The 57,671-nt window shown below is 33.7% G+C and carries 49 protein-coding genes and 12 pseudogenes (1 of these 61 running past the window's edge); 17 read left to right on the forward strand and 44 right to left on the reverse strand.

Features of this window, described 5'->3' with window-relative positions; genetic code table 11:
* The 14 genes and pseudogenes from HMPREF0528_RS04635 to HMPREF0528_RS09505 form a co-directional block, all read right to left on the reverse strand.
* Window positions 1–1,546: ABC transporter ATP-binding protein (locus HMPREF0528_RS04635; protein WP_004895465.1), on the reverse strand; the 1,546-nt coding region annotated here is incomplete at its 3' end.
* Between the two features lie 3 nt (window positions 1,547–1,549).
* A complete protein-coding gene (locus tag HMPREF0528_RS04640) occupies window positions 1,550–1,987 on the reverse strand; it encodes a MarR family winged helix-turn-helix transcriptional regulator (RefSeq protein ID WP_004895466.1) in 438 nt (145 codons plus the stop codon).
* Between the two features lie 84 nt (window positions 1,988–2,071).
* Window positions 2,072–2,928: pseudogene (locus HMPREF0528_RS09485) on the reverse strand (alpha/beta hydrolase).
* A gap of 99 nt (window positions 2,929–3,027) precedes the next feature.
* Window positions 3,028–4,266, reverse strand: a complete 1,239-nt coding sequence (locus HMPREF0528_RS04655) for an MFS transporter (RefSeq protein ID WP_004895469.1) — start codon at window positions 4,264–4,266, stop codon at window positions 3,028–3,030.
* 90 nt (window positions 4,267–4,356) lie between these two features.
* Window positions 4,357–5,750, reverse strand: a pseudogene (locus HMPREF0528_RS04660) (C69 family dipeptidase).
* Window positions 5,751–5,882: 132 nt separating this feature from the next.
* Window positions 5,883–7,376 carry a peptide MFS transporter gene (locus tag HMPREF0528_RS04665; protein ID WP_004895473.1) on the reverse strand — a complete coding sequence of 498 codons (1,494 nt, stop codon included), beginning with the start codon at window positions 7,374–7,376 and terminating at the stop codon, window positions 5,883–5,885.
* 222 nt (window positions 7,377–7,598) lie between these two features.
* Window positions 7,599–8,579, reverse strand: coding sequence for a LacI family DNA-binding transcriptional regulator (locus HMPREF0528_RS04670; protein ID WP_004895474.1), 981 nt, complete (start codon window positions 8,577–8,579; stop codon window positions 7,599–7,601).
* Window positions 8,572–10,239 (reverse strand): glycoside hydrolase family 13 protein, encoded by a 1,668-nt coding sequence (locus HMPREF0528_RS04675; protein WP_034525159.1) that lies wholly within the window; start codon window positions 10,237–10,239, stop codon window positions 8,572–8,574. Before HMPREF0528_RS04675 ends, HMPREF0528_RS04670 begins: the two co-directional genes overlap by 8 nt.
* The gene (locus HMPREF0528_RS04680; protein WP_004895476.1) at window positions 10,232–10,663 is read right to left on the reverse strand and encodes a PTS sugar transporter subunit IIA; all 432 of its coding nucleotides are present in this window, start codon (window positions 10,661–10,663) and stop codon (window positions 10,232–10,234) included. The genes HMPREF0528_RS04675 and HMPREF0528_RS04680 overlap by 8 nt, the downstream gene beginning before the upstream one ends.
* Window positions 10,664–10,676: 13 nt before the next feature.
* Entirely contained in the window at window positions 10,677–11,510 is an 834-nt protein-coding gene (locus HMPREF0528_RS04685) for a PTS system mannose/fructose/sorbose family transporter subunit IID (protein ID WP_004895477.1), read from the reverse strand.
* A complete protein-coding gene (locus tag HMPREF0528_RS04690; protein ID WP_004895478.1) occupies window positions 11,503–12,300 on the reverse strand; it encodes a PTS mannose/fructose/sorbose/N-acetylgalactosamine transporter subunit IIC in 798 nt (265 codons plus the stop codon). The genes HMPREF0528_RS04685 and HMPREF0528_RS04690 overlap by 8 nt, the downstream gene beginning before the upstream one ends.
* Before the next feature lie 2 nt (window positions 12,301–12,302).
* The gene (locus HMPREF0528_RS04695; protein WP_004895479.1) at window positions 12,303–12,797 is read right to left on the reverse strand and encodes a PTS sugar transporter subunit IIB; all 495 of its coding nucleotides are present in this window, start codon (window positions 12,795–12,797) and stop codon (window positions 12,303–12,305) included.
* Window positions 12,798–13,089: 292 nt separating this feature from the next.
* Window positions 13,090–14,301 (reverse strand): annotated as a pseudogene (locus HMPREF0528_RS09495) (beta-galactosidase).
* Window positions 14,267–14,994: pseudogene (locus HMPREF0528_RS09505) on the reverse strand (beta-galactosidase). Before HMPREF0528_RS09505 ends, HMPREF0528_RS09495 begins: the two co-directional pseudogenes overlap by 35 nt.
* A 263-nt stretch (window positions 14,995–15,257) precedes the next feature.
* Between HMPREF0528_RS09505 and HMPREF0528_RS04705 the strand changes: the two are divergent.
* Window positions 15,258–16,532 (forward strand): annotated as a pseudogene (locus tag HMPREF0528_RS04705) (phosphatidylserine decarboxylase family protein).
* 69 nt (window positions 16,533–16,601) lie between these two features.
* On the opposite strand, the gene HMPREF0528_RS04710 reads toward HMPREF0528_RS04705, so the two are convergent.
* The 4 genes from HMPREF0528_RS04710 to HMPREF0528_RS04725 form a co-directional block, all read right to left on the reverse strand.
* The gene (locus HMPREF0528_RS04710) at window positions 16,602–17,363 is read right to left on the reverse strand and encodes an ABC transporter permease (RefSeq protein WP_004895494.1); all 762 of its coding nucleotides are present in this window, start codon (window positions 17,361–17,363) and stop codon (window positions 16,602–16,604) included.
* Window positions 17,341–17,994, reverse strand: coding sequence for an ABC transporter ATP-binding protein (locus tag HMPREF0528_RS04715; RefSeq protein ID WP_004895496.1), 654 nt, complete (start codon window positions 17,992–17,994; stop codon window positions 17,341–17,343). Before HMPREF0528_RS04715 ends, HMPREF0528_RS04710 begins: the two co-directional genes overlap by 23 nt.
* 96 nt (window positions 17,995–18,090) lie before the next feature.
* The gene (locus HMPREF0528_RS04720; protein WP_004895498.1) at window positions 18,091–18,291 is read right to left on the reverse strand and encodes a hypothetical protein; all 201 of its coding nucleotides are present in this window, start codon (window positions 18,289–18,291) and stop codon (window positions 18,091–18,093) included.
* Entirely contained in the window at window positions 18,291–19,373 is a 1,083-nt protein-coding gene (locus HMPREF0528_RS04725; RefSeq protein ID WP_012845831.1) for a M42 family metallopeptidase, read from the reverse strand. Before HMPREF0528_RS04725 ends, HMPREF0528_RS04720 begins: the two co-directional genes overlap by 1 nt.
* Before the next feature lie 297 nt (window positions 19,374–19,670).
* On the opposite strand from HMPREF0528_RS04725, the pseudogene HMPREF0528_RS04730 reads away from it, so the two are divergent.
* The 4 genes and pseudogenes from HMPREF0528_RS04730 (at window position 19,671) to HMPREF0528_RS04745 (ending at window position 22,176) form a co-directional block, all read left to right on the forward strand.
* Window positions 19,671–20,249 (forward strand): annotated as a pseudogene (locus tag HMPREF0528_RS04730) (hypothetical protein).
* 80 nt (window positions 20,250–20,329) lie between these two features.
* A complete protein-coding gene (locus HMPREF0528_RS04735; protein WP_004895504.1) occupies window positions 20,330–20,638 on the forward strand; it encodes a MarR family winged helix-turn-helix transcriptional regulator in 309 nt (102 codons plus the stop codon).
* A gap of 115 nt (window positions 20,639–20,753) precedes the next feature.
* Window positions 20,754–20,984, forward strand: a complete 231-nt coding sequence (locus tag HMPREF0528_RS04740; protein WP_004895507.1) for a hypothetical protein — start codon at window positions 20,754–20,756, stop codon at window positions 20,982–20,984.
* Window positions 20,965–22,176 carry an MFS transporter gene (locus tag HMPREF0528_RS04745; RefSeq protein ID WP_034525160.1) on the forward strand — a complete coding sequence of 404 codons (1,212 nt, stop codon included), beginning with the start codon at window positions 20,965–20,967 and terminating at the stop codon, window positions 22,174–22,176. The genes HMPREF0528_RS04740 and HMPREF0528_RS04745 overlap by 20 nt, the downstream gene beginning before the upstream one ends.
* 95 nt (window positions 22,177–22,271) lie before the next feature.
* Here the strand turns inward: HMPREF0528_RS04745 and HMPREF0528_RS04750 are convergent.
* A pseudogene (locus tag HMPREF0528_RS04750) lies at window positions 22,272–23,620 on the reverse strand (APC family permease).
* 491 nt (window positions 23,621–24,111) lie between these two features.
* On the opposite strand from HMPREF0528_RS04750, the pseudogene HMPREF0528_RS04755 reads away from it, so the two are divergent.
* The 4 genes and pseudogenes from HMPREF0528_RS04755 to HMPREF0528_RS09515 all read left to right on the forward strand — a co-directional run bounded on the left by HMPREF0528_RS04755 (window position 24,112) and on the right by HMPREF0528_RS09515 (window position 28,181).
* Window positions 24,112–25,760, forward strand: a pseudogene (locus HMPREF0528_RS04755) (APC family permease).
* Window positions 25,761–25,793: 33 nt separating this feature from the next.
* A pseudogene (locus tag HMPREF0528_RS04760) lies at window positions 25,794–27,119 on the forward strand (C1 family peptidase).
* A gap of 33 nt (window positions 27,120–27,152) precedes the next feature.
* A complete protein-coding gene (locus HMPREF0528_RS09510) occupies window positions 27,153–27,482 on the forward strand; it encodes a C45 family peptidase (RefSeq protein ID WP_234600842.1) in 330 nt (109 codons plus the stop codon).
* A 9-nt stretch (window positions 27,483–27,491) separates the two neighbouring features.
* Window positions 27,492–28,181, forward strand: coding sequence for a C45 family autoproteolytic acyltransferase/hydrolase (locus HMPREF0528_RS09515; RefSeq protein ID WP_004895524.1), 690 nt, complete (start codon window positions 27,492–27,494; stop codon window positions 28,179–28,181).
* Window positions 28,182–28,587: 406 nt separating this feature from the next.
* On the opposite strand, the gene HMPREF0528_RS04770 is transcribed toward HMPREF0528_RS09515, so the two are convergent.
* From HMPREF0528_RS04770 to HMPREF0528_RS04835, 14 genes and pseudogenes are all read right to left on the reverse strand, one after another.
* Window positions 28,588–29,208 (reverse strand): phosphatase PAP2 family protein, encoded by a 621-nt coding sequence (locus tag HMPREF0528_RS04770; protein WP_004895528.1) that lies wholly within the window; start codon window positions 29,206–29,208, stop codon window positions 28,588–28,590.
* Between the two features lie 140 nt (window positions 29,209–29,348).
* Window positions 29,349–30,235 (reverse strand): annotated as a pseudogene (glsA, locus tag HMPREF0528_RS04775) (glutaminase A).
* A 134-nt stretch (window positions 30,236–30,369) separates the two neighbouring features.
* Complete coding sequence (lacG, locus tag HMPREF0528_RS04780) at window positions 30,370–31,797, reverse strand: 6-phospho-beta-galactosidase (RefSeq protein ID WP_034525162.1); 1,428 nt, start codon at window positions 31,795–31,797, stop codon at window positions 30,370–30,372.
* Entirely contained in the window at window positions 31,784–33,526 is a 1,743-nt protein-coding gene (locus tag HMPREF0528_RS04785) for a PTS lactose transporter subunit IIBC (protein WP_004895535.1), read from the reverse strand. Before HMPREF0528_RS04785 ends, lacG begins: the two co-directional genes overlap by 14 nt.
* Window positions 33,527–33,577: 51 nt before the next feature.
* Window positions 33,578–33,934, reverse strand: a complete 357-nt coding sequence (locus HMPREF0528_RS04790; protein WP_004895537.1) for a PTS lactose/cellobiose transporter subunit IIA — start codon at window positions 33,932–33,934, stop codon at window positions 33,578–33,580.
* Window positions 33,935–33,946: 12 nt separating this feature from the next.
* The gene (locus HMPREF0528_RS04795; protein WP_004895540.1) at window positions 33,947–34,750 is read right to left on the reverse strand and encodes a PRD domain-containing protein; all 804 of its coding nucleotides are present in this window, start codon (window positions 34,748–34,750) and stop codon (window positions 33,947–33,949) included.
* Between the two features lie 301 nt (window positions 34,751–35,051).
* Window positions 35,052–35,309 (reverse strand): hypothetical protein, encoded by a 258-nt coding sequence (locus HMPREF0528_RS04800; RefSeq protein ID WP_004895541.1) that lies wholly within the window; start codon window positions 35,307–35,309, stop codon window positions 35,052–35,054.
* Window positions 35,310–35,337: 28 nt separating this feature from the next.
* Window positions 35,338–36,756, reverse strand: coding sequence for a PTS transporter subunit IIC (locus tag HMPREF0528_RS04805; RefSeq protein ID WP_004895543.1), 1,419 nt, complete (start codon window positions 36,754–36,756; stop codon window positions 35,338–35,340).
* Between the two features lie 29 nt (window positions 36,757–36,785).
* Entirely contained in the window at window positions 36,786–37,100 is a 315-nt protein-coding gene (locus HMPREF0528_RS04810) for a PTS sugar transporter subunit IIB (RefSeq protein ID WP_012845797.1), read from the reverse strand.
* Between the two features lie 25 nt (window positions 37,101–37,125).
* Window positions 37,126–37,617 carry a PTS sugar transporter subunit IIA gene (locus HMPREF0528_RS04815; protein WP_004895547.1) on the reverse strand — a complete coding sequence of 164 codons (492 nt, stop codon included), beginning with the start codon at window positions 37,615–37,617 and terminating at the stop codon, window positions 37,126–37,128.
* A 237-nt stretch (window positions 37,618–37,854) separates the two neighbouring features.
* The gene (locus tag HMPREF0528_RS04820; protein ID WP_004895549.1) at window positions 37,855–38,535 is read right to left on the reverse strand and encodes a DUF4867 family protein; all 681 of its coding nucleotides are present in this window, start codon (window positions 38,533–38,535) and stop codon (window positions 37,855–37,857) included.
* Window positions 38,536–38,553: 18 nt separating this feature from the next.
* Window positions 38,554–39,129 (reverse strand): galactose-6-phosphate isomerase subunit LacB, encoded by a 576-nt coding sequence (gene lacB / locus HMPREF0528_RS04825; RefSeq protein ID WP_004895550.1) that lies wholly within the window; start codon window positions 39,127–39,129, stop codon window positions 38,554–38,556.
* 13 nt (window positions 39,130–39,142) lie between these two features.
* Window positions 39,143–39,571, reverse strand: coding sequence for a galactose-6-phosphate isomerase subunit LacA (gene lacA / locus HMPREF0528_RS04830; protein WP_004895552.1), 429 nt, complete (start codon window positions 39,569–39,571; stop codon window positions 39,143–39,145).
* Between the two features lie 15 nt (window positions 39,572–39,586).
* A complete protein-coding gene (locus HMPREF0528_RS04835; protein ID WP_004895556.1) occupies window positions 39,587–40,351 on the reverse strand; it encodes a DeoR/GlpR family DNA-binding transcription regulator in 765 nt (254 codons plus the stop codon).
* A gap of 419 nt (window positions 40,352–40,770) precedes the next feature.
* On the opposite strand from HMPREF0528_RS04835, the gene HMPREF0528_RS04840 reads away from it, so the two are divergent.
* The 3 genes from HMPREF0528_RS04840 to HMPREF0528_RS09205 all read left to right on the forward strand — a co-directional run bounded on the left by HMPREF0528_RS04840 (window position 40,771) and on the right by HMPREF0528_RS09205 (window position 42,739).
* Window positions 40,771–42,105: a solute carrier family 23 protein gene (locus tag HMPREF0528_RS04840; protein WP_004895557.1), complete on the forward strand. Its 1,335-nt coding sequence runs from the start codon at window positions 40,771–40,773 to the stop codon at window positions 42,103–42,105.
* A gap of 136 nt (window positions 42,106–42,241) precedes the next feature.
* Window positions 42,242–42,370, forward strand: a complete 129-nt coding sequence (locus tag HMPREF0528_RS09690) for a hypothetical protein (RefSeq protein WP_004895560.1) — start codon at window positions 42,242–42,244, stop codon at window positions 42,368–42,370.
* A 231-nt stretch (window positions 42,371–42,601) separates the two neighbouring features.
* Window positions 42,602–42,739, forward strand: coding sequence for a hypothetical protein (locus HMPREF0528_RS09205; protein ID WP_004895561.1), 138 nt, complete (start codon window positions 42,602–42,604; stop codon window positions 42,737–42,739).
* 544 nt (window positions 42,740–43,283) lie between these two features.
* Here the strand turns inward: HMPREF0528_RS09205 and HMPREF0528_RS04850 are convergent.
* The gene (locus HMPREF0528_RS04850) at window positions 43,284–44,117 is read right to left on the reverse strand and encodes an AraC family transcriptional regulator (protein WP_004895565.1); all 834 of its coding nucleotides are present in this window, start codon (window positions 44,115–44,117) and stop codon (window positions 43,284–43,286) included.
* Between the two features lie 104 nt (window positions 44,118–44,221).
* Here HMPREF0528_RS04850 and HMPREF0528_RS04855 point away from each other — a divergent pair.
* Window positions 44,222–45,029, forward strand: a pseudogene (locus tag HMPREF0528_RS04855) (Cof-type HAD-IIB family hydrolase).
* Window positions 45,030–45,069: 40 nt separating this feature from the next.
* Here HMPREF0528_RS04855 and HMPREF0528_RS04860 read toward each other — a convergent pair.
* Window positions 45,070–45,609 (reverse strand): YagU family protein, encoded by a 540-nt coding sequence (locus HMPREF0528_RS04860; RefSeq protein ID WP_004895569.1) that lies wholly within the window; start codon window positions 45,607–45,609, stop codon window positions 45,070–45,072.
* 116 nt (window positions 45,610–45,725) lie between these two features.
* Here HMPREF0528_RS04860 and HMPREF0528_RS04865 point away from each other — a divergent pair, with 116 nt between their 5' ends.
* Window positions 45,726–46,514 carry a Cof-type HAD-IIB family hydrolase gene (locus HMPREF0528_RS04865; protein ID WP_004895571.1) on the forward strand — a complete coding sequence of 263 codons (789 nt, stop codon included), beginning with the start codon at window positions 45,726–45,728 and terminating at the stop codon, window positions 46,512–46,514.
* A gap of 159 nt (window positions 46,515–46,673) precedes the next feature.
* On the opposite strand, the gene HMPREF0528_RS04870 is transcribed toward HMPREF0528_RS04865, so the two are convergent.
* The 3 genes from HMPREF0528_RS04870 to HMPREF0528_RS04880 form a co-directional block, all read right to left on the reverse strand.
* Entirely contained in the window at window positions 46,674–47,207 is a 534-nt protein-coding gene (locus HMPREF0528_RS04870) for a GNAT family N-acetyltransferase (protein WP_260308520.1), read from the reverse strand.
* 123 nt (window positions 47,208–47,330) lie between these two features.
* Window positions 47,331–48,782, reverse strand: coding sequence for an MFS transporter (locus HMPREF0528_RS04875; RefSeq protein ID WP_034525167.1), 1,452 nt, complete (start codon window positions 48,780–48,782; stop codon window positions 47,331–47,333).
* 106 nt (window positions 48,783–48,888) lie between these two features.
* Complete coding sequence (locus HMPREF0528_RS04880; protein ID WP_004895576.1) at window positions 48,889–50,367, reverse strand: MFS transporter; 1,479 nt, start codon at window positions 50,365–50,367, stop codon at window positions 48,889–48,891.
* A 203-nt stretch (window positions 50,368–50,570) separates the two neighbouring features.
* On the opposite strand from HMPREF0528_RS04880, the gene HMPREF0528_RS04885 reads away from it, so the two are divergent.
* Window positions 50,571–51,323 (forward strand): MIP/aquaporin family protein, encoded by a 753-nt coding sequence (locus HMPREF0528_RS04885; protein ID WP_004895578.1) that lies wholly within the window; start codon window positions 50,571–50,573, stop codon window positions 51,321–51,323.
* Between the two features lie 274 nt (window positions 51,324–51,597).
* Here HMPREF0528_RS04885 and HMPREF0528_RS09520 read toward each other — a convergent pair whose 3' ends face one another.
* The 4 genes from HMPREF0528_RS09520 to HMPREF0528_RS04905 all read right to left on the reverse strand — a co-directional run bounded on the left by HMPREF0528_RS09520 (window position 51,598) and on the right by HMPREF0528_RS04905 (window position 54,732).
* On the reverse strand, window positions 51,598–51,993 hold the full coding sequence (locus HMPREF0528_RS09520) for a CPBP family intramembrane glutamic endopeptidase (protein WP_004895583.1): 396 nt from the start codon (window positions 51,991–51,993) through the stop codon (window positions 51,598–51,600).
* A 171-nt stretch (window positions 51,994–52,164) separates the two neighbouring features.
* Complete coding sequence (locus tag HMPREF0528_RS04895) at window positions 52,165–53,103, reverse strand: AEC family transporter (protein WP_004895585.1); 939 nt, start codon at window positions 53,101–53,103, stop codon at window positions 52,165–52,167.
* Window positions 53,103–53,669, reverse strand: a complete 567-nt coding sequence (locus tag HMPREF0528_RS04900) for a DNA-3-methyladenine glycosylase I (RefSeq protein ID WP_004895586.1) — start codon at window positions 53,667–53,669, stop codon at window positions 53,103–53,105. Before HMPREF0528_RS04900 ends, HMPREF0528_RS04895 begins: the two co-directional genes overlap by 1 nt.
* A gap of 67 nt (window positions 53,670–53,736) precedes the next feature.
* The gene (locus HMPREF0528_RS04905) at window positions 53,737–54,732 is read right to left on the reverse strand and encodes a class III bacteriocin (RefSeq protein WP_034525169.1); all 996 of its coding nucleotides are present in this window, start codon (window positions 54,730–54,732) and stop codon (window positions 53,737–53,739) included.
* Window positions 54,733–54,858: 126 nt separating this feature from the next.
* Here HMPREF0528_RS04905 and HMPREF0528_RS09730 point away from each other — a divergent pair.
* Window positions 54,859–56,069: pseudogene (locus HMPREF0528_RS09730) on the forward strand (chloride channel protein).
* Between the two features lie 47 nt (window positions 56,070–56,116).
* On the forward strand, window positions 56,117–56,575 hold the full coding sequence (locus HMPREF0528_RS04915) for a free L-methionine (R)-S-oxide reductase MsrC (protein ID WP_004895592.1): 459 nt from the start codon (window positions 56,117–56,119) through the stop codon (window positions 56,573–56,575).
* 61 nt (window positions 56,576–56,636) lie between these two features.
* Here the strand turns inward: HMPREF0528_RS04915 and HMPREF0528_RS04920 are convergent, their stop codons facing one another.
* Window positions 56,637–57,269 (reverse strand): NAD(P)H-binding protein, encoded by a 633-nt coding sequence (locus HMPREF0528_RS04920; protein WP_034525170.1) that lies wholly within the window; start codon window positions 57,267–57,269, stop codon window positions 56,637–56,639.
* A gap of 71 nt (window positions 57,270–57,340) precedes the next feature.
* Window positions 57,341–57,671: the final stretch of a type 1 glutamine amidotransferase gene (locus tag HMPREF0528_RS04925; RefSeq protein WP_004895596.1), read on the reverse strand. 341 nt of this gene lie beyond the right edge of the window; only the last 331 of its 672 coding nucleotides appear in the window; the start codon falls outside the window, past its right edge; it ends in the stop codon at window positions 57,341–57,343.

A 57,671-nucleotide genomic window follows, 5' to 3' on the forward strand; every position in this document is an offset into this window, starting at 1 on the left:
CTTTTAAGTCATGCTCTAAAGCTTCTTGAACTAATTTTTCAGACTTAGCATCTAAGGCTGAAGTAGAGTCATCTAAAATCAAAATCGGTGGTTGACCAATAACACCGCGAGCAAGTGATAAACGTTGCTTTTGACCACCAGAGAAGTTAGCTGATCTTTCTTCAACTTCATGGTCAAATTGATCCGGGTATTGACCGACAAATTCCTGTGCTTGGGCAATTTCTGAAGCACGTTTCAATTCATAATCGGTCGCATCTTCTTTTCCTTGACGCAAGTTAGAGGCAATTGTTCCAGAGAATAAAATTGCTTTTTGTAAAACCATGGAAACAGTATTACGCAGCGATTTTTCACCAATTGTCTTTAAGTCTTTTCCACCAATTTTTATTGTTCCTTTAGTCGGATCATAAAGACGCGGAATAAGTTGAGCCAGCGTACTTTTACCAGATCCTGTTGCTCCAACAATACCAACCATTTCACCTGGTTTCACCTTAAATGAAATATTCTTTAAAGTTGGCTTATCTCCATCAGGATAAGTGAAAGAAACATCGTCAAATTCAATACTTCCCTTTTCTGGTCCAGTTGGTGCATTAGGATCAAACTTAACATCTGGTTCAGTATCAAGTACTTCTTTAATTCTTCGTAGAGAAACCATCCCACGAGTGAAGTTCATAATCACAAAACCACCAATTAAAATCGCAAAAAGCAAAGTTAAAATATAAGAAACATATGGTGATACAACTACAACATCAGTTGTAGTTAAATTAGCACTGCGTCCTACTAAAAAGACAACCAAAGCAATTACTAAATAAGCAATTAACATGAAAGCTGGCATAATAGTAGAAATACAGTAACCAATCTTAATATTTAATTCGTTTAAATCATCAGAAGTTTCGTTAAATCTCTTAATCTCATTTTCTCCCTGATTAAAAGATTTTACTACACGTACACCCTGTAAATTTTCTTTAACGCGAGTAGAAATTTTATCCATGTAGTGTTGGAATTTAGCAAAAAGTTTATTCATATTTTGAATAACAATGTATCCAACCCCCATCATTAAAGCTAACATTAATACAGGAGCCCACCAATATTGAGGAATGGTAATAATACTCAATACAAATGATCCAATTAAAATAATTGGCATTCTGAGTAATTGCATGAATAAGATCATCATCATATTCATAACTTGGTTCATATCATTAATTAAACGAACAACTAATGAACCACTAGAAAATTTTTCAATATTTCCAAAAGAAAAACTTTGAATCTTGGCATAAGTTTCTTCACGTAAATCTGAAGTTATTCCCTGGGCAATTTTTGCAGCATAATATACGTTAAAAATACCAGCAATAATTGCTAATAAACCGAGTACAACTAATCCAATTCCATCTCTTAAGACAACACTCTGGTTATCCGCTAAAATTGCTTTTTGGATATTTTCTAATAATCTTGGCTGCCATAAGGTTGCAAAAGCAGAAATCAGAATTGTAATAATCGCTAAAATTATTTCTTTACGATAATTTTTGAAGTGTGGCTTCAAAATTTGCATCTATTATTCTCCCTTCTTTCTTAAAAGCTCCCAAAAGGTATCACTCCACTCTTCATTTAGAGCTACTAACTGTTCCATCTTTTGTGCTCCCATTTTTTGTGCAATTTGCTTTTCAATTTCAAATAAAGGTGCCATTTTCTTTTTAGCGTATTTTTTCCCTGAAGCAGTTAACTGGCAATACTTAACCCGATTATCTTCTGGATCAATTGTAAGTTCTAGATAATCTTGTTCTAGTAAGCGGTGAATTCCTTTATTAATAGATTGCTTCGGTAAGTCACTTAAGTTGACCAGATCTTTTTGCGTTAATCTTTGGCGCATTAATAGTTCATACAGAATAATGGTTAGATAACTTGGCATGCCATGTTGTCTATCCCACTCTGCATAAGCTTTTCCACCTCGGATAATTGCAAAATTCAATTTTTCGGTAGCAGTTAATTCCATACTTCACCTCACAAAAATAGTCTCTGTAGATACTAATTAATTAACCATATTAGTATCCACAGAGACTATTGTCAATAACTTTTATTATTCTTTCCATAAAAAATCAATTAAAAGTTTATCAACTTCTTTATTTTCGTGTAATTTGCTATGCTGTGCATTCTTACCCTTAATTTCTACTTCACGGTATGATTTTGCACGCCCATTAATTAAATACTTATAACTTTGTGCTGAGGCTACAGAAACTGATCCGTCAGAATTTGAACCATCCTCTTTATTACCATAGATATTTAAGACCTCAATTTGTCTTGGATAGTGTTTTCGTAAAGGTAATAATTGCTTAAAGCCATCACTATAAATATCCGGTTCACCTGTTTTCTTATCTTTAATCTTAGCCTTTTGGCCGGCTTCTTCACCAAGATAGCCATCGTAATGCCCTGCAATTGAAACTACTTTATTAATCTTAGGCAATTTTTTATTGTCATAGTTTTCATTAATGTAATTAGCAATCTGTAAATTTCCCATTGAATGACCAACTAAATTAATCCTTGCATAATGATATTTATTAGAGATTGCAGTTATTACATCTTTTACATATGACGTTTTTCCACTATGATTATCTTCTAGATTAACTTTGATAATTGGATTTTTTGCATTTTTTGGAATCGTACCGTTAAGTTTAACAGTGCCATTTTTTACTTACATCTGCTTGAATAATCGTATTACTTGCACCAGCCTTTTTTTGCGGCATTCGCCATTTGAGTCTCCGCATTCGCACTTGAGCCCCAGCCATGAAAGAAAAATGTTGGGATTGTTTTAGTATTGGTTAAAGATGCAGTAACCTTTTTATCGGAAACATTTTGAGCTTTTTGACCACATCCCGCTAACACAAATAAAAATAACGCAACAAAAAAACTAGCAAGATAAATCTTTTTCTTCTTCATAATTATTTCCTCTTACACTTACTTTTCTCTAGTATACAAGGACAATTATCAATTGAAAAATATTTATTCTTACTAGTTTCCTATCGTTAAAAGCTATATTTAGTTTCTTTTAGCTTCTTTTGTTAAAGTTTTTAAGCCTGGTAAAGTAATCATCACAGTAAAGCTAAGTAAGTATAAAGCTGATAAAAAGCCCATTACTACGCCTAAGTTATATTTATCCATTAAAATACCTATTACTACTGATGAAAATCCACCGATTGCCCTACCGACATTAACAATAATATTATTGGCACTCGACCGAATTTCTGTTGGATATAATCTACTGATTACAGCGCCATAGCCACCAAACATCCCATTTGAGAAAAAGCCAACTACAGCTCCAATAATCAAAAGCATGGTCATATTTTGGGCCAAACTTAATGTATAAACCATTAAAGCTGAACCAATCAAGAAAATCGCGAAGGCTCTTCTAGGACCAAAGTAGTCAAAAATTGAGCCAAATGTCATCATACCAATGCTCATTCCAATAATCGTAGAAATCATCCAAAGACTAGAATTTGAAACATTTAAATTCAATTGCTTTTGCACAATTGTGGGAAGCCAGTTCATTAAACCAAAGTATCCAGCAATTTGAACTGTCATCATAATCATCAGACCCACGGTTTGCCAAGCAAGGTATGGCGTTGAAAACATTTTTTTAGCCACATCCGATAATAAGGAATTACTTTCACTAGCTTGAGCCTTAATAAATTGCTCACTTTCATGGACATGTTTTCTAATGAAGATGGTTAAAATTACTGGAAGAATCCCTACTAAAAATAGCATATGCCAACCTGCTGCTGGAATAATCCAAGCTGCAATTAAAGCCGCTAAAATTGCTCCAATTTGGCCACCAATCGCTGCTACTGAGGTCATTTTACCAATTTGTTCTTTATGAAAGTTCTCAGCAATTAAAGCAATTCCGACACCATATTCTCCGCCTGCTCCAATTCCTGCTAAAAGCCGAAGGGCATAGATAAGATAAATATTATTGGCAAATGCCATCAAAGCTGTCGCAATTGCAAAAATAATTACTGTATGGCTAAAAGTTTTAACTCGACCAATCTTATCACCTAAAATCCCAAAGGCGATTCCACCAACTAACATTCCTAAATTAGTAATCGTTGAAATAAAACCAGCCTCCCCACCTGACAAGTGAAGATCAGCGATCATCGAACTCATTGCAAACGATAAAAAAAGCACGTCCATATTCTCAAGCGCAAAACCTGATGAAGTAGATGCAATAACCCACTTCTGATTTTTGCTTAGAGTATGTCTGTGCTTAACCATTGTATCCATATTAAATTCCTCCAAAACGAATGCTCTCTGTCATTCAATTATTTCTTCAGAACTTATTCTACTCGTTTTTTTATGATTTACAATCCTAGATTATAAGTCTGGGTCTCTTCTAAAGTGCAATGGTGATTTCTTTATTTGCTTTGTGATTAACTTACCAATTAATTCTTGGTAGTCTTTAACTGCTGTATGAGCTAAGTCTTTGTTTGCTTTATTAATTAAGTCTAACTTCTTTGCAGGATCTTTTTCTTTATCAACTTAGACATCATATTCTGCCCGCATTTGACTTAATTTTTGTTGTGTAGCATTTCTAGCTTGATACAATTGCAAACCATAGTCTTTCCATGAACGATCAACTAAGACTTGTGCTTCCTTGTAAATCCAATAAGCTGAATTTGAAGCATACTTATCTTTGCCATGTCTATAGAAGCTTGGCACTACACTACCTTGTGGATAGAATGGAACATATACATTTTGACAAGTAATGCCTAATGATAACCCAGTGAATCCAATCCTTAACTTTAAGTTGCAGTAAGTGTGACTCTTCAGTAAAGTCAACACTAATTGGACGATATACAGCTGTATCTTTATTAACAGGATTTGCTACATCATATTTAGTTCCATCATAGTGATCTCTTAATACTCTTTGAGCAGCAGTTATTGAAATTGGATGGTCTGCCTTTTGAATAAATGGAATATCAAAGCTGCTTGGTTCTTGCTTAATAGAAGGATTTAAGATTCTTTGACCAGTCCAAACACGAGCAGTGTTATATGTTAAATCTAATAGGTTATGTGTACCAAAAATACGACGCCAATTAAATGGCTTATTATTCGGCCATAAATTATGTTCTTCAACAAATTTTTGTAAACCAGGAGCAGTAATGAAGTTATCAGAGTCATTAAAGTCAATTTCTTGAATTGCTAATTCATTAGCAGCTACAGCATAGCAATCATCTGGAATACGTTGTGCTACTCAGTAGTGAGCAGTACCAATTTCGAAGTACCAAGCTTCTTTAGAATCGGCAAATAAAATACCATCTGATTCACCTGCAGTATGATCTTTAATAATCTTAGCAAAACGAGCAATAGCTTCACGTGCTGTCTTTACATAGGGCAATATACAAGTTACCATTGCTTCTTCAATGATACCGGTCTTATTGAATGGATCAAAAGATTGAACTTGATCATTAGCATAGGTTGTTTCAGTAGCACTCATTGCTACTACCGGATTCCTCATAAACACCCTTCTTGTCACTCCAATTTGGAGTTGAAGAATAAGCATATCTATGAGTTGGTAAATCCATTTCAAACTTATTCAAGTTAGACTTAAAGTGATTATTTGGAATATCCTTTTCTTCATGAAAAGCTAAATGCTTAGCACAGTTTGACTTATCATCTTCATTACGTCCAATGATAATACTGCCATCTGTAGTAGCATTTTTCCCAATTAAAATTGATGTACATGCACTGTGATTACTTTCAATCATTATATATCAAACTTTCATTTAAATAACCTTTCTTATTCATTTTTCATTGTATTACCTTAGGCGCAAAAATTTTACTAAAACGCATTTTTTAAAAGTGTGAGCTAATGCTTTCCTTATTAAATTATGTTTGTTTTATTCAGCATCTGCCATTAAGTTATGAATTTTCTTAGTAAAGAAAAACATTACTACACCAAACAATACACTAACAATTCCAACTGCTAAGAAGTATGCCACTTCAGTTTTACTTGAGTAGTATTTAACAATTTGGGAGTTAATAGCTTGACCAGTGGCATCTGCTAAGAACCAAAGACTCATCATCTGTGAACGGAAAGCTTTTGGTGCTAAACGTGTAGTTACAGATAAGCCAATTGGAGAAATAAGCATTTCGGCAATTTCAACAATAAACCAAGAGCCAACTAACCAAAATGGGCTAACTCGTCCGTTTGTTCCATAAAGCATTCCTGGAAGGGCCATCCACATATATGAAAGACCAGCAAAGACCAAACCAGCAGCAAATTTACCAGCAGCACTTGGTTGTTTCTTCCAGTTATCCCATAACCATACAAAGAACGGAGTCAAAATCATTATAAATACTGGGTTCAAAGTTTGGAAGTTAGCTGCAGTAAAGTGCCATCCTCCGATGTGAAGTACTGTTCTTTGAGCAGCAAATAGAGCTAAAACAACAGAACCGGATTCTTCAATTCCCCAGAAGATAGAAGCTGCAATAAATAATGGAATGTAAGCCCAAACTTTTGAGCGTTCCTCTTTTGTAACTTTAGGGCTTCTAAGCATTAAAACAAAGTAATAAATTGGTAAGGCAATAGCAACAATAGTAATTAAAGTAATAATATTGTCAATATTTAATTGACTAAAAGCAGCCATTAAACCTAATACTACTGTTAAAGCTAAAACTCCTAAACCAATTCTCTTTAAGACTTTGTTACGAGTTTCTGGATCGATTGGATCTGTTGGGTGCATTCCATCCTCAGAGAGATACTTTCTACCACCCCAAACATACTGTACTAAACCAAAGAACATTCCAACTGCTGCCAAAGAGAAACCAGCATGGAAGTTAAAATGATTTCCAAATAAATTAAGGCCAAAACCTTCACTTGCCCAAGGAACTAACCATGGAGCAAGTGCTGATCCTAAGTTAATACCAAACACAAAGATACTGAAACCAGCATCACGTCTGCGATCATCTAATGAGTATAAGCCACCAACCATATCAGAAACATTAGGCTTAAGTAAACCTGTTCCGACCACAATAAATGCAATCGAAATATATAAACCTAGCTCTGCCATTGGTAGGGCTAAAATAATGTGTCCAATCATAATGAGGACACCACCAAAGAAGACAGTACTGCGTGCTCCCCAGATTCTGTCTGCTAACCATCCACCAGCTACCGTAGAAAGATAAACAAGTGAACCGTAGATAGACATGATTGAAGCAGCCGTGGTTTCATTCATTCCTAGTCCGCCACGTTCTACAGCATAATACATGTAGAAGAGCAAAATAGCACGCATACCGTAGTAACTAAATCTCTCCCACATTTCGGTGAAGAACAAGGTGGACAAACCACGAGGTTGTCCAAAGAAAGTCTTCTCTGTTGTTGAATTATTCATTAAAAACTATCCTTTCTGTTCACTGTGTTTGTTACACAGAAAGGTTTATTTTATACCTATTTATAATAAGTAGTCAAATTAGTATAGAACTATATAAAGAAAATAAACATAAAAAAATAAAAGTCAAATACTGCATGGTACTTGACTTTACGTAGAAAAGAATCATGAATTCTACTCATGATTCTAACAAATGACTATTTGATATTTAGAGAATTATTTTTATTAATTTAGGGTTGTCTCTCCTGCTCGAAAAGTAACAGGAATCATTAAACGTGAAATCTCCTTATGATCTGTATTTTGCATCTCTTTATGTAACTGTTCAACAGCAGTTTTAGCAATTGCTTCAATATTTTGTCTAATTGAAGAAATAGTCAACGGTGTATCAGGAGTAAGTTGCCAGCCGTCAAAACCAATTATCTGAACATGTTCAGGGACTGCGATCTCTGCTTTTTGAAATTCTTCAGTTAATACAAGAGCCAATTCATCAGTATGAGCAAAAATACCATAATTTGTGCTATCGTTTTTTATCTTTTGGATTAAATGTTCAATTACATGTTTATCATCTTTCCGGGAATCAATTTCAGTCAATTCGAATTTAATTCCATGATTATTACAATAATCTATAAATCCCGCTTTTCTTGCATTCATTTCAACAGAATTATGATTAGCTGAACCAATAAATATTAAATTACTCAGTTTTCTTTTGCTCAATTCTCTAGCAGCTATCTTTCCACCTTCATAATTATCTGAAGATACTAGTGAAAATTGACCTGTACTTTCTTTTTCAATAGAAACAAGGGGGATGTCAGAATGTACATGACTAGTTAAATCGGAATAAGAGATTGAAAGAATTCCAGCTACACGTTGCTCTTCAGCCATCGTGACATAACTTTTTTCTTTTTGATAATCATTCTCTGATACACATAGAACCATTTTATATCCAAGTTCATCTAAGTATTTTTGAACCCAAAAAGTTAATTCAGAAAAGAATGGAGACCATACACTTGGGACAACAAAAACTACAAAAGCTGATTGTTGCGTTTTCAAAAAACGTGCAGCATTATTTCTTACATAATTTAGTTTTTTTATTGCAGAATCAATTTCTTTTGCAGCTGTTGGGCGCACTTTCTTTCCATTTAAGAAATTTGAAACTGTTGCTACTGAAACATTAGCTTCACGCGCTACATCCTTCATGCTACTCACGTTTAATCACAACTCCTTCGTAAGGTCTTAGATAGATTACATTTGAGGCTTTAGAATTACTATGGCTATAGTTCGATAAAAGTACTTGATTCTTATTTACAAAATCAGTCGGCAAATTATATTTAACCTTATATGGTACAAAAGAACAAATAACCGCCAATTTTTCTTTCTCTGTACTTCTAGTGTAAGCAAAAATTGCAGAATCATCAGAAGTAAGCAAATCATATTTACCATCTAATAATACTTGATTATCATTTCTTAATTTCAAAAGTTTTTGATAAAAATGATAAATTGAATCTGGATCATTCAGATCTTTTTTCACATTAATTTCTTTATAATTTGGATTAACTTCGATCCATGGCTTTCCACTTGAAAAACCCGCCTGCTCTGATTCATCCCATTGAATTGGTGTACGTGCATTATCCCTAGTTTTCCTATTGACCATGTTTAATGCATCCCTATTACTAATACCTTTTGATTTTAAAAAATTATATATATTATGCGCTTCAAGATCCTTTAGCTCATCGATTTGCTTAATATGCAAATTGGTCATTCCAATTTCTTCGCCTTGAAAAATAAAAGGAGTACCTTTTTGTAATAAAGATGCCATAGCTAACATTTTAGCTGATTCTTTGCGATACTGAGAATCATTTCCAAATCTAGAAACAATTCTCGGTTGATCATGATTTCCAAGATAATTTGAATTCCAAGAAAGATTATTTTGCCAACTTGACATGGAATTACGCAAATCGCTCATCTTAAAACTTACATCGGAATATCTTCCATATTCTCCATAATCAACATGCATATGTTCAAATTGAAACACCATATCTAATTCATGTCGTTCAGGTTCAACAAATAATCTTGCTTCTTTAGCACTTGTATGTGGAGTTTCCCCAATAGAAATTACATCATACTTACTTAGTACTTCTCTATTCATCTCTTGCAGATATTCATGAATATGGGGGCCATTAGCTGACCCATAATAATAAGCTCCATACTCTTTACTATCTTCTAGAGGTGTATCTTCAAATTTCCTTGGTTTCGATATGAAGCTAATAGAATCCATTCTAAAGCCATCAACTCCCATATCTAACCAAAACTTCATTATCTTATATACATCATTTCTTACTTCTGGATTATCCCAATTTAAATCTGGCTGTTGTTTTGCAAAAAGATGCAGATAGTATTGATTTCTTTCTGGAACATAAGTCCACGCTGATCCTCCAAAGGCTGAACCTAAATTAGTTGGAGCACTTCCATCTTCTTTGGGATCACGCCAAATATAATAATCAGAATATTTATTATCTTTATTTTTTTTTGACTCTTTAAACCACTCATGTTGATCAGAAGTATGGTTAACAACTAGATCCATAACAATTCTTAAGCCTTTTTCATGAGCTTTACTCAATAGCTCTTTAAAATCATTCATTGAGCCATAGATGGGATTAATAGCTTTATAGTCCGCAATATCATAACCATTATCTACTAAAGGCGATTTAAAAATCGGAGTTAACCAAATAGTATTTGCACCGAGATTTTTAATGTAGTCTAGTTTTTCTATTAATCCACGGATATCTCCAATACCGTCTCCATTTGAATCTTTAAAGCTTTGTACGTACGCTTCATATACTATAGCTTTCTTCTTCCAATCATTCATCTTCATCGTCCTCATCTGCATTCTTTGCTAATTCATTTACATATTTAACTTGGTTTTTGGCTTCCGAGATAATAGATTGGATCTTTTCAGGCATTAAATAGCCTTCAATCGGTTCCATAGTAATTGCCATCGCTAATGACAAATTCATTCCGGTTATCAAATGAGTATGCGGCCGGTCAATATATGGGAAAAATTTTTGATTAACTGATCCGCCTAATAAATCAGTTAATACAATAACTTCATCCTCTTTATCAAATTGACTAAAAATTTCTTCAATCTGTCCTTTAATGGGCCTATTATCAACATAAGCCGATAAAACATTTAATTTTAAATTATCTCCTTCGAAAAATTTTAAAGCACTTGCCATTCCTTGGGCTAATGTTGAATGTGAAGCAATAACAATATGACGTTTAATACTATTCATTTTTCAACCTATTCTATTTCGCAATTCCTAATACGCCTGAAGCAGCCCCAGCTAAACAAATAACAATAATTAATAAGATAATTTTAGTTGGAGTCCACTTTTTCTTTCCAAGTAACCAATAAACTAGTCCAGTAACAGCAACCGGAAGTAATGCTGGCATAATCTTATCTAAAACTCCACTTTGAATGGAAAGCATAACTTTTCCTGTTCTAAATTTTAATGGGGTATATACTTTAACAACTGTAGGAATTAATGAACCAACTACCATTAACCCCATTACTGATATTGCATCAGTAAAAATATTTATTTTTTCACCTAATGAAGTTATTAACTTTGTACCAGAATCATATCCCGTCTTAAAGAACCACATCTTTAGCCAATAAAATGAAAGTTGTAGTGCCATCCATAAAATTGCTCCGACTGCATTTCCTTGTAGGGCCATGTAACCAGAAATTGATCCCATAATTGTGGGAATTAAAATCCAGAATACTGAATCACCTACTCCAGAAAATGGTCCCATCAAAGATGTTTTTAAAGATTGAACTGCATCTTTAGCCTTAATTCCATCTTTTTCTTCCATTGCAAGAGTAGCACCAAGAATAATATTAGCCATCAAGGGATTAGCATTGAAGTATTTATAGTGGTTATCCATAGCTTCAATATATTCATCATCATTGGGATAAATTTTTCTTAAAGCTTTTCTCATTGAAAATGCTACTGCTGGCGCTTGTTGAGTTTCAAAGTTATAACCTAATCCAGCATTAAAAATCCAACGTCTAAACATATTTTTTCGTTCGTGGATAGTTAATTTTTTACCATTTTCAGGTTGATTCATTTCTTTACTCATCAAAGTCGTCTCCTTCATCTTCTACTGCACCAGCTGTTTGCGCTGCTTCTGTATCCTTTTTATCTGAATTAATACGATAAATTTCGTAAGTTGCAGCTAAACCTAAAATTGCAATTCCTAAAATTGGAACTTTTAAATATCCGGCTAATACAAAACCAGCTAATAAATAAGCTAAATATTTTTTAACAGGCATAAATCTCAATAACATTCCAATACCAACAACTGGTAACATTCCTCCTGCAATAGTTAAACCATCCGTAATCCATGTTGGAATAACATGAAGAATAAGCTTAACAATAGGGGTACCAAACATTACAACTAAAGCGATTGGAATAATATACTTAAGCATCCAAACAAAAATGGTCAAATAAAATACTCCATCCATTTTGTTAAACTTCTTTTCATGAAGTAGTCTTTGAGACCAGTGAGCAAAGAAGTTGTTGATGATTTTAATAACAACATCAAGTTGTAATGTTAACATTCCCACAGGTAAGCCAACTGCAATTGCAGTTCCTGTAGAAGCTCCGGTTCTAATAGCTATAAAAACACCCACGATTGTGGCAACACCATATTCCGGAATTGAAGATCCACCGATAGCAGCAACTCCTAAAGACATAAGTTGCAAAGTACCACCGATAACTAAGCCGACGTTTAAATTGCCCATAATCAAACCAACTAACATACCGATGATAACTGGCCAATTACCTGTAATTTGGTTTCCCGTACCATTATCCCAAGCCATATAGGCTGCTAGCAAAATGATCAGAATATTTTGTAATATGATAGGCATAATTAATTTTCCCCTTTGCTCTTTAGAACCTCTTCAAGTGAAACTTCATTTTCATCATCTGGAGTATATTCAAAAAATACTGGAATACCCTTATCAGCAATCACCTTTAAATCAGATAATTCTTTTTCATCTAAAGCAACGCGCTTAGTATATGGTTTTCTATTTCCTTCTTCGAATAAAGCTCCTACATTTACTTTTGGAATTTCTATTCCAGCATTAATTAAGTCCAAAATATAATGAGGTTCTTTTACTATTAAGAAAACTGAATGGGAATCATATTTTCCATTCTTAAAATTAGTTATGGCTTTTTCTTCATTTATAATTGACATCCCCGTACCAGTCGGCTTACTCATTCTCATACTGGCTTTTACCATTTCATTTTGACTGACCTCATCATCAATCACCATGAATCTCTTAGGATGTAATACTTTATTCCATTGATTAACAGTAATTCCGTGGATAAGTCTTTGATCAATTCTTGCTAAAATAACTGGCATTTTAAATCTCCTCTACGAATCTAAACGTTTTAAATAAACTAATACATATACACTATAATCCCTTTAATTAAAGAATTTGAAAAAAATGAAACGTTTTAAGTTACAATTTAAATATACTATGTTTTTTCAATAATGCAAGCGCTTTCTAATAAAATAATAAAAAATACTGATTATCAGCATTAAGAAATGTTGATAGATCAGTATTCTACATAAATAAAATTATCTATAAATTTAATCCTTATCAATTTCAATATTTGATTTAATATCCTAAAACGTTTCAAATAAATTGGAATTAATTATTTTTATAAACTTTACTTTCAAATGGCTTTAAGCTAACAGTTCTCTTATCTTTCACATCTTCAAGTAAATTAACTAATTCACTAGCTATTTTTTCATAAAACTTTTCTAAGAAAGAATAATCAGTACGACAAGCAAGGTAATAGCCTTTGCCAGCTCCGTAGGAATGCTCAACAATAGCAGGTGTATTTCGATAAAAATCTTTACTGTATGTAGCCAGAACTTTTCCCGTGCAGTTAATTAGCGTTTCGCAATAATCATACATCGGATATTCTTTTCCTTCAAAGTTAATTAAATTCGATTGCCCAGGATATAAAACATCAGTTTCAAGAGGCTCAAGTACGTAAATTTCTTATAGTTCTTTTGGCCATTCATTCATATAGGCAAGATCATTTTCATCAACAACTCCGCTAATATAAGTGCCGACTAGCTTACCATCATTCTTAACATAGTTATCTATTTTTTCTAAATAAGACTTGCTCATTAAAAAGTGCATTGGAACAATCAATAAGTCGTATTGTGAAAACTCATCTTCAGGACTAACAAAATCAACTGGAATATCATGGTCATAAAAATATCGATAATGCTTTTGAATTGTTTGCCAGACCTTTTTATTCTCACTATAACTTTCTGCTTCTTGCAGTGCCCAGTAACTATCGTAGCTAAAGACAATTGCGACTTTTGCTTTTGCATAATTTGTTGCTACAATTGGGCTAATTTTTTCCAAGTCTTTACCAACCTTAGTTACGTCTTTAAATGCACGCGTTTTTTCAGGATGACGATTCTCAATTACAGCTCCATGAAACATTTCTGATGATCCTCGTGAAGCTCTAAGTTGGAAATACAATACGCCTTGGCTACCATGCGCAACATCCTGCAGGCTAGCCAATTCATGCATTCCGGATCTTTTTGCACGATCAAAGTTATGCCAATTAACACGTGATGGAGTATTTTCCATTACTAAAAAGTTCTGATGCTTCAAACTTCTAAAGAAATCATGAATTAATCCAACATTTCGTCCAAGTTCTTCAGTACTTTGAACGTCGTTACCCCAAGCAGGATAAGAATCCCAAGAGATAAAATCCAAATGACGCGCTACCTTTTGATAATCAAAACCAACAAATGGATCCATCAACGGATTTCCAGCCATCATATTCGTAGTTACAAGAATATTAGGAGTGATCTTTTTTAAGGGGTGCTGTTTCATTATCAATAAATGAAATTGTCTGGTCAGTAATAAATCTCTTCCAGTCTAAGCTCATCCCTTTATTACTCATTTCACTTAAAGGACTAGGCGGATTAACTTGATCCCAGTCATTATAAGTATGACTCCAAAAAGTGTTCCACCAGGAATGATTTAAAGTAGCTAGATCGCCATACTTATTTTTCAGCCATTTTCTAAAAGCATCTTTACATAAATCGCAGTAGCATTCACCTGAATATTCATTAGAAATATGCCAAAGTACCAAACTTTTCCTTTGACCAAAATGTTCTGCCAGTTTTGTGTTAATCTCATAAACTTTTTTCGATAAATAGGTGAAGTTAAACAATGATTATGTCGTCCACCAAAGCCGCGTTTATTTCCCCGGTTATCTGTTCTAAGGACTTCTGGATACTTTTGAGCAAGCCACGCTGGTCGTGCTCCACTTGGCGTAGCTAAAATTACATGACCATTCATTTCCTCTACTAGATCAAAAATCTCATCTAACCACGAAAAATCATAATTTTCTTCTTGCGGTTCTAATTTGGGCCACGAAAAAATCCCAACAGTCACGGTATTAATTTTAGCCTGCTTAAAGAGAGCAAAATCTTGATTAATTACATCGGGCTCATCCCACCATTGTTCTGGATTATAATCGCCACCATGCAAAAATTGGTTAATATCTAAGATACGCTTCATGATTCTATTCCTTGTTTCTTTCTATATTTGTAATTCAGAAAACGTAGCTCTCCTTTAAAATAATTATATTGCTTTTTAAACTTCAATTCGTCCACTTTAGTGAGATTGTATCAAAGTCAGCTGTTTTTTATTATTACTTATATATGATATTGGAATAAAAGTACTAGATATTTGGTCGATTTCTCTTCTTAGTGTTATTTTTAACATGAAAGTGCACTTTTATATATTATTAACTGTTTTTCATAAATATTGAGGTAGAAATTATGAAAAAGAATATTCAATATAATGTAGGTCAATGGTTACCCAGTGATCAAGAATTCTACAATAAATGGCTAAAAAAATTTTAAAAGAAGCGGAAAGTGAAGAAAATCAAAAATTACTTCCTTCAGTTCAAGCTTTAAAGAATTTAATTGAATCTGATCGGTATTTATACAATGTTACGCAGATGATGTTTGATGAAATTCCTGAAAAGTATGTTGATACTCCAATGGGAACCCCACAAGTTCGAAATTATAAACAAATGTTATTAATGCTCAACCGAATTATTCAAAGAGCTCCGGAATTCAACACAACTGGATTAGTCGGTACACCAATTAATGAAATTTTAGACTATCCTATGGCCACTAAAGCGGGTTATGTATTCTTTATAAATCCAAAAATCAATGAAAAGCTTAGAGATATTTTGAATTATTGGGGCAAATTTCTACAAACGCCAGACTCAACATATGTTCTTAACACATCTAAAAATGGTTGGTTAAGTGACTATGCATTAAATGAAATGGCTAAAGTAGCAGATGGTGACAAATTTACGACTATTTTCAAATGTACTTCTGAAGATCGTGAAAAGCATCTAGGTTTTACCTCTTGGGACAATTTCTTCACTCGTTTATTTAATCCTGGTATTCGTCCTGTTCAAGATCCTGATGACCCTGATTCAATTGCTAATGCTTGTGAATCAGCACCATATCGAATCGCCCATAATCTCTAAATTCTGGATTAAAGGACAACCATATTCATTAATTGATCTAATCCATAACGATCCATTAACATCAAAATTTGTTGGTGGTACACTTTACCAGGCCTTCCTTAGTGCATTGAGTTATCACAGATGGAACAGTCCAGTTAGCGGAACAGTAGTTAAAGCTTATAACTTATACGGTTCTTACTACTCTGAAACTTTGCCACAAGGATTTGAAAATCCTAATGGCCCTGATCCAGCTGCTCCTAATGATCCTCAAGCTTATATTACCTAAACTGCATCACGTGCAGTCATCTTCATTAAAGCAGACAATCCTAAGATTGGCTTAATGTGCTTTGTAGCTGTAGGTATGGCAGAAGTTTCAGGCAACGAAATTACTGTTAAAGTTGGTCAGCATATTAATAAAGATGGTCAACTTGATATTTTCCACTTTGGTGGCTCAACTCATGTTCTTTTGTTTAGACCAGGAGTTAATGTTAAATTTAATCTTCATGGTCAAGAGCCAAGTTTAGGTTCTCATAATATTAAAGTTCATGATGAAATCGCTAGAGTGGAATAAAATACATTAAATTTTAGTTTCATATAATTCAAAAGACTGTTCTGAAATAATACCAGAACAGTCTTTTTGTTAGAGCGTTAATTGCATCTGATCATTAAAATAATTTTTATAGGCAAGATAAACCGAAATAATCGCTCCTAAACTTGTAGCAGATAAAAGCATAAAAGTTACCATAATCTGATACTTAATTGCATAAATTGGGTTTACTCCAGCAAAGATCAATCCTGACATCATCCCCGGCAAATTAACTAAACCTACTGTCTTAGCTGAATCAATCGTTGGCTGCATAGCAGTCTTAATACTACGCCGAATAATTGGCATCGACGCCGTTTTAATATCACTACCTAAAGCTAACCTTTCTAAAACAGGCTGTCTTAAATCATGAAAACTTTCATTTAAAGATTTATAGCAAAGACCTATTGCAACCATTTCATTACCTGCAATCATTCCTGTAATTGGAATTACTTGCATAGGTATCGGTTTAATGACGCCAGAAAGAAGTAATATAGCCAATGTAATGTAGGTTCCTACGGCCTCAGCTACAATTGAATTCCATAATTTTCGATTAGTATTTGGATCTCTACCATTCGCATTCCATGAAGCATTAAAAATAATAACAAGTGTAGAAACAAAGGTTAGCCAAAAAGTATTTACATTGAAAATTACTTTTAAAATATATCCAATAATGACTAGCTGAATAATGGCTCGCACAACACTAACCAAAATATCTTTAGTAAGGCCTAGCTTTTCTTTAACAGAAATTCCAATTGATACTAAAACTAATAAGAATGCAAAAACTAGAGACCAGTTACTGACAACTACGTTTTTCATCGAGAAATGCCTTCTTCACTTCAAAAATTTTATTGGCTTTTTCAATTTCACTTTTATCATGAGTTACTTGTAAGATCGTAACATGCTTCTTGCGCACATCATCAAATAAATGATGAACAATTTCTTTACTATTTTCATCAAGTCCTGTGGTTACCTCATCCAATAGTAAAATTCGTGGTAAAAAGACTAAATTTCTAATTAAGGCAACTCGTTGCTTTTCTCCACCAGATAAAGAATTAATATTTTTCTTCAAAAAATTCTGATTTAGACTTACTTTATCTAATAATTCAGTTAGATGCTCTTCATTGACTTCCTCTCTTCGAATTTGGTAAGGAAAAATCAGATTATCTCTTACCATTTTTCCAAAAAGAGACGGTTGCTGGAAGCAATAGGAAACTTGCCGACGATATTCAAGCGGAGAATATTGACTAATATCTTTTCCCTCATATTCGATTGAGCCAGAAGTAGGTGTAAGTAAGCTAGCAATAATTTTTAAAAGTGTACTTTTTCCTGCACCAGAAGGCCCTATAATTGTTAAAAAGTCTCCTGAATTTACACTTAGATTAATATTTTTCAGAACGGTATTTCCATCAACAGAATAATTTAAATTTTTAATTTCTAAAAGATGCATAGCTAACCTTCTATATAAATATTTATTTTTATTATAAACGATATGAACCCCGAAATTCTTATCTTAGTTTCGGGGTTCATAACTATAATTTATATTCTATTTATTTTTCTTCGTCCCCAAAACCGATAAGAGACAAAAAACAAGTCCGAAAATTAGCTCCCAAATAAATGGCTGATTCCACATAAAAAGATTGCCAATTTCACTTGCTGTATAACGAACAATATAAATCAATACACTAATAATAGCCATACACCAACTAAAAATTGCTACTTTTTTAAAAAATACTTTCCAGTCCATTAGATCACCTTAAAACTATCTAGCTTTTCTTGTGTCATATCACGAATAATTGCAGTTGCTAAATCAACTGAAGCCTTAAAGTCTTTATATGCTGAGAAACAATATGGAGAGTGCTCATAACGAACCGGAATTCCAATAACAATTGTTGGAGCTCCATATTCATAATAAATTGCTGCCCCATCTTGCCCGCCACCAGTTCTAACAGATCGAGTATATGGAATATTATTCTTATCAGCTATATCGCAAGCATATTGTTGAAACTTAGGATTTGGTAAAAATGTAGTATCCATATCTCTAAGCATTGGACCGCGTTTTAAGCCTGTTTGAGATAACCATTCCGGCTCAAAAGTATCATCAGCTGGACAACTTTCTAAAACAATACATAAATCAGGCTTAATTTTTCGTCCAGTGACATATGCACCGCGAAGTCCTACTTCTTCTTGACTAGATAAGGCAGCTACTACATCAAAATTAGTCTCTTCACCCTTCAAATTATCTAAGATGTCTACCATGGCTCCTGCACCAAAGCGATCATCAAAGTCTTTACCGAAGAATAAACCGGATTTTTCATGGTATTCGCACTTTACATCAACAAAAATTGGACAACCAGTGTCAATTTTATAATCTTTAATAGTTTCTTCCCTACTTGATGAACCTACATCAATAGACATATCTGCAACTTCCGGAATTGAATTTCTTTCAGCAGCAGTCATAAAGTGCGGAGGCTTTGTAGCCACTACACCAGGAATATATTCACCATCACGATTACGAATTTTCACTCTTAAAGCCGGAATATTATACTTTACCCAACCCCCAAGTGGAACAAATTTAATTAATCCATTCGGACGAACTGCCTGGGTAATAAAACCAACTGCATCAGAGTGAGCATCCATTTGAATAACGGGCCGATTACCTTTATTTTCCTTCTTAGCTGCATATACATTGAGCATCCCATCTACCGTAATATCAGCAGTATTTTTAGCATAAGTAGAAAACAATTTTACAAATTCTTCTTCAAAGCCAGATGTAGAATTTTCATCTGAAAATTCTTTTAACATTTGAATTTCTTGTTCTTTTTTCATAATTTTTCCTCTCGCAAACGCTTTTATTTTAATTATATTTATGTCTTTAAACTTTTTAAAGAAATTCTTTGCAAATTTTAAATCTAATGCCAAATCTTCTTTAAAAAAAGAAAGGTATTCTATTTAACAAGTAAGGGAACTTCTACACCTTACTTATTCTCCCAAAATAATATACGACATTAAAAAGCAGACTTCTAATCCCCCAGAACGTCTGCTTTTTGTTTTGCTCCAATTTTTTCTATACTAAACTTGCTTATGCTATGCTGAGTAAGATTTATATTACAAGGATTCAAAATCATGAAAAAAGTAGCTCTAATTCTATTATCAACCTTATTACTTACTGCTTGCAGTAATACCTCTAAAAATAATTAGTCTAAATCCTCTAACTCAGCATCTTCAACTACCACTTCAAAAACTACCACTAAAACTTCCTCTAAACCTAATTTTAATAAAAAATACCCTGGTTTTAAATTAGCTATGATTCCTACTGTATTTCAAGGAACCTGGTATCAAACTGATCGCTACAGTAAAACAGCGCGAAAATTTATTATAACCAAACATACTATCATGGATTCTGTGGTCTATCAAAAAACATATCCAAACCTAAACCATCGCTCAGAAAAAAATAATAAAGTTTATGCTGGGGATGCAAGCATGGTCTCTTTTGAAGATAAAAATGGTTCGCAGTGGCTCCGAGCACGTGGATTTTTAGATACTGTTGATATCATCTATATCCCAGGTACTTTTAAAGGAAATCAGTGCCTTTATTTAGCTTATTCTTCCGGCGACATTCATAGTGCTATGTTTAAAGACAAAAAAGCAGCCTTGAAATATCGTAAGTATGATTTCTCTAAAATTACTAATCCTCTAGATTAAAAAATAAGTTGTAATTACAATTAGTTGCATTATACTTATTTAAAGTATTAGTTGTAACTACAACTTAGAAAGGTAAAATTATGCTAAAAAGACCACTAGCAAATTTACTCTATCATATTGGTAAATTAGAAAACCTCCTGATCAATCAACGATTGGCCTCTATTAATTTAAGAATGACGCATGCCCATGTTTTAAGATACATTCAAAAGCATCCCGGCTGCATTCAAAAGGAAGTTGCAGATTATCTTTTTTACCAACCTGCCAGTTTTACTAATGTAGTTAAACTATTAGAAAAAAGAAAAATGATTGAACGTCGAGCAGATCCAAACAATGGACTAAAAAAAAACTATTCTTACTTCCAGCTGGAGTTGAGGTTCTTAGACAAGTGAACGACGCCTTTGAAGAGGTAAATCAACTAGTTGGAACAGTAGATCCTGATACTTTAGCTAAACTTGAAAAGATTTCAATCAATTTAGAAAAGCAGATTTAGAGAAAGAAAAACTAATGAGCAAATTTTTACCATTGTGGCAATATATTAAAGATAATCATGACCAAGACTTTCAATTATCTTTTAACCAAATTCAAAAGATTGTCGGCCTGCCAATTGATCATTCTTTTTTAACTTATAAAAAGGAATTGCTCGATTATGGTTTCAAAGTAGGAAAAATATCCCTTAAAAATAAAACGATATATTTTAAAAAATTGGAGGACGAGAATGACGATGAAATCAGATAAGCCAATTTGGAAAAAGAATCTTTATGTTCTCTCTATCGCCGTATTTATCGCAGGAATCGCATTTTCAGAGATTATGCCCTTCCTACCTCTATATATCGATACCTTAGGACATTTTACTCACCAAAAGTTAAACTTTTGGTCGGGATTTATTTTTTCCGGAGTATACTTCGTCTCAGCTATTATTTCACCATGGTGGGGTAAATTAGCTGATAAAAAAGGTAGAAAACTAATGATTCTCAGGGCTTCCCTTGGAATGGCCATTGTCCTTGGAAGTATGGGGTTAGTTACTAATGTCTGGCAACTATTTTTCTTAAGAATGTTGCAAGGAGTCTTTGCAGGATTTGTTTCAAATTCAAATGCTTTAATCGCTACAGAAACACCTAAAGAAAAATCTGGTCAAGCGCTAGGAACAATGGCCTCTTCTTTTACTGCTGGGAACTTACTTGGGCCTTTCTTAGGTGGAGCACTTGCGTCTGCATTTAGTTACCGCGTTACTTTCTTTATCACAGGAGGATTATTATTAATCTCCTTCCTTCTCTCACTTTTCTTTGTTCATGAAGAAGGATTCAAGCCGATTACAGAAAAGAAGCTCGATAAGGCAAGTGGCGTCATTGCTACTCTACGCTCTCCAACCCTAGTATTTGGTTTACTGTTAACCACTTTAATTATTCAAGCAGCCAACAATTCAATTAACCCAATTGTTTCTCTATATGTTAAACAATTGCTGAATGGACATGGAAATGTTGTTTTTGTTTCTGGAATTATTGCAGCTTTACCCGGAATTGCAACATTTTTAGCTGCTTCACGCTTTGGAGCATTAGGTGATAAAATTGGGACTCACAAAATTATTATCGGTGGTTTTATTGGTGCAACGATTCTATTCTTTTTAACTGCCTTTGTTCACAACACAGTACAATTAGGTATTTTACGCTTTTTAGTTGGTTTTACTGACGCATGTCTTTTCCCACAAGTACAAACTTTACTAACCAAAAATTCACCTGCTGCTGTTACTGGTCGAATTTTTTCTTGGAATCAGAGTGCAATGTATATTGGAAATATTGCGGGGCCTCTTCTAGGATCTTTCATTGCTGGAGTTTCAAGTTATAGTATGGTATTCATTGTGACAGCAGGTATTGTTGTCATAAACTTAATTTTGTTTAACTTTAATGTTGTAAAAAATCTTTCAAAATAACATAAAAACAGCATTTCTCGTGTGTATTGAGAAATGCTGTTTTTATTTATACAAATTAATTTTTTATTCTAAATAAACGTAATTTAAATCAGCTTCTATATGATTCTTTTTCTCCTAACTTCAGTTGGAATTTCACCTATCTTAGCTAATCTCTTCTTTCCTAAGAACAGGTATAAAACAGCTGTTACAGCAGCTACAACTATTGAGAGTAAAATAGTTTCCCAAGTAAAGTTAAAGATTAAATAGCAAGCTACTAATAAAGCCAAAATTGGAATTGTGTAGCCGCCTGGAAGTTTAAAACCATGGTTTGGATATTGACCAGTATGCTTAAATTTAATAACCGCAAAAATAGATGGTGCATATTGAACAAATGAACCTAAAACAATACATCCAACTAAGAACAAGTATGATTGAGTAATTAAAAGTAAGGTTACAGCATCAGTTAAAATAATACCTACCCATGGAGCATCAAATTTATTCTTTTTTCCTACCCAATTTGGTAATAATTGGTGTTCTAGAGCTAAGGAAGCAATCAAAGCTGGTGTATTAAACGAGAACGTAAATGCCACACCGAAAATACTTAACAAAACTCCAATGATAATAATCACATAACTCCATTCTCCCACAGCAGACTTAAAGGCATTAGCAATAGGAATGGTGTACCATGACATCTTGTGACCCAAAATACCAATAGCAATTAATACCATCAAAGTATAAAGAATAGTTACCATAACCATAACAGCAACTACAGCAATTGGAATATTTTTAGCTGGATCTTTCATCTTAGAGGCAGCAATTGGAATAAAGGAGAAAACACTAAACAAATAAAATACAACACTAAAGGCTGCACCAAAGTGATGGAAAAATGGTCCTACATCCTTTGCAGCTGCGGCTGGTAAAATGGGATGGAAGTTTGCAATATGCATGAAGATCATACCAACAATAATAAACAAAATAATAGTTGATAGCTTAGCAATGTAGGAAGTGTTATCAATTATTTTAACTAAGGCACGACCAAAGAAATTAATAATTGAGAACAATAAAACTAATCCTATCCCGACAGCAAAATAGACTGAGCTTTGATTGAATGCAGGTATAAAACTTTTAAGCGTTGTTAAAAATGCTACTACTTCAGCATCATAAGTACAACAGCCCAAAAACCATGTAAATACACCAAGCTCATAGCCTGCAAATCTACCAAATGCATTGTACGAATATAGCCATGCAGCTCCGGAACCGGTAAAATGACTAGCCAAATCTGCATAACATAATGCGATTAACCCTACCGTTAATGTAGCAGAAAGTAAGACAACTACACTCAATAGATCCATATCTTTATAAATAGATTGCGGAAGTAAAAATCTCCTGATCCTATAACTCCGTTAATTCCTAAAAAGTAAATTGACATAAAAGTTAACTTTTTAGGAACAGTTTTTTTAACCATAGTACTTACCACCTTTGAAACTGTTCATTTATATTTCTAAAACATTAACTCTCATCTCAGCCATAACGATTGTTATTTTTAAAAGTAAATAAAAGAAATCGAATTTAAAAAATAATTCATTTACCTACAAAATAATATATTTTTTAAGTATTTTTCGATTTATTATTTCATCAGCTTTTGTTTGAGTTATTTTATTTAAAATAATGCATTTTTCGTAAAAAAGCCTATGTATCACAATTGTTTTTATTTGTTTTTTTATTTTTAACTACTAATCTAATAGGCGAATAGATAATTATTATTTTAACTTTCAAGTCGTTATATAAATATCTATTTATTTTGTTAACTTTCTATTTTGATGAAAACTTATGTGAACTACTATCTTTTACTAACACTCTTTTTACCAATAACAGATGTTGCTAATAAAAGAAATTCACAAGCCAACCATCTTTTTAGTTAGTTTCTTTTGCCTTTTAGAAGGAGTGGGTATTTTCATGGAAGACGAAAAAACCAAAACGAAAAAGACCTATATATCTGTCCTTGCCCTAACAATGATGAATGTTTCCATAGTTGCTGGACTAGCAAATGATGTTCAGCAATCATTCTATGGACTTGCATCAGTAACGTACTTTGCAATCCAATCGGAGCTATTTGTTTCTTCATCCCAACTGCTCTAGTTGCGGCTTAATTAGCTTCTGTTTAGAATAACCGCGGAGGAATTTTCCGCTGGGTTGGTGTAGGTAAAGGCTGGGGACTAACCTGTTTACTTATCCTATGGTTCCAATTAATTTTGAACTTTGTGATGGGGATGCCGAGCTTTACAGCAACCATCATGTTTTATACACCAAACTATGATGCCGCTGTAAAATTTGCTCAAGCACCACAACATGAATTGCTGATTATGACAGGTTGGATCATCTTATATTGGGTCCTTACTTATTTAGCTACTAAAGGTGTTAAAGCCTTCTCTAACATCGCTAAATACGCTGTCATTATCGGGAGTTTAATTCCTTTAGCAGTCATGATTATTTTACCTATTGTTTGGGTAGCTCAAGGGCATCAACCTGTTATTCCAATGACACCTAAAGGATTAATTCCTAAGTGGAATGGAATGAGTACATTAGCATTAGCTGCCGGAGTATTCTTCTCATACACTGGTATCGATACTAACGCTGCTCACATTAAACAATTGAAGCACCCCGAAAAAGATTTCACTAAAGCAATGTTTATTTCAATTATTCTTACTTTCTTAATCTTTGTTGTTGGTACTGTAATCATTGCAATGATTATTCCTGAGAAGCAAATTAACGTTTTATACACTCTCTACTCTGTATTCAGGATTTTAGGATCAACAATTGGAATGCCTTGGTTATACATGGTTCTTGTTTGGGCCTTACTATTCAATACCATTGCGATGGTCGTAACCAACATGGCTGGTCCATCATTTATGTTAGGTCAAGTTGGAGGTAGTGGATTTTTACCACACTGGTTCCAACAAAACAATAAACATAACATGCCTGCACATTTAATGTATACACAAATCGCTGGAATGACTGTTGTAGCTTACTTAGTAAAATTGATTCCTAATGTTGAAGGTTTTGTGATTTTGCTAACTCAAACTATTACTGTTCTTTACATGATCTACTACATTTTAATGTTTACTGCTTTCCTACGTTTACGTTATGACCAACCTAACCGTCCTCGTTCATTTAAAGTTCCTGGTGGTAAGTTCGGTGCTTGGCTTGTTGCAGGTCTAGGATTAATTTTCTCAGCCTTTGCCATTGTCCTTGCTATTTATCCACCAGCACAGGTTAAGTCAGAGGTTGGTTCACCAATAGTTTACATCTCAGTTATTTTAGCTTTAGTCGCTGTTGTTCTTATTGTTTGTTTCAGCTTATATCAACTTTCAAAGAAACACACTGATTGGGTAAATCCAAATAACAAGTTTGCCCCATTTACTTGGAAAATTGAAGGACTTAAGAAACCTGGAAAGGCTTTATCAAATGTCCCAACAACTGTTATGTCTAAAGATCAAAACCCAATGGGTATGCCAATCAAGCGTCCTTATAAGCCAAACGAACAAGTATCCGACGACATTGTTAAAGCTGATGAAAACAACGAGATTTCAACTGATGAAAGTTAAATAGATTATCGATTTTAAAGAAAAGAGATTATTATGGTACAAATTGATAATGAAGATTTAAAACAAGTTAGATCAGAATTTTTAGATACACCAAAGTATCGTAACACTCAAAATGCCGTAATGAAGAACGGTATCAAGAAATCAATTACAAATCAAAGTGAAATTAATTCTCACCCATTTGTATTCTCAATTGATGTTGATTCAAATAAAGTTTTAAACCAAAAACAATCTGGTCGTTGCTGGGACTTCTCAGGTTTAAACTTCATTCGTTACCACATTGAAAAAGAGCACCACATTAAGGACATGGAATTGTCACCTAGCTACGTTTACTTCTACGACAAGCTAGAAAAAGGTAACTACTTCTACCAAAACATTATTAACACAGCTGATCGTCCATTGTCTGACCGTCTAGTTAACTGGTTACTTACTACTCCACAACAAGATGGTGGTGATTGGCCACTATTGACCAATTTAATTGAAAAATATGGTCTAGTTCCAAACGAATTAATGCCTGAAACAAAGCCAGCCTGGAATACTACCGAAATTAATCGGATGTACAACAGAAAATTAGACAAAGACGCTATGAAATTACGTGATTTAGTTAACAACAATGCTTCCGATACAAAGATTAAAAGCGTTATTCGTCAACTAAACCAAGAAAACTATCGTGTCTTAAGTATCTGCTTTGGTACTCCTCCAGAAAAATTCACTTATGAATATCGTGATAAGAATAAGAAGTATCATACTACTGGTGAAGTTACACCATTAGAATTTTACAAGAAGTTTGCAGATATTAACTTAGATGACTACGTTGAACTAATGAACTTACCTGGTTGTGGATATAAGTACAACCAAACCTATGGTATTGAACTATGTAATAACGTAGTCGGTGGTAGAAATATTCGCTACTTAAATGTTCCAATGCATGATATGAGACGTATGGTCATAGATCAATTAAAGGATGATGAACCTGTATGGTTTGCCTGTGATGTCTTACAAGAATGGAATAATCCTGCTGGCTTACTTTCTTTAAAGGTTTATGATTGAAAACGTTCATTTGGTATTAGCTTAGGCAAAGACAAGGCTACTCGTGTACAATACCGTGAAAGTATGCCAACTCACGCTATGTTAATTTGTGGTGTTGATTTACATGACAATGAACCAACTAAATGGAAGGTCCAAAATTCATGGGGTGATAAGCCTGGTCACAAAGGCTACTTTATCATGGACAATTCATGGATGGATCAATACACTTATAACACTGTAGTTAACAAGAAGCATTTGACTGATACCGAACGTGTAGCTTATGAAAAAGCTGAGATCAATCTTCCATATTGGACTGCAATGTTATCTGATTAGTCTTTAATTGATTTAAAAATGAAGGTGAATGTTATGACATTGACAGATACGCAAAGTAAAATTGTCGCAAAAGCTACTAAAAAAGATGCTAATGGTTGGCATTATTTAACAGTTCAAGGTGACCCTTATGAAATTGGTTTCCAACATGGTTATCTTTTAACCGATGAATTTAGGGATGCAGTGCGTGTTTACACTCATATGACACTTGAACTATATGGAATGGACTATTCATTCTTTGTCAATCAAGTAGTTAAAATCCACAAAGACAAGATTCCAGAAGAATATTTGGAAGAAATGCAAGGTATGGCTGATGGCTTTACTGCTAATGGATTTGAAACCAGTATTGACGACGTTATCGGCTAGAATGATTGGATGGAACTAACTGGCTATTGGTGGCCACAAGTAGCTGCTAATTATTCTAACAATCCTCCTCAAGGACCACGCGGTTCTCACTGTTCCGGATTTGTTGCTACAGGATCTGCCACAAGAGACGGTAAACCAGTTATTGCTCATGAAAGTTTCGATGACTTCTGGAGCGGTCAATACTTTAATGTTTGTGAAGAAGTTCATCCAACTAATGGTCATGCATTTAAGATGCAAACCGTTCCTGGTTACATCGATTCAATGACTGACTTCTACGTTACTGATGCTGGTCTCGGTATTACTGAAACAACAATTGCTGGCTTTGTTGGCTATGATGTACACGGAATGCCTGAATTTATTCGTGCCCGGAAAGTTACCCAATACGCAAATAATATTGATCAATGGGTAAAATTAGTTAACGAAGGTAACAATGGTGGTTATGCCAACATTTGGCTCCTTTGCAACATTAATACTGGTGAAATCGCACGCTTTGAACAAGAATTAAAACACCAAGAATTGTTAGAGTCAACTGATGGTTTCTACTATGGCTGTAATGCTTGTCACATCGTAACCTTGAGTATGTTGACAACGGCTATAATGATACTCATCAACAAACTGGTGCACGTAGAGCACGCTTTGAAGAATTATTACCAGAGGTATCTGGGACAATTGATGATGGCGTTGCTAAGAGAATCTTAGCCGATAAGTATGATCCATACCTAGGTTATCAATGTGCTTCTTCACGTAATATTTGTGCTCACTATGATGTTGATCCACAATACTATGCTGACGATCCACATGGCGTTTGGAATGTACCTTTCTTCCCAGGTGGTTCATGTGATGGTAAATGTGCTGATGCCACCGATATTGAAAACTTGAATATGTGGGGCATTTTTGACAGAGCTGATGGTGAACCATTTGACGCCAAAGACTTTATGCAGCAACATCCTGAATGGAACTGGCAAAAAGGTTATCTGTATGATAGACCAAGTCAACCTTGGACATTGTTTGACTAAATCAGTTCAATTAACTTAATCAAAAACAAAATCATAAAAACTACTCACACAAATAGGGTTAAGCATAATGCTTAACCCTATTTTGTTAACTATTTATTTACTACTTGCTTAATCTTTTCAAAGACAAATTGCATTACTCCAACCCAAGTTAAAGCAATAGCAACTGAACCGCAAACATCAGATGGATAGTGAGCATAAACATATACTCTAGAGATCATTACGATAACTAGCCAAACGATTAATAGAAAATCAATCCAAAAACGTTTAGTTCTATCTTTCAATACTACTGGTAAAAGCACCATGATGATCCAAATAACAATCATCCCCATGCCTAAAGTATGGCCACTAGGAAAACTAAATCCATCATCAACTGCTAGGTGCTGTACAGGACGAGCTCTTTGAATCAAATGCTTAATTACCCAACCAACTGCATCCCCTGTAATCATTGTTAAAACTAAGTTGGTCGCAAGAGGACGTTGTTTTCTAAACCATAAGATTACTGCAATCAATACCATCCAGATCAAGTCAACCTTGGTATCTGCTAAAAATGTAATCTTTAGCATTAATCCCTTTAAATTAGGAACAATATGAACTAATCCTTCAAAGAAATTATCAAAGGCATTAATCCAACCTAAGTGTAAAACAATCGAAATGGCGAGAATCAAACTAATGGGTAAGCCCCAATATATCGCTTTTGAATATCTTTTCATTTTTACTCCTGTTTTCAATAATGTTTTTTCTTATTTTACCACTTATCTAAAGAGCTCAACACAATCCGTTATAATTTAACAAAAAAGCTAAGCACTTACCGCATGCTTAGCTTCTAAAATATTAATTTTTTAATTCTTACTTAATCAAATACATCTAGCTCTAATCCATCAAAAATATCTCTCAACAAATCTAAGCCTGCGATACTGTTCCCATCTTTATCTAAAGCCGGACTAAAGATCCCAATTCCATATTTGTGAGGTGCAGCGGACATAAGACCACCACCAACACCACTCTTTGTTGGTACACCAATTAGTCGTGAATAAGTGCCTGATTGATTATACAGGCCAGTTGTCATCATTAATGACTTGATACAATAAGCTTCTTCATCAGGGATAATGCGTTTGTTGTCCCATGGTCTTACACCGCCATTAGCTAAAACAGCCCCTAAATTTGCTAAAGAACGTGCATTCACCATCATTGAACACTGCTTAAAGTAAGTATCAAGACTAGTCACTACATCCCCCAGCATCATGTTTTTAGATTCCATATAATATGCTAACGACCGGTCTAGATTGCCTGTTCTTTTTTCAGAATGATAAATTATTTGATCTAAATAAAGATCTGGGTCATTACAAATATCACGAGCAAAATCTAAGATTTCTTCAAATGCATCGTCACCCGTCTTACTTACTACCATCGAAGTTGTAGCAATTGCTCCAGCGTTAATAAAAGGATTCAACGAATACTTAGCTCTTTCAATTTCCATATTTAGAATTGAATTGAAGGCAAAGCCTGTTTGACGGGACCCTACATGTTTAAATACTTCTTGTATGCCCATCTTTTTAGTAGCAAGCATTAAGGTAATTACCTTAGAAATACTTTCAATTGCAAATCGTACTTCACTTTGGCCTGCTTCACCTACTTCACCATCTTCTAAATCATATAAGGCAACCCCGAGTTGCTAGCTATATTTCCTTCTTTTTCTTTAGGCAAATTCTTCTTAACTAATTTTTCTAATTGAATCATAGCTATCTCTTTTCTATAGAAATACACTCTCACTTTAAGCATAGTCGATTCAATTGATTAGGTGAAATATTCGCATTTATTATTAATAAAAAAGCTACGCACTTACTTAATACGTAACTTTTCACTAACTTACCTTAATCAATTGGAGGAATCTCTCTAGTTTCCGCTAGTTCTTTATACCAATATGCACTCTTTTTTGCATAGCGTTTCTGCGTCTTAAAATCGACATAGAATAAACCATATCGTTTTGAATAACCATTAGTCCAAGAGAACATATCTTGTAATGACCAGACAAAGTAACCATTAACTGGAATACCAGCTTTAATTGCCTTAGCTACTTGTTCCATATGATTTCTTAAATATTTAATTCTAGGTGTATCATCAACTATCTTGTCTTCACTTTCAAACTTATCCTTATAGCCCATACCATTTTCAGTAATATACATTGAATGAACTAAAGGATAATCATCATAAATACGTTTTAATTGATCATACATCCCTTGCGGATAAATAATCCAATCCCAATCAGTTGCTGGCAAATCCTTTGGATGAATCTCCTCACCAACACCTTTCATTCGATTGACATCTGTTCCTTTTTTACCAGTACCATTATGAACAATTTCTGTGTCGCCATGATATTCTTTCATAAATTTCGAGAAGTAATAGTTAACTCCCACAAAGTCTAATTGCTTAGCGGCCTTTAAGAGAACTTTTTCATCTTCTGGCTTAATCTCAATCATCTTCTGATCATTAGCTTCAATGATCTCTTTAACTAAAGCTAAAGTTTTTTTAGAATATTTACCAGCTAAAGTCCCATCTAGGTAAAACTTATTTTCCAGCACATCTTTTAATTCGGCAGCATGCTTGTCACCTTTACTATCAGTTGATGGATAGACTGTTTGAAGAGCATGAACGATACCAATTTGGCCTGTATATCCAGCTTCTTTATAGGCATTAACGATTCGTGCATGGACTAAGTTCTGGTTATATTCTGCTTCAAAACATTTATCAAACTGATCTTTATATGCTGGAGGAAAAGTTCCGCTAACATATTGCTGACCAGCCATTGAAGTTGGCTCATTAATTGTAATCCAGTATCTAACCTCATCGGCATATTCTTTAAAGCAAAACTTAGCATATTCAACAAATGCATCCAGCATTTCTTGTGATAACCATCCACCTTTATCTTGCAGAGCTTGTGGAGTATCAAAGTGATGAAGGGTTACAAAAGGTTCAACACCGTTTTCGCGACATTTTTTGAATAATTTATGATAGTATTCTACACCCCTTAGCTCAATTTTTCCTTCACCTGCTGGGAAAATTCTTGCCCAGTCAATTGAGACTCTGATTGCATTAATCTGGAACTTTTTACATAGATCTAAATCTTCTGGATAACGATGATAAAAATCACAAGCTGGATCTGGATTGATGGTTCCCTGTTCACGCAAGTACTTATCCCAGATTACTTCACCTTTACCGTCTTCTTTAGTTGCACCTTCACATTGGTAAGCAGCGGTTGCTCCACCAAAATAAAAATCTTTTGGAAATTTAAACTGTTGCATTTGGTACACTTCCTGTCGTATCTTCATCTTTCTTTTCATCATTTTTACCAGCTAAGCTATCGACTACAAATTTAAACGCTTTATCAGGATTTTGCGTTAATTCAATATACTGACGTCCAGTAGTCGTAACTAGCTTAGATCCGTCATGGTCTGCAATTTCTTGCAAATTACCTTTCATACTATCCATTTGTGGAGCTAAGATAATCAAATCCATGTCATTAATAATATCCATGTGCTGTCCATAAGCACGCGCGGCAGCATGAAGAGGTAAATTACGTTCTTTTGCCATCTTGTTTAATGCTTTAGCTAAAATTCCGGAAGTACCACCACCGGCACAGATAACCATAACGTTAGTATCTTTAGTGATACCATCCTTAGCTTCCTTATCAGTGGCTGCAAGGGTTGCTTCTGAATCAGCAGTAGAAGCTGTAGTTACGCCAGCAGCTTCTTCTTTAGCAAGCTTAGCTTGCTCTTGCTTGTACAAATCGTTGTCATAAAACTTAAAGAATGGAAGCCAAATTAAAGTATCAACAACTAAGGTCAAAATCACATAAACAAATGATAAGCCAGCAAAACCAGAGGATACGATAATACCAATTGGTGCAGGTACTGTCCAAGGAAGAGTGTTGTATAAGGCGTTCATATGAAGAACTTGAACGAAGAATTTATAAGCACAAACATTGAACATCGGTGTTATCAAGAATGGAACGAAGAAGACTGGGTTCATGATGATTGGGGCACCAAACAAAATAGGCTCATTAACTCCAAAACATCCAGGAATAACTGCTGCCTTACCTGCTGCCTTGTTTTGAGCTGATTTTGCCAAAAGTAAGAAGATAAATGGAACTACAAAAGTTGACCCAGTACCACCCATATTCATAACGTAATCTTGAGCGTTAATAGTTAAAGCATGACTAGCTTGCATTCCGTCATGAACTAATTGTTGGTTCAAACCTACATTAGTCGTTTCAATTGCAGCTACAGCTGGAGCAACAATTGAAGGACCTTGTACACCAACAAACCAGAAGAAAGCCATCGCACCAGCAACTAAAGCTAAACCACCATAAGTATCACTTGCGTGGAATAGTGGGGAAAGAACTTTTACCACACCTTCAGATAAGTTAGCTCCAAATAATTGATTCAAGACAATTTGTACTAACCAGAATAATGTAACTGAAAATGTCATTGGAAAAATATCTTTAAAAGTCTGTGCAATATTTTGTGGTACTACATCTGGCATTTTAATAGTTACATTGTGCTTAACACATTGGTAATAAATATTTGGAACAATTAAACCAACAATATATGATGCAATTAATCCTTGCGTACCTAAATAAGTTAAATCTAACCCATCCTTGCCAACCTTAATCGCAATAATAATAAATGAGATTTCTGCAGCTAAGATAACATTCATTGAATTGATTTGATTTGTCTTAGGTAACTTCAAGTTCTTATAATCAGTTAAATTCTTTGCACAGGTTGCAGTTACATATAAGGCAAGTAACCCCATTGAATAGTTATAAGGTAAGACCAGTGCATTTTCGACTGATTTTGGCCAATAAAATCCCCACGCATTTGGTACATAGGCAATCAATGTAAACAAACTTGAAAACAAAATAATTGGCATCGCGGCAATAAAACCGTCACGAATCGCAGAAACATATGGATTAGAAGCAATTTTTTCAAATTTTGGTTTCATCTTATCCATTGTTTTGGTAAAACCATTCATTTTTCTTCCTCTTCTTCATAAATTTTTTAACTACTTATTGTAAGTATTACTCTATTCAATATTTTTTCCTTCGAGTTTATTTACTCGCTCATAAAGATTAATAATTGTCTTCATCTGGTCCTTTAAGAGCATCGTTGTCATCAAGGTATCTTGACCATGAACCATAATGAAGGTTACATCTAAGTCATCTCCTCCGGCTTCCTTGCTTAAGAGCTTAGTTTGTTCATTATGAGCTAGGTTAATAGATTCTTCGGCTTTCTTAACAAGTTCTTTTGCCTCGGTGATCTTTCCCTCACTCGCCTTATCCATGGCTTGCATTAAATAAGTTCTTGCATCTCCTGAATAAGCAACAATTGAAAAACCTGTCATTGAAATTTCTTCTTTAGTAATTTGATTTTCTGCATCCATTTCTAATTCTCCTTAAATTAATCTTTGAATATGAATTGTTAAATACGTTTGTTCACTTAGTGATAACTTTATTTGTAATTTTTCCTGCATTAATTCCTTAATTTGCTGGACGATTTGCCATGCTTGTGAATAATTGTTTTCTATTTCACTAATCATTCCTTCTAAGATTGGCAAGCTATCTGGTTCATTATTATTAAGTCGATTAATAAAATATTTTAGGTGAACTAATAGTCTGTCATAATCATTCAGTTCATCTTGAACAACTTTGATAATTTCATCATTTTCTGTTTGATTCTTATCTTCATTAATGCTTTCACTAGTATGGGCATTAATGAAGTGAAGAGCGATACTCTTATGTTCTGATTCGGGAAAAGAAATATCTAAACTATTTCGAAAACCTGTAATTACATCATCTGCAATCTGATATGGAATAGGATAAGTATCACTTAAATCCGGCAAATAATTGACATCTTCTTCATTCTTAATCAAACGTTGATATGCCCCAAATAGGTGCGTTGTTAAGGTCACATAAATATATGGCTCAACCGCAAATTTATATTTAGTTTGTACTTGATCAATCAAATCATAGCTCGTTGTTACAAAATCTAATGGCACATTTGCTAATAAAGTTGTTAGATCATTAACGGTATTTTTATCTTTTATTTCGAATACCTTATCAACATTTTCTTCCTGAATTAAATCTCCTTTTTGCTTATGAAAAGCAACACCCCTTCCCATAACAATATTTTGTTTATTATCCCTGGTATGAACAATTGCAACATTATTGTTTAATATTTGGGCTATTCGATATTTCATGTCTCACTCCTCTAGGAAAATAAAAAACCGTGAAATTTCAATACAGACTTACAGGCAGTTGTTTGTATCAAAAGTTCGCGGTTTTGCCTAATCGTATTAGTTACAATCCACATTTATTTTTGCTTATATGTGTATAATAGCATGTTATCTTTTTAATGTAAACGCTTTTATTAGAATTATTTATTTATTGATCATCATGTAATTAAATAAAGGAGACTGATTCTTAATCAATCTCCTTTATGCGTGCGGTTTCTCTAAAAAATATAAATATTCAAATTCTTAATTAATTTTATAATAGTTTCTAATTTTTATTTTTTACTTCTAATGGTCTGCCCTTCCAATCATAGTATTTACGGCTAAGACGATTCTTTTTGTTATCAAATACTACTAAGCGATAAAGTGCATAAATCGTACCTATCATTGCAAAGCCTTCAATAAAAATATTTTTAAAGAAAAGTTGGGGAATATTAATAGCAATTACAAATACTGTCCAATATAATACTCGCTTACGCCGTGCTTCTTCTTCGCGACTAACTTTCTTTGTTTTCATAATAATCATCTCTACCGTTTCTAACTAATATTTTTTATTATGCTTCTTTAGCAGCTGCTGCATATTTAGCATTCCGCTTCTTCATTTCTGTTGAATACCACCAGAAAATTAAGATATACGCAGCAATTGCTAAGATTGCGTAAATAATAAACATTCCTTGATGCTTCCATGCATTACCTACTAAATAGCCCAAGAATTTTTCAATAGGACCTTCCATTGTAGTATCTGATACCAATGCGTGTGCAGGAATATTAGCACCAACTTGGTGAGCTACTTGAGTTACAAATGGAGCAACTAAGGTACCAGCCCACAAGAAGATTGGTAATTCGATTGTACCAATGACAATCATTCTGATAATCTTACCACGAGTTACGACTAATAAAGCTGGCGTAACCCCCATAGCGATTATTCCACCTAAAGGCATCATTCTGTTGCCTGGGATAACCATAGCTTCAATCATCATAATTGGAGCTAAAACATTAGCAGCTGCCCAAATTTCAGCACGTCCAGCAATGAATGGCCAGTCAAGACCAACATTAAATGTACGTCCCTTAAATTTAGAAGTAGCAAAGTTTGAAATACCTTGTGATAAAGGCTCAACAGAAGCAATAAACCAAGAACCAATAACTGAGAACAATTCAATACATGCACCGGCTGTAAAGGAAAGTGTAAACATTGTCTTCCAGCCTTGTTCGGTTGTAAAGTTGTAGCCAGCAAGTAATGAAACAAAGATACCTAAGTAAACACCAATTGCGAAACGACTACCCCAGAAACCAATCTTTTCGTTTAATTTAGCTGAGTCGAAATCATATTTATCAAGCCACGGTAAAAATTTATCAAAGAACTTATTGAAGACCATAATTACTGGATTCATCATATAGTTCATGTGAGTAGTTGTCATTGGGTTACTTGATGGAGCATCTAGCAAATCATCAAAAGTTGGTTTCATCAAATCTGAGTTAACAATCTTCAAGTAACCAATAAGTAAAATTAATAAAGTGGCTAACCAAAGGGGCGCACCACAGAAGACTGCAAATAAGCCAACAAATGCTGAATGCCAAACATCAAAGATATCGACATCTAAAGTGTTAGTTCTCTTGAAAATTAACATTAAAACATTCAAGATAATTAAAACTAACAAGAAGTACAAAGTATATGGAGATCCCCAAGTAATAGTAGCAAGAGGTGCCCACCCCATATCCATGATGTCTTTATGCATACCAGTGTTCTTAACGAATTGATTCATCGCTGGAGCAAAACTGGTAGTCAGCAAATTCATAATATCGCCAATTGCTGTCAAGGCAATCGCTAACTTCATACCACCTTCAAGAGCCTTACTAAATTTAACTTTGAAACACAAAGCAATAATTGTAAGAACAACCAACATAATTGTTGGAGCACCCATATCAATTAAAGGCTTAAAGATAGCATTCGCAAAATCAATTATCGCATTCATTTTCTATTCCCCCAGGAATAATAGCTATTCTATTCTGTTTCTACCTTCTTAACTACCTCTTCAACTTTGTCATAGACTGGTTGAGCCATTGCTGGAATTCTATAAAGAATTGGTCCAGCTTCAATTAAAGGAATCTTAGGTTCAAAGGCTAAATCTGTCTTAGCAATAGTTAGGTATGCATCATAGTGATTAAGCATATCTTCATTTACATCTTTAATCATCACAGCATCTACATGAACATTGTGTCCGCGCTTTTTCATCTCTTCTTCAACAGCATCCTTAATTTGATGAGAAGAATTAACACCTGCACCACATGCAGCTAATAATTTAACTTCCTTTGCCATAATAAATACCTCCCAAAAACATATTTTATTCTTGCTTAAAATTCTCACTCATAAAATCAAATATTTGTTTAGTAGAAGTGAGATTAAACAGCCTTACTAAATCTTTAACTGGCGTTGTAGATAAGAACCCCATAATCTGGGCTAATACATTGGCTTGTCCTTCGGGATCATTATTTAGAATCATAAATAAAAATTTAACTTCTAAACTTTTATCTGGTTCAATCATATTTTGAAACTTAATTGGATGTTTCAAAGCGATCGGAACAATCAACCGAGCATTTACAAATTCACCTTCTGTATGAGGAATTGCGACATTTGGCAACTCTTTAGAAATTGGAGAAGTATCAATTCCAGTTGGATAATGCTCTTCTCTTTCAATAATATGTGAAAGAAAATCTCCCTTCACATAGCCAGCTTTTAATAACTTGCCATAGACTTCCTCTAGGACTTCTTCTTTACTTGTCTTGTCGCTGGTATAAACTGCGTCAGGAGCAAATAAACTAGTTGCCACTGTCATATGAATCACCTTTCCAGTATTTATAAATGAACATGTTTTGTTTTTATATGTTAGATATTGTTCATTTACTACACCAATATAATATAATAATGTTCAATAAATTACAAGCGCTTTCATTAATTAATTTGAACTTATTTTTTTATAAAGAAAATGGAGCATAATAGTATGCTCCATTAGTTTTTATTAATAAAACTTGAGGGAAATTTATAAATTATAGGTTAATAGTTCTACAATATTTTATTGATCAAGAGGCGTAGTTTTAATTACGTCACCACGTAGTCCAACTAGGTATCCTTGAGCTATTTTATCTTTACGGGATGGATGTACAACCTGGAATTTTCCACGTTTCACTACTCGAGGATTTAGACTTTTAACACCAGATGGAAGAACAGCATTTGTGCCATGAATTACAGCTACAATTACCTTATAACCTTTTTTAGTTATTTGAATAGGTGCATAGTGCAGAGTATCATTATATAATTCGACAATTGTACCTTTAGGCATATAAAACATTCTCGCTTCTGTATTAGGATCCACGAAATGTTCTTCTTCAAGTGTTTCGCGCTTCCCTAATACCATTAATACATCATCAAGCATAATGTTCACTTCTGAACATTGATGATATTCAAAAGCAGTAAAAGTATCTGAATGCCCTAAAGTAACACCAGCATCAATAGGAATTTCACCAAAAATATCACGCTTCACTGCTAACATGGTATAGGTATCCGCTAATTCAGGAATGTTAGGAATATACTTCATGCCAGTTTTAGGTATCTGGACTTTTTCCATTACCTCATAAACATCATCCAAATTAAAATCATTAGTGTATAAAACACCGTATTCTTTAAAAGAGGGATCATCTAATGTCAAAATTTTATATTGGGGATTTAATTTTCTAAATTCTTCTAATTTACTCATCTTGTTACCCCACTCTATCTAATCGTGATATACTCCTTCAGCCCACTTCTTGTTTTCTTCATCAAAGAAGTGTTCGTTATCCTTTTGATCAGGATTTGGTTTAGCAATATTATCAATTTTTTCAATTAGCTTCTTATTTTCTTCAGTTGGTTGATACTTTTCATTCAAAAATGCATCCGCAATATAGAAAATAAAGTCTCTCCCTAAGACAATACCACCCATCCCTAAAACGTTAGCATTTAATTCACGCTTAGCATATTTAGCTTGAACAACATCACCAACCATGGCTGCTCGAATTCCTTCATTCTTATCAGCCGCCGTTGAAATACCAATACCAGTACCACACATTACAATACCAACATCAGCTCTACCATCGGCAACGGCTTCGGCAACACGTTTTCCATACATTGGATAGTGTGTTCTAGTATTATCATAGGTACCAAAATCTAATACTTGATAACCTTCCTCTTTCAAGTGATCGGATAATGCCATCTTAATTGGAGTGACAATATGGTCATTTCCTAAAGCAACAACAGTATGCTTATCAATCTTTGGATCTACAAATTCTGGTTGTGGTCTATCATTATCAAACATTTCAAAACCTCCTCTAAATCATTTTTTCAAGCATATCTAAACGAACTTGATGACGTCCAGCCGCATACTCAGTATGTAGATAATAGTCAATGATTGATTCAGCAAGCTTTTCACCAACAATACCACTACCAATTGCTAATGCCTTTGCGCCGTTATGCATAGCAGTCATATGGCCGGTTCTTTCTTCATTAACGTCTGCAGTTACCATCCCTTTAACCTTATTTGAAGCCATAGCAGACCCTACACCGTATTCATCAAACATAATAGCTTTTTTAATACCGTGCTCTAATACTTCGTGAGTTACTTTTAAGCTAGATTCCACAAAATCTTCTGCAGGTTCTGGCGTTACATCTAGCACCTCATAGCCTCCATCTTCTAAGTATTTTTTTACTTTTTCTTTTAGTTCAAAACCATTCTTGTCACTACCAATAACAACTTTCATGTTGTTCTCCTTTCACTATTCACTATCCTGATACAAAGTCGTAATTTGGCTGTAATGTTTTACGATATCAGTATCAAGCCCAGGACTTGTAATTAACCCATCTACATCATACAAATGGTAAAATTCATAAAAATCATTGCGGTTAATTTTATGATAATCAGCTACAACATACTTTTTACGTGAGCGATTCAATCCTAGTCCTTGCGTTTGTCCCTCTTCTAAATTAGCTGTCATCATCGAGGTGTCTTTAATTCCGTTTACGCCAACAAAGCCCCGATCAAAAGATATTCCTCTTAACTGATTGTTTGCTAATGCTCCAATAAAAGCCCCACTAACTCTACGATATGAACCCCCAATTAAAATCAGTTCATAATTATTCGCATTCTTTTTAGCAGCCTCAAAAACAGGTAAAGAATTAGTAACAATTCGCAAGTTTTTTTGATTCAATTTTGCAACCATAAATTCTAAAGTTGTTCCTGGTCCAACATAAATTGTTTCATCATCTTGAACAATTTTACTTGCAACTTCAGCTGCCGCTTGTTTTTCAGAGATGTTAATTTCTCGTTTCTGGATATAATTTTTTTCAACAGAATCTTGTTGAGAAATTACCTGCGCCCCGCCATGAATTCTCATTACTTTACCAGTAGTATTTAATTCATTAAGGTCCCGTCTAATCGTCATGTCTGAAACTTGCAATGTTTTAGCCAATTCATCAACGGTTACAAACTTTCTATCAGTTACAATTTCTAAAATATTTCTTAATCGTTCTCTTTTAAGCATTATTCACCTTAATTCTATTTGGCTAACTAACTCATTACATCTTTATTATATATGTTCATTTATGTTTGTCAAAGTTAATTTATGTTCACTATTTATTTAAAAAGCCAAATAGTCCTCCTTAGCCGTATTATAGCAAGGATATCGCTTACACAAAAATATTTTTTTATGTTTACAAACTTTAAAACCAACAACTTAGAACAGAGCTAATTTTATGCTTGACTTTTTTCTTATATCTTAGTTAAATTAAGAAAGAGATAATGTGATGACCTTTAATATAGTCCCGTGAGGCTATCAAGGAAATCTGCGCGTAAACTATTTTTTGACATAGTTTTAAACAGAAACGGCTATCTTAAAGGGATCTTCTTTAGATAGTCGTTTTTTCTTTAGGTCATCAAGATTTTCATTTCAAGGAGGAAATTATGAAAAAGATGCCTAAAGACACATTTCATAATGATGATGCGATCTTAGACGTTTATGAGAAGCCAGAATTAGGACAAGGAATTCTCCTTTCCATGCAACACTTGTTTGCCATGTTTGGCTCAACGGTTCTGGTTCCAATCTTAGTCGGAATCAATCCAAGTATTGCTCTTCTTTCATCTGGTGTTGGTACTTTAGTCCATATGCTACTAACCCGTTTCAAGATTCCAGCATACTTAGGATCAAGTTTTGCTTTCGTTGCAACAATGCAAGCTTTAATGAAGCAAGACGGTTATCCAGCAATTGCTCAAGGTGCAATTGCGGCTGGGTTAGTATATGTTATCGTTGCCTTAGTTATCGCAAAAGTTGGGTCTGATTGGGTAAACAAAGTCTTACCACCAATTGTTGTAGGACCAATCATTATCGTAATTGGACTATCTCTTGCAACTACTGCTGCCAACGATGCCATGATGAAAGGTACCAAGTACAACCTAACTTACTTTGGTGTTGCCATCTTTACCTTAGTGATGACCTTAATTTTTCAAATGTGTTTTAAAGGTTTCACTAGTCTGGTCTCAATTATGCTTGGAATCGTTTGTGGCTACGCTCTATCTTGCGTTCTAGGAATAGTTGATTTTTCAGGAGTAGCAAAGGCTGCTTGGTTCTCGATGCCCGCTTTAGATGTACCTGGAATTAGCTACCACTTCAAATGGTATCCAGCAGCCATCTTAACAATGGCCCCAATCGCCTTTGTTACAATGACTGAACACATGGGACATATTATGGTTCTTAACTCTCTAACTAAGAGAAACTTCTTTAAGAATCCAGGTTTGCACCGTACTATGATGGGTGACGGTCTTTCAACAATTATTGCCGGTTTTATCGGTGGTCCTCCGACTACTTCTTACGGTGAAAATATCGGTGTTTTAGCTATGACCAAAGTTCATTCAGTTTGGGTATTAGCAGGAGCTGCAGTATTTGCAATTGTCTTTAGTTTTGTTGGTAAAGTTGCTGCAGTTATCGAATCAATTCCAATGCCAGTTATCGGTGGTATTTCATTCTTACTATTCGGAACGATTGCATCTAATGGTCTAAAAATTTTAGTTGATGATAAAATCGACTTTGGCGAAAAACGTAATATGTTAATCGCTTCCGTTATCTTAGTTATTGGTATCGGTGGAGCTTACTTACAACTTGGTAACTTCCAATTAACTTCAGTTGCTTTATGTACCATCTTTGGTATGTTAATGAACTGGATCTTACCTAAACAAGCAGCCAGTGAAAAGGCACTTGAAGCTGAAAAGAAAGAAAAATCTGAGCAAAAATATTTTAATTAATTGAATATTTCAAAAAACTAGAGCTGCAAGTAATGTAGCTCTAGTTTTTTATTTGCTAAAAATATTAAAAAAATATTGTTTTTTAAATAAAATTAATGATATATTTTTTTAAAAATAAAAAGGGACTTTTTACCAAATGCAAGCCTTAGCTTTTAAAGAAAACCATACAAATTTTTATATCGGCAATTTATTATCAAAAATTGGTAATTGGACTGTATTTCAAGCAGTAGATAGTAATGGCTTTTTAAGAAGTATTCATATTTAAAAAAATGAAGCCATTAATAATAAAAATAATTTATCGCAAGAAGAAGACTTCTATAATTACTTAGACACTTCCAATCAAATCATTGATCCATTTAATTTTAATAAGGAAAATTTAAAAATTACTAAGATTAAACGGGCTTCACTTGCTGATTTACTAATTCAAATCCAATCTTTCAATTCCATAATTAGTATTGAGAGTATTGGTAACAAAACATATACAGGACGCATTAACATGATTACCTCTACTTCAGTTTATTTATATGAACAAACTGAAGAATACAACTTAACAGAAATTCCGTTAAAGATTGATTACACTAAAATAGTTGGAGTTTCTGCTAATTCAATCGAAAATAAACTTTTTAACAATTGACTATTAATGGAAAATCATCGTAATAGTCGAGTTGCATTTCGACTATTACGATGATTCGCGCTTTAAAAAGATTATCAAAGAAGATGAGAATCATTTATTATTTGAAAGTTTAAATAATTTAGGTCAACTTGATGGAATACTCTTAATCAATAAGAAGCATTTAATCCATACTGTACATCAAAGCACTTAATTAGATTACTACCAATACTTAGTAAATTATCATCACAAGCAAAGTACTTTTAATCCCCGTAATTTGAAAATAGATTATCCTCAATCGGAATTAAAATCCGCTATTAAGAAGCAGGAACTAGTAGGTATTGATAACTATGCATTTGACAATACGAATATTGGAGTAGTTACTGCAACTTTCGAAGATTATTTTCTTCTGCAGAATCTCAATGATTATTCTCTCTCTGATAGTATCCAAAAAATACACTTTGATGATTTAATCGCCGTAAAATTGACAAGTAATACTCAAGTCCTCTTAACTAATTACTTAAATCGTTAATACTATGATCAAGAAAGCTACAAGTAGCTTTCTTTTTTAACTAAAATATTTGCTAAATTCATTACGATACTCTGTAGGGGTCTTGTATTTCCAGGACTTAAAATTTCTATTTAAAACTCTAGTGTTAGAAAAGCCACTCTCATAAGCAACTAATTCAATTGATTTATTTGTATTTAAAAGTAGTTCTCTAGCATGCATTAAACGAACCAATTTTAGATATTTACCCATGCTTAAGTTATTAGTCTGCTTCAATTGCCGGTTTAATGTCACATGAGAAATATTAAACTTCTGTGCAATATCACCAACTTGAATATCCTCTTGAAAATGCTCGTTAATATACTTAATTATCTCATCCCCTAAAGCTAGATTGGGGCTTTGAACAATTTGCTCTTTATTATTAAAGTTTTGATCAAGTAAAACGATAATTTTCATCAGATGACTTAATACTATAAAACGACGAGCATCAGTTAATGGTTTTCGGCATAACCGACCAAGTGCTACTATCTCTTTTAATAATTCATTATATGCCCGCTGCTTTTTTGTACTCTTCTGCCCTAATAAATTGAGATTCCAGTTAATACTTGATGGATACTGACTTAATAAAAAATCATCATCAATGATTAACCCCTCATATTCCCATTCGCCTGCTTCACCTGATGCACTATGAATTTGACGCCGATTAACTAACCAAATATCTCCACTATTGAAATGATAAGTCTGTCCTTCAAGAGCAAAACGAAGATCTTTTCCCTTAATTAAATAGTTCAGCTCAATTCCCTGATGCCAATGTTCCGGCTGCATAGCTTGATTATCATAATAAAAATAAAATGGTAGTCGCTGATTATTTTGAACCTCTTCATGTCCAATCATTGTAATCCCTTTCAAAATAATTACTTCTTAGTTACGAAAATGACACTTAGTCTCTATTTATAAATGATATATTAATCATATATAAAATACGAGGAGGAATTAAATTGATTAAACTAATTGCCTTAGACACAGACGGTACACTCTTAAGCTCAAAAAAATAAAATCTTACCTTCAACCAAGAGAGCTATAAAAAAAGCCTTAGACCTAGGAATTAAAGTTGTACTTTGTTCTGGTCGCCCAATTGCCGGTTTAGAGCATTTCATGAAAGAACTAGGTATTGAAAGCAGTGATCAATATGCAGTTACTTTAAATGGCGCAATCACTAGAACTGCTGATGGCAAAATAATGACTCAAGATTTAGTTAACAATGCGCTTTATCGTGCTTTAACTAAATTTGCCAAAGAACAAAAAGTCCCTTTCAATATTGTTGATCCTGATTCAAGAATTATTACTGCTGATCATGATGTAGACTATTTTGAATTGCTTCAGGCCTGGGAAAATACAGCCCCTATGTTCATTCGAATCCCTGATGAAATGCCAGACAATTTTGAAATTTCAAAGGGATGTTTTGTTGGTTCAAAGAAAATCCTCGATCAAGTTGAACCTACTCTAAGAGAAAAATTTAGAAAGGATCTTTATATTGTTCGAGCTGATGATCATTTCTTAGAATGTCTCCATCCCAATGTTAATAAAGGAAATGGCTTAAAAGAGTTGGGTGAAAAGATAGGCATTACTCCAGATGAAATGATTGCTTTTGGCGATGAAAAGAACGATATTTCAATGTTTGATATTGTTGGTACTGCAGTTGCTATGGGCAATGGAAGCCAAGAAGCAAAGGATCATGCAGACTATATTACTGATTCAAATGATAATGATGGGATTGCTAAAGCACTAGATAAATTTGTTTTTTAACAAAAAATCGACCTTCCTAATGAAAGATCGATTGATGTTTTTACCAATATTGATTTGTTAAAGTCTTAACCTTTTGTTTAGCAATTAAGTAGTAGCCTACTGCAGCAATTGACCAACCCCAAACAATATGGCCAAAGAATTCTGAGAAGTGTTCCGCAGATGGCATTTGCCAAGGTGCTGGTGTTGTACCAAGAACTGGCATAATAATTAAATGCCATGCGACCCAAATAATGATTCCATACAAAGCACCTTCCCATAGGCCAGCCCAAGCAGTTTTCTTGAATTGGACCATATAAATCAAAAGCCATGCAAAGAAAATTGAGAAGCTAAAGTGCAAAATTAAGGCAACCCAGAAAACTTTTTGATCAGTATTATAAATTACATAAGCATGAGTAAATTTATACGATGCACCCATTTGTTGCAACATGTGTTGGGGTGGATTAACAACATCACGTGCTAAGGTTCTCGGTGGTAAGATTTTCTCCCAACCAATCTTAACCATTCCAGAGATCATCCCTGCAATAATACCAAACCAAACGCTCTTTAAAAAGACGCGCCAACCATTTGAACTCTTATTCATAGTTTTCCCCTCTTTATATCAATTACATAACTAATTATAGAAAATGAGTTCAATTTATCAATACATATTTTGATATCTTATACCCTACTAACACCTAATTAAAGGAGAAATATTAAATGACAAAACTAATTGCAGTTGATATGGATGGTACTTTTTTAAATGATAATAAAACTTATGATAAAGAAAAATTCACTAAAATTTATCAAGAATTAGAAAGAAAGAATATTAAATTCACTGTTGCTAGTGGTAATCAATATTACAAACTTGTTTCTTTCTTTAAAGATTTTCCTGATATAATCTATGTCGCAGAAAATGGTGCAATTGTTAGAAATCAAAAAAAAATTTTAAAGCTGAGTTATTTTTCAGATGAATCAAGTAAAGTAATTTACAACTTTTTATTAAAACAACCAGAACTAGAATTTTTAGTTTCTGGAGTCGAAAGTGCGTATTTTCCAATTAGCTATTCAGTCCGCTACTATGATGTATCAACTCACTACTATTATCATCTTAAAAAAATTAATGAGCTAGCAGACATTAAGGACCATATTGTTAAATTTACTATTTCTTGTCCTGATGATAAAACTGCTTATTATGTAAATTTCTTAAAAGAAAACCTATCTGATTATTGCGATGTTACAAGTAGTGGTCATGGTGATATCGACATCATTCAGCCTGGAATCCATAAAGCTCACGGCTTACAGGAGCTTGGCACACTACTTAATATTCCTTTATCTGAAATGACTGCTTTTGGTGATGGTGGAAATGATCTAGAAATGATTAAGGAAGTTGGAGATGGGGTTGCCATGGCAAATGCAGCTCCGGCGCTTTTACAGATTGCAAATCATACAACTACATCAAATAATGAACAAGGCGTTCTTACTTACATTACAGATAATATTCTTTAGTAAAAAGGCATGAAACAATCCCCCAGTTTCATGCCTTTTTACTTTTTGATGCATATCACCAAATATAGAATTAAATGGGTTTATGTATCTCAGCTCGTATTATCATTTTTATACTTTTTCATAAAAAATAGTCACTCAACTATTGAGTGACTAAAAATATTATTTTTCAATTCTAAAACGATAAAAACCTAAACTCATTTGTTTCAATGTTTTGGCAAAATCTTTTTTATCAAAATGGTTTTGATCTACTAGTGCTTCAAATTCACCATCTGCATCAATTAACATCTGGTGAGTTCTACGCCAACCATTCTTTTGATAAAACCGCAATCGACTAACACGTTGATGATAATTCTCTGCATCAGGATCAAGTGGTTCAATATCTAATACAATTTGATGCTTTGGATATTTTTCTTCAAGCATATGTAAAATTTTGCTTCCATATCCATTGCTACGCAATTCTGCAGTGACAGCCAAATAGGCTAAGTATACAGTAGAATCACTAATGTAGTAACAAATCATCCCACAAAATGTTTCTCCATCATAGACAGCATTCAACTTTAGTTTTCTTCGAAAACTCATTAATATCATTGAGAACCAAGAAAACCTTTCCCATTCCGGAAAAGCACTATAATATAAATCTTTAACTTTATAATAATTTTTAGAGCCCCATCGGGCGGGTTGTTCGTCTAAAATAAGAATCCTTCTCTTTTCTAAATTATAATTTACTTCTCTAATTAAAAGATATTTTTAATAAAAAATCAAATTATTAAGAATATCTAAATTTTCTGTAACTATTTTATATTTGATCTTAAATCCTTACTTATCGCTTTTATTAAAAACAAAGTTTAATAAAAGTGCTGCCACCAAGAGAGCAGTTGCACACCACATAATTTCTTGAAGTCCTAAATGAAAAATATTTCTCATCGTTGGCAGCAAGTGTTGCGGCAAACTTTTTGCGGAAGATGCATCACTTAATTTATTAAGCATACTCATTGTTATTCCATGATTCTCTCTTACACCCCGCGCTAACTCCATATTCATAATTACACCATAAACAGCTGCCATTATCGTTTGAGCAAGAATACGAATTAAATACGAGAGTGAAGTTGCTGGAGCCATATTTTTTTCACTAGCGTCAACTTGAACTTTTATTTGAAGTAAAACAAAAATAAAACCAACACCAAATCCAGAAAAAGTTCCAATAATTGAAAGCCACCAGATATTAGTATTTTTTGGAGCAATGGCCAAACCTAGTGAAGAAATGAGAATACATATTAACCCCATTGACAGTAAACTGCGATTACTAAAGCGTGCCTTTAAGGGGTTAACTATTAAAGTCCCTACAACATCAACTAAAGAATTAGGAATTAGCGTCATTCCACCAATTAATGCAGTTGTTCCAAGTAATCCCTGCGCCCACATTGGTAAGTAAGTATTTACAGCTAAAAAAGCTCCCCAGCTAAAAATAAAAAGTAAAAAATCTCCAACTAAAGCACGATTTTTAAACATGCTAATCGGTACAACTGGATTGGTATGATTTTTCTCATGCATAAAAAATAAGACCAGTAAAACTATACCAGCAATAACTAAACTGATCACAATCCAGCTACTAGTCAACCCGAGTAGTTGGATTCCTAATAAAAGTAAAGTTAAACCAACAATAATTAGGAAAGAGCCCAATACATCAAATTTTGGAGTCTCTTTAATTGTACCTTCACGATAGTAGAGCAATGAAAGAAAAATTGCTAAAAGTCCAATCGGAATATTGATATAAAAGACCCAATGCCAAGAAAGTGAATCAACCAAATAACCACCTACTAGCGGTCCGATAATAGCTGCTACACTAAAGGCAGCCCCTAAATAACCTAAAATTTTTGTTCTTGCTTTAATATTATCAAAGATAAAACCAGCCATTATATAGGGTAGCGAACCCATTCCTCCAGCCCCTACTCCCATTAAAGCTCGAGCTAAAAGGAAAAAATACATATTATTTGCCAGTCCCTGAAAAAGTGACCCTAGTACAAAAAAGAGTAACGATAATTCAAAAGACGCCTTATTACCAATCTTTTCCCCAACTTTAGTCCAAATTGGGGTTGAAACAGACATTCCTAAGAGCATAATGGCAATTATCCACCCCATGAATTGAATTCCATGCAAGTCTGCAATAATAGCTGGAATCGCTGTATTAATAATCGTACTATCTAATCCCGCCATTACATTAGCCAAAACCATAGCAAATGTGACCATCGTTACTTGCTTTTTTGTCATCAGTACACCTACTTTTCTATGAAATAAAAAGCCCCAATTATTTTGCAATAATCAAGGCTAATAATCTTATCTAAAATATACTTGCTTAATTCCTTAAACACAAGCTTTATTTTGATGATCTATTAATTTTCTTATTCGGTTGCTTAAAATTAAAATAAAAATTAAAGATGGTTGCAATTAATAATAAAATGAATGAAACAGCCATAATTTCGTGTATACCACTATGAAAAATTTTACGCATTTCTGGCAATAAGTATTGCGGCAATAGCTTAGCTGATTTTGCGTCACTTAGTTCATTCATCATATGCATCGTAATATTTGAATGCGTATTAATTCCAATAGCTAACGCTAAATTCATGATGACCCCGTATACCGCTGCCATAACAGTTTGAGCTAAAATTCTAATTAAATAAGAAGTTGAGGTCGCAGTTGCCATATCTTCCATTCCAGCATCGATTTGTACTTTTACTTGAAGTGCAACAAAAATAAATCCTACTCCAATGCCGGAAAATGCCCCAATCAAAATTAATATCCAGAGAGGAGTTTGATCATTAGCTAAGAAAAGACCACCAGATGAAATCATCATTGTAACAATTCCAATCATTACTAGCGTAAAAGTTCTAATTTTTTCTTGAATTGTAGCAACTGTTTGGGATGCAATAATTTCAACGATTGAGTTAGGAATTAACGTCATCCCACCCATTAAAGCTGACATTCCTAAAAGCGCTTGAGCCCACATTGGTAAATATGTATTTACAGCAATAAAAGCACCCCACGTAGTCGCAAATAAAATCAAATCACCATTTAGATCATGATTGCTAAAAATAGATAAAGGAATAATTGGATTTTCTGCCTTAGCTTCATGCAAAAAGAAAAAGATCAGTAAAACTAAGCTAAATAGGATTAACCCTACTACAATCCAAGTTGCAGTTAATCCCAATAGTTGGATTCCCATTAAAAACATAATTAAACCACTCACTAGCAAAAATGCTCCTTGTAAATCAAAAACTGGAGCAGTTTTTGGTGTAACTGGCTTGTAATAGATCAAGGAAATTAACAAAGCAACTAAACCAATTGGAATATTAATATAAAATACCCAGTGCCATGATAAAGCATCAATTAGCCACCCTCCTACTAAAGGTCCTAAAATTGCTGCTCCATTGAAACTAGCTGTCAAATATCCCAAAACTTGGGTTCTTTTCTTAATATTTGGAAAGACGTATCCTGCAATAATATAAGGCAAGGACCCCATTCCTCCACCACCAATTCCCATAATCATTCGAGCAACTAAGAAAAAGTAGATATTAGGTGCTAGTCCTTCAAGTGTTGAACCTAAAACAAACAGCACTAGTGCAATCTCAAAAGCTAATTTATTAGTAATTTTTTCTCCAATTTTTGTCCAAATTGGTATTGAAACAGACATTCCTAAGAGGTAGACTGCCACAATCCACCCCATAAATTGGATCCCATGTAACGCTGAAACGATGGCAGGAATAGCCGTATTAGTAATAGTTCCATCCAACCCTGCCATAACGTTCCCGAGCATCAACGCTACAGTCACCATCGTAATCTGTTTTTTATTCATTAAAGCACTTCCCTCAATAACAAAAAGAGCCCTTATTACATTTGGTAATTAGAGCTTGGACATTTATCTTCTTATTATGCAAACTTTTTGCTTAAAATTGCAAGATTCTTTAAAAAATATCTATTCTTTTTTTGTAAACTTAGGTATAATCAGTATTTGTGTTTATTTTTCACTTATTTTTTCGAGAAAGGAAAAAGTATCTTATGGAACATAGTTGGATGCTTAAGTATTTTGCCGAATTTTTCGGTACGCTAATCATGGTTATGTTTGGTAACGGTGCCGTTGCCAACTCATTTTTAAAAGGAACTACTGGTAATGCTCATGATGGCAAAGCCAATGGGGGTTGGATTTTAATTGCCTTCAGTTTTGGTTTTGGTGTTATGCTTCCAGCAATGCTTTTTGGATCAATTTCTGGTAACCACCTTAATCCAGCCGTTACACTTGCTCAAGCTAGTGCTGGTGTCTTCCCTTGGGCACAAGTAACACCTTACATTATTTCACAAGTTCTTGGTGCAATTTGTGGTCAACTTCTTATTATCACTATTTACTGGCCATACATTAAAAAATCTACCGACTCTAACATTGTTTTTGCATGTTTTGCTACTAGTGACTGTGTTAACAGTAAATGGAATGGTTTCATTTCTGAGCTTGTCGGTACTGGTGTCTTGATGTTTGTTGCAATCGGTTTATACAAGGGTATGTTCTTCAAACAAGCAGTTGACATTGCCAATATTGGTGTAGGTTTCTTAATCACTGCTTTAGTTATGGCACTTGGTGGTCCAACTGGTCCAGCCCTTAACCCAGCACGTGACTTCGGTCCAAGACTTGTTTACTCAATTTTACCAATTCCTAATAAAAAGGATGCTCACTGGAGCTATGGATGGGTTCCTGTAGTTGCTCCTATCTTAGGTGCAATCATCGGAATTTTCCTTTACAAGATTCCATTTGGACTTTAATTATTCAGACAAAAAAGGCAGATCAGTCGATCTGCCTTTTTTCATTTTCAATTTTATTAATTCTTTTATTAAAAGTATAAATACAAATTATCGAAACAATTATCACAATTCCAAAAATAATTAATATTGGGCCCCACGGTGAAGCCTCAGCATTCATATTTGCAATATTGGGTTGTAAATCTAATAAAAAATGCATTAGAATACATCGCCAGATTCGATTAGTAAAAATATGCAGATAGGAGAAGGCTAACCCGATAGCAGTTGCATAATAAACTTATTGGAAAGTTGCATCTATCGCTGCCCCATGTCCTAAGTTAATCAAATGAAATAATCCAAATAAAACTGAAGAAAAAATGCTCGACCAAAGCAAAACATACTGTTTATTTTCAAAAATCTTGGTAAATAAATTAAACAAAGTTACACGACAAAGAAATTCCTCTCCGATTCCAGCAGCTAAAGCAACACAAATAGAAGACCACATCATTTCAGGCATTAAATTAAAGACCTGGACCCAACTTGTAATCAGATTCATTAAAAAGTATAAAGCCATTAACATAATACAAAAGATAATGGTTAAGATCTTAACTTTACCCTCTTTAGGTAACTTAATAAAAACACGATCTGTTTTATAAAATATTTTTGCTCCCAGTGCTAAAAAGCAAACAATCACTAAATATAATATTGGAGCCCAAAGTTCAGAAAATGCTGTTACTATCTGACCAGCTTCAGTATAGATTAGCAGATAGACTAGTGATGCTATTGTGAGTCACTTAATTGATAGACCAGTTTTATTGATTGCTAAATAGTTATTCTTCTTTTCTTTCATTTTTCCATTTTCCCCCTATATTCCCATTAAATTAGCCAAACTAATTATGACTGGAATGGTAATAATGGCTACTAAAGTAGATAAACACATTAATTTAGTAGGAAATTTTACTTCAAAATTACTGATTAAACTAAAAAGCACTACTACTCCTGCTACTGGACAAGCGGCCATAATTAAAGTTGTCATTTTAGCAATTGATGGAAGCGGTAAAATTAGTAAGAAGCCTAAAATTATTAATGGGAAAAACAGGTTTCTAACTAATACTCCACTCCAAACTAATTTATCATGCCAGTCTTCTTTTAAATTAATGGCTCCAAGATTTGTACCAATAACAATCATACTTAGAGGAGTATTCAAATTAGCAATATAATTCATAGGGTCAGAAACTATATCAGGTAATTTAATTTGAATTACAAATAATATCATCCCTACAATCGCTGCAATAATATTAGGATTAACGATAGCTTGACGAACACTCTCTTTAAATGACTGCTTCTTCCTAGTAAACATCCTAATCCCATGCGTCCACATAAAGATGTTATAAATAATCAAATATGGTACTGCAAAAAACACACCATTATTTCCTAAAAGCGCTTGTACTAAAGGAATTCCCATAAAACCTGCATTAGTGTAAGTTCCAGCATATCGGAGAATTGTTCTTTTTTGCTCGTCTTTAATTATTCTTTTGTTAAAGAGAACTGAGCTTACAATAATTTTAAATACAAATAAAACTAGTACTAGTAAAAAAATCAAACTAAATTGTACTAATCTAGTAACTGAAAAAGTTTGGCGAAAAGAATTAATAATTAAGCATGGCGATACCACGTAAAGAAGGATTTTAGTTAAATCTTTTACTGTTTGTTCATGGAGAAATTTCACCTGATAGCAGATCCAGCCAACAAACATTAAAATAAACATAATCACTACTTGTTTTGTCGGTAGTAGTAAAGGCATTACAGTTCTCCATTCTTAAAACTACAATTTTCTATATGATCATTTATTAATCCAACTGCCTGTAAAAATGAATATATTGTTATTGGACCAACAAATTTAAATCCGAGATTTTTCATTTCTTTTGAAATTTGGTTAGATAATTCATTTGAAGCAGGAACATCTTCAATTTTTTTAGGATGGTGATTTATTGGTTCAGAGATAAACTTAGTTAGAATTTGTTTGAAAGTTTGATTGTTGTTTTCTAGTTTAACTAAAACTTTCGCATTATTAATTGCAGCACTAACCTTTAGTCGATTTCGGATAATTCCTTTGTCTTGCATTAATCTTTCAAAATCGGCTTCATTAAATTTAGCCACTTTATGATAGTCAAAATTCGCAAACGCTTTTCGAAAATTTTCACGTTTATTTAAAATTGTTTCCCAGGATAATCCCGATTGAAAACTTTCTAATACAAGCATTTCATATAAGTAGGTTGAATCTAGATTTAACTTACCCCACTCTTCATCGTGGTATTTTCGGTAGAGTAAATTCTTACTATTTCCCCAACTACAACGCATTTTTTCCATTTCTTACACCTCATTTTTATCAATTATAGCAAAATAGACAGACTTAAAAGTCTGCCTATTTTTCATTCTAAAATTTTTCAACTTGGTAAATACGATTCATTAGAGTTGTTAAGTCGCTACTTCGCTGATGATAAGCTACTGTTAAGTAAAGACAGTCGCTAGTTACTTGAATTCCTTCAAATTCAGTACAAAAATCTAAAGCATCAAGTTTCAAGCTGTTATCTAAATTAACTACAGACCATTTATCTGGATCAACCATCCCCCACGGAATTTTAATAATTTCACGAGGCTTTCCCTGTCTTGGAAAACCCAAAAAAGTTGTATGAGGACTTGGTTGACTTGAAATATAGATATCCTTATTATCATCTATTCCGTATCCCTGAATAGAGACAATCTTTTGATCATTAAAATGAGGAACCTTAAATGCTCCTAAGCATGTTAAGTTTTCAATATTAATATCTTCAGCTTTTTCTTCTGCCGCATCTAATTTGTTATTTACTTCGTTAAGGTCATAAAGCGCAAAATAGCCCGTATGAGTTATATCAATACTTGCAATCAAGAAATAATGACCATTTGGTGAAACAGTGGCCTCTACTCTTACTAAATCTTTTCCTGGATAAACTGTACCTCCATCCCCATAACCAGCTCCTGCTCGGTTAAGATAGGAAAGACGTGGTAAATCAGTATTATTAGCAAATACCTGTGTTTGATACCCCGGTACTGTTACTCTTGCAATTTGTGTGGTCCAATATGTATTTCCATGTCTTTTGGGTTTAGTACCAACAAACCATTTATTATTTTCTCCACTTTGTATCCAAGTCTGGGTATGTCCACCAGCAGTTCCAGCTGAATTTGGACCTTTTAAGTATAAAATAGGATGGTCTTCATCAAATGTAACAGTTTCGCTATCATTTGGAGTTTGATAAACAACAACGTCACTTTGTTTATGAAGAAGCTGCAAGGCAAAGACGTTACTTCCATCAATTGCGGAAGCTTGAACTACAACATGATGAATATTTTCTAATTTATTTACTAAGCGTATTTGAGTTTCTCTTCCAATCATAACTGGACCTATCCTTTCTTTATTTATTCTGCTCTCAAATTTATTATGAGCGATTTGAATCAAGACAACAAATAAAGTACACTGCTATCATGAATCTAAATTGCATAAAGGAATTGATAGAAAATAATGTCTAAAAAAAGCATAAATATTCTAATTTTTAGTGGCATATGGAGTTTTATTATTGGTATTTTAACTGCTTTATACCTCAACCTAATCAATTATGTTATTGACTTTATTTGGGGTTACTTTAATCATCATAATAATTTTTCTTTGCGTCCCGCTTATCCCTTTCTTATTTGTATACCATTTGGAATAACTATTGGTTTCTTAGTAAAGAAATTAGGTTCCTATCCTTTAACGATTGAAGAAGTATTACATGATATTCGGAAAAGTGGAAAACTTGATTATCATTCTTGGTGGAAATCTTTTACTTTAGGGCTTTTATCATTTGGAGCTGGCGGAAGTATTGGGCCAGAAGCTTCCACCACTGTTCTTACTTCGGGGATGATAAATTGGCTCGGAGATAAAATTAGATTGATGACTATTCATTACAAAAGCTGGGTTCATTTTTGGCAAATAGGCATTGATAAAGATACTCTATTGCAATCCCCAAAGTTTAGTGAGCTTTTTAGAACTAAAAATCAAAAAAATGGTTCATCACCTTTAATATTTTAATTGGATTAATTGGAACAATTTTGATCTTTAAACTTTTTCCTGAAGAAGGGGCATTCGGAATTCATGAACGTCCAATTCACTGGTCATGGACTATTCTCTGGTATAGTCTAATTCCTCTTATAGGTGGGATACTTTTTGCATATTTCTTCTTATATTTAGAAAAAATATTTACTAGAGTAGAAACTTGGGCCTTACCAGCACTTTTAAAAGCAACCTTATGGGGCATTGTACTAAGTGTTTTAACTTTAGTAACTGATTACGCACTCTTTTCAGGCGAATTTCATATTGTTCCATTTTCTAAAACTGCTCTTTCCTATTCGCCATTATTTTTACTATTAATTGCTCTAATAAAAACAATTTCTACCCATGCTGGATTTGCAATGGGATGGCGTGGGGGTAAAATTTTTCCAGCAATTTTTGCTAGTGTCGCGGTTGGTGCTGCAATTTCTCAATTCATCCCTATTCAGCCCGCAATTACTGTCTCCTTAGCAGTAGTAGCTAGCATTACTATTATTTTAGAAAAGCCACTCCTTACCGTTGTCTTGTTAATTTTTTTATTACCAATTTCTTTAGCTCCACTTATTTTTATTACTGCCTATATAGTTATGTTGATACATAAGTTTCTTCTGAAGAAAATTGGCTTAAAATCCTTAATTTACTAAATTAATGTTAGAATTAGAACAATTTAACAGAAAGAAGGTATTCAATTATGACTGCCACTACAGAAGACAATTATCAATTATTATTAAAACAAGCCCAAGCCTTAGTCGAAGGCGAAACCGATTGGATTGCAACTACAGCAAATATTTCAGCTTTATTATTTAATTCACTTAATAATGTTAACTTTGCTGGTGTATATCGTTATGAGAATCAAGAATTAATTCTTGGTCCCTTCCAAGGAAAACCAGCTTGTGTTCATATTCCAATTGGTAAAGGCGTATGCGGAACAGTCGCAAAAGAAAAACAAACTCAAATTGTAAAAAATGTACATGAATTTGTTGGACATATTGCTTGCGATAGTGAATCAAATTCTGAAATTGTTGTCCCTATCTTTAAGACAAACGGCGATTTATGGGGAGTTTTTGATTTTGATTCAACTAAATTAGCTAACTTCGATGAGTTAGATCAAAAATATTTAGAAGAAATTTCTAAGGTATTTAAATTCTGAAAATCAATTTTTTAACACTATAAACACAAAAAAAGCTCCATAATGGAGCTTTTTCTTATAGTTAAATTTCTTTCAATGCTTGATCAATTGGTGTGTTTCCACTACTCATTGGAATAACCTTATCAATAGTATTTGGATATTTTAGAATTTCAGCCAATGTTTTAGCAACATCAGGAATTGGATTTGAGTCAGTTGGACCAGCATCAAGTTTGATTTTGCCTGTTCCGGTTTCTTCAGTGAGATTCGTAGGCTGCAAAATCGTATATTCAAGATTAGTCGAATCCATTAAATAAGTATCAGCAAAGAATTTAGCAGCTAGATAGTCCTCAAGACCTGGAATCTTCTTCCATGAGTCTACATCTAAACTAAGCATTGAACTGAGCATAATATAGCGTTTAACACCTGCTTTTTCAGCAGCCATCATAGTTTTTATTGCTCCCATAGCATCAGTTTGGATAAGGTCCTTACCACGAAATCCAGCCGTAAAGTAAATAGCATCAAAACCTTTTACTTGTTTAGTAATATCTTCTACATCAGCATGTAAATCAAGCTTATCAGATATTACACCATCAAGTTTAATAATATTTTCTGGATGACGAGCTGCTGCTGTCACTGTATTACCATCAGCTACTAAATCTTTAATTAAATCTATAGCTACTCTTCCAGAGCCACCAAAAATAAATATTTTAGCTATAATTTTTCCTCCTCGAAAAAACTTACAGCTTTATAATAGCTTACTTTTTATTAGTAGTCCAAAATTTACACTCATTTTTTAGTAATAAAATCGAGTAATTTAAACATTACCTCTTTATTTTTTTTTGGCACATCATGAGCTATAATTTCTTCAGCAGTCTGATTTAAATCATTATTTTCAAGTGGATACGCACTATCGTTAATGGCAATTTCTCGAACATTATCTTCTTCAGGCTCAAAATGAAATTGTAAGCCGATAACATTATCTCCTAATAAAAAGCCCTGATTTTCTACTAAGTCACTCGAAAATAAAAGTTTTGCACCTACAGGAATTTCAAACATTTGTTGGTGCCAATGAAGGGCCGTTAGTTCTTTAGGAATACCTGGTATTGTTGTATCTTTT

The organism is Lactobacillus johnsonii ATCC 33200 (assembly GCF_000159355.1).
Lineage (GTDB): Bacteria > Bacillota > Bacilli > Lactobacillales > Lactobacillaceae > Lactobacillus > Lactobacillus johnsonii.

Coding starts and splice junctions, on each gene's coding strand:
- HMPREF0528_RS04800 (WP_004895541.1), bottom strand. CDS start 35,309: ATGATTATTATGAAAACAAAGAAAGTTAGTCGCGAAGAAGAAGCACGG.
- HMPREF0528_RS04715 (WP_004895496.1), bottom strand. CDS start 17,994: ATGCATCTTTTAGAAATTAAAAATTTAAATTATTCTGTTGATGGAAAT.
- HMPREF0528_RS04865 (WP_004895571.1), top strand. CDS start 45,726: ATGACAAAACTAATTGCAGTTGATATGGATGGTACTTTTTTAAATGAT.
- HMPREF0528_RS04655 (WP_004895469.1), bottom strand. CDS start 4,266: ATGGATACAATGGTTAAGCACAGACATACTCTAAGCAAAAATCAGAAG.
- HMPREF0528_RS04835 (WP_004895556.1), bottom strand. CDS start 40,351: ATGCTTAAAAGAGAACGATTAAGAAATATTTTAGAAATTGTAACTGAT.
- HMPREF0528_RS04880 (WP_004895576.1), bottom strand. CDS start 50,367: ATGAATAAAAAACAGATTACGATGGTGACTGTAGCGTTGATGCTCGGG.
- HMPREF0528_RS04710 (WP_004895494.1), bottom strand. CDS start 17,363: ATGAAAAACGTAGTTGTCAGTAACTGGTCTCTAGTTTTTGCATTCTTA.
- lacG (WP_034525162.1), bottom strand. CDS start 31,797: ATGCAACAGTTTAAATTTCCAAAAGATTTTTATTTTGGTGGAGCAACC.
- HMPREF0528_RS04675 (WP_034525159.1), bottom strand. CDS start 10,239: ATGAATGATTGGAAGAAGAAAGCTATAGTATATGAAGCGTACGTACAA.
- HMPREF0528_RS04690 (WP_004895478.1), bottom strand. CDS start 12,300: ATGCCTATCATATTACAAAATATTCTGATCATTTTGCTAGCAGCCTAT.
- HMPREF0528_RS09515 (WP_004895524.1), top strand. CDS start 27,492: ATGGAACTAACTGGCTATTGGTGGCCACAAGTAGCTGCTAATTATTCT.
- lacA (WP_004895552.1), bottom strand. CDS start 39,571: ATGAAAGTTGTTATTGGTAGTGACAAGAATGGTTTTGAACTAAAAGAA.
- lacB (WP_004895550.1), bottom strand. CDS start 39,129: ATGTTTGATAATGATAGACCACAACCAGAATTTGTAGATCCAAAGATT.
- HMPREF0528_RS04820 (WP_004895549.1), bottom strand. CDS start 38,535: ATGAGTAAATTAGAAGAATTTAGAAAATTAAATCCCCAATATAAAATT.
- HMPREF0528_RS04795 (WP_004895540.1), bottom strand. CDS start 34,750: ATGAAATATCGAATAGCCCAAATATTAAACAATAATGTTGCAATTGTT.
- HMPREF0528_RS04900 (WP_004895586.1), bottom strand. CDS start 53,669: ATGGAAAAAATGCGTTGTAGTTGGGGAAATAGTAAGAATTTACTCTAC.
- HMPREF0528_RS04665 (WP_004895473.1), bottom strand. CDS start 7,376: ATGAATAATTCAACAACAGAGAAGACTTTCTTTGGACAACCTCGTGGT.
- HMPREF0528_RS04785 (WP_004895535.1), bottom strand. CDS start 33,526: ATGAATGGTTTTACCAAAACAATGGATAAGATGAAACCAAAATTTGAA.
- HMPREF0528_RS04885 (WP_004895578.1), top strand. CDS start 50,571: ATGGAACATAGTTGGATGCTTAAGTATTTTGCCGAATTTTTCGGTACG.
- HMPREF0528_RS04695 (WP_004895479.1), bottom strand. CDS start 12,797: ATGCCAGTTATTTTAGCAAGAATTGATCAAAGACTTATCCACGGAATT.
- HMPREF0528_RS04815 (WP_004895547.1), bottom strand. CDS start 37,617: ATGACAGTGGCAACTAGTTTATTTGCTCCTGACGCAGTTTATACCAGC.
- HMPREF0528_RS04875 (WP_034525167.1), bottom strand. CDS start 48,782: ATGACAAAAAAGCAAGTAACGATGGTCACATTTGCTATGGTTTTGGCT.
- HMPREF0528_RS04810 (WP_012845797.1), bottom strand. CDS start 37,100: ATGGCAAAGGAAGTTAAATTATTAGCTGCATGTGGTGCAGGTGTTAAT.
- HMPREF0528_RS04805 (WP_004895543.1), bottom strand. CDS start 36,756: ATGAATGCGATAATTGATTTTGCGAATGCTATCTTTAAGCCTTTAATT.
- HMPREF0528_RS04860 (WP_004895569.1), bottom strand. CDS start 45,609: ATGAATAAGAGTTCAAATGGTTGGCGCGTCTTTTTAAAGAGCGTTTGG.
- HMPREF0528_RS04685 (WP_004895477.1), bottom strand. CDS start 11,510: ATGAGTAAAGAAATGAATCAACCTGAAAATGGTAAAAAATTAACTATC.
- HMPREF0528_RS04850 (WP_004895565.1), bottom strand. CDS start 44,117: ATGATTGGACATGAAGAGGTTCAAAATAATCAGCGACTACCATTTTAT.
- HMPREF0528_RS04735 (WP_004895504.1), top strand. CDS start 20,330: ATGCTAAAAAGACCACTAGCAAATTTACTCTATCATATTGGTAAATTA.
- HMPREF0528_RS04840 (WP_004895557.1), top strand. CDS start 40,771: ATGAAAAAGATGCCTAAAGACACATTTCATAATGATGATGCGATCTTA.
- HMPREF0528_RS04740 (WP_004895507.1), top strand. CDS start 20,754: ATGAGCAAATTTTTACCATTGTGGCAATATATTAAAGATAATCATGAC.
- HMPREF0528_RS04720 (WP_004895498.1), bottom strand. CDS start 18,291: ATGGACTGGAAAGTATTTTTTAAAAAAGTAGCAATTTTTAGTTGGTGT.
- HMPREF0528_RS04640 (WP_004895466.1), bottom strand. CDS start 1,987: ATGGAATTAACTGCTACCGAAAAATTGAATTTTGCAATTATCCGAGGT.
- HMPREF0528_RS04915 (WP_004895592.1), top strand. CDS start 56,117: ATGACTGCCACTACAGAAGACAATTATCAATTATTATTAAAACAAGCC.
- HMPREF0528_RS04905 (WP_034525169.1), bottom strand. CDS start 54,732: ATGATTGGAAGAGAAACTCAAATACGCTTAGTAAATAAATTAGAAAAT.
- HMPREF0528_RS04790 (WP_004895537.1), bottom strand. CDS start 33,934: ATGGATGCAGAAAATCAAATTACTAAAGAAGAAATTTCAATGACAGGT.
- HMPREF0528_RS04895 (WP_004895585.1), bottom strand. CDS start 53,103: ATGCCTTTACTACTACCGACAAAACAAGTAGTGATTATGTTTATTTTA.
- HMPREF0528_RS04680 (WP_004895476.1), bottom strand. CDS start 10,663: ATGAATAGTATTAAACGTCATATTGTTATTGCTTCACATTCAACATTA.
- HMPREF0528_RS09690 (WP_004895560.1), top strand. CDS start 42,242: ATGCAAGCCTTAGCTTTTAAAGAAAACCATACAAATTTTTATATCGGC.
- HMPREF0528_RS04770 (WP_004895528.1), bottom strand. CDS start 29,208: ATGAAAAGATATTCAAAAGCGATATATTGGGGCTTACCCATTAGTTTG.
- HMPREF0528_RS09510 (WP_234600842.1), top strand. CDS start 27,153: ATGACATTGACAGATACGCAAAGTAAAATTGTCGCAAAAGCTACTAAA.
- HMPREF0528_RS04745 (WP_034525160.1), top strand. CDS start 20,965: ATGACGATGAAATCAGATAAGCCAATTTGGAAAAAGAATCTTTATGTT.
- HMPREF0528_RS09205 (WP_004895561.1), top strand. CDS start 42,602: ATGATTACCTCTACTTCAGTTTATTTATATGAACAAACTGAAGAATAC.
- HMPREF0528_RS04725 (WP_012845831.1), bottom strand. CDS start 19,373: ATGAAAAAAGAACAAGAAATTCAAATGTTAAAAGAATTTTCAGATGAA.